This window comes from Microbulbifer sp. NBRC 101763, assembly GCF_040371615.1.
GTDB lineage: Bacteria > Pseudomonadota > Gammaproteobacteria > Pseudomonadales > Cellvibrionaceae > Microbulbifer > Microbulbifer variabilis.
Genome location: NZ_BAABQV010000006.1, coordinates 57,672 through 115,342, shown reverse-complemented (window position 1 = coordinate 115,342; position 57,671 = coordinate 57,672). Strand labels below are relative to the sequence as shown.

Annotated in this window: 52 protein-coding genes and 1 pseudogene (2 of these 53 cut by a window edge); 15 read left to right on the top strand and 38 right to left on the bottom strand. The window is 51.1% G+C overall.

Features of this window, described 5'->3' with window-relative positions; all coding sequences use genetic code 11:
* A protein-coding gene (locus ABWV76_RS15800; protein WP_353376551.1) for a hypothetical protein crosses the window boundary here: on the top strand, positions 1–987 show its 3' portion. 798 nt of this gene lie to the left of the window's left edge; only the last 987 of its 1,785 coding nucleotides appear in the window; the start codon falls outside the window, past its left edge; its stop codon occupies positions 985–987.
* A gap of 105 nt (positions 988–1,092) precedes the next feature.
* On the opposite strand, the gene ABWV76_RS15795 is transcribed toward ABWV76_RS15800, so the two are convergent.
* The 13 genes from ABWV76_RS15795 to ABWV76_RS15735 form a co-directional block, all read right to left on the bottom strand.
* Complete coding sequence (locus ABWV76_RS15795; RefSeq protein WP_020413489.1) at positions 1,093–1,233, bottom strand: class IIb bacteriocin, lactobin A/cerein 7B family; 141 nt, start codon at positions 1,231–1,233, stop codon at positions 1,093–1,095.
* Positions 1,234–1,274: 41 nt separating this feature from the next.
* A complete protein-coding gene (locus ABWV76_RS15790; protein WP_353376550.1) occupies positions 1,275–3,419 on the bottom strand; it encodes a peptidase domain-containing ABC transporter in 2,145 nt (714 codons plus the stop codon).
* Positions 3,419–4,666: an HlyD family secretion protein gene (locus ABWV76_RS15785; protein ID WP_353376548.1), complete on the bottom strand. Its 1,248-nt coding sequence runs from the start codon at positions 4,664–4,666 to the stop codon at positions 3,419–3,421. The genes ABWV76_RS15790 and ABWV76_RS15785 overlap by 1 nt, the downstream gene beginning before the upstream one ends.
* A gap of 498 nt (positions 4,667–5,164) precedes the next feature.
* Positions 5,165–6,103, bottom strand: coding sequence for a hypothetical protein (locus tag ABWV76_RS15780; protein ID WP_353376547.1), 939 nt, complete (start codon positions 6,101–6,103; stop codon positions 5,165–5,167).
* A 233-nt stretch (positions 6,104–6,336) separates the two neighbouring features.
* Complete coding sequence (gene lysS / locus ABWV76_RS15775; RefSeq protein WP_282952859.1) at positions 6,337–7,821, bottom strand: lysine--tRNA ligase; 1,485 nt, start codon at positions 7,819–7,821, stop codon at positions 6,337–6,339.
* Positions 7,822–7,905: 84 nt separating this feature from the next.
* Positions 7,906–9,001 (bottom strand): peptide chain release factor 2 gene (prfB, locus tag ABWV76_RS15770; protein WP_353376546.1). Its coding sequence is split into 2 segments (ribosomal slippage): positions 7,906–8,928 and positions 8,930–9,001, totalling 1,095 coding nucleotides; the frame shifts between segments, so codons are not numbered across the junction.
* Positions 9,002–9,097: 96 nt separating this feature from the next.
* Entirely contained in the window at positions 9,098–9,493 is a 396-nt protein-coding gene (locus tag ABWV76_RS15765) for a MerR family transcriptional regulator (RefSeq protein ID WP_353376545.1), read from the bottom strand.
* A gap of 61 nt (positions 9,494–9,554) precedes the next feature.
* Entirely contained in the window at positions 9,555–10,007 is a 453-nt protein-coding gene (locus ABWV76_RS15760) for a hypothetical protein (protein ID WP_353376544.1), read from the bottom strand.
* A gap of 33 nt (positions 10,008–10,040) precedes the next feature.
* Entirely contained in the window at positions 10,041–10,670 is a 630-nt protein-coding gene (locus ABWV76_RS15755) for a LysE family translocator (protein ID WP_353376543.1), read from the bottom strand.
* Between the two features lie 8 nt (positions 10,671–10,678).
* Entirely contained in the window at positions 10,679–11,590 is a 912-nt protein-coding gene (locus ABWV76_RS15750) for a DMT family transporter (protein ID WP_282952854.1), read from the bottom strand.
* Positions 11,591–11,669: 79 nt separating this feature from the next.
* Positions 11,670–13,397, bottom strand: a complete 1,728-nt coding sequence (gene recJ, locus ABWV76_RS15745; protein ID WP_353376542.1) for a single-stranded-DNA-specific exonuclease RecJ — start codon at positions 13,395–13,397, stop codon at positions 11,670–11,672.
* 49 nt (positions 13,398–13,446) lie between these two features.
* Positions 13,447–14,859 (bottom strand): threonine synthase, encoded by a 1,413-nt coding sequence (gene thrC / locus ABWV76_RS15740; protein WP_353376540.1) that lies wholly within the window; start codon positions 14,857–14,859, stop codon positions 13,447–13,449.
* Between the two features lie 92 nt (positions 14,860–14,951).
* Entirely contained in the window at positions 14,952–16,274 is a 1,323-nt protein-coding gene (locus tag ABWV76_RS15735) for a homoserine dehydrogenase (RefSeq protein WP_026305096.1), read from the bottom strand.
* Between the two features lie 385 nt (positions 16,275–16,659).
* On the opposite strand from ABWV76_RS15735, the gene ABWV76_RS15730 reads away from it, so the two are divergent.
* The 3 genes from ABWV76_RS15730 to aspA all read left to right on the top strand — a co-directional run bounded on the left by ABWV76_RS15730 (position 16,660) and on the right by aspA (position 20,166).
* On the top strand, positions 16,660–17,670 hold the full coding sequence (locus tag ABWV76_RS15730) for a type I asparaginase (RefSeq protein ID WP_353376539.1): 1,011 nt from the start codon (positions 16,660–16,662) through the stop codon (positions 17,668–17,670).
* Positions 17,671–17,758: 88 nt separating this feature from the next.
* The gene (locus ABWV76_RS15725) at positions 17,759–18,574 is read left to right on the top strand and encodes a helix-turn-helix domain-containing protein (protein WP_353376538.1); all 816 of its coding nucleotides are present in this window, start codon (positions 17,759–17,761) and stop codon (positions 18,572–18,574) included.
* A 125-nt stretch (positions 18,575–18,699) separates the two neighbouring features.
* On the top strand, positions 18,700–20,166 hold the full coding sequence (gene aspA, locus ABWV76_RS15720) for an aspartate ammonia-lyase (RefSeq protein WP_020413503.1): 1,467 nt from the start codon (positions 18,700–18,702) through the stop codon (positions 20,164–20,166).
* 49 nt (positions 20,167–20,215) lie between these two features.
* On the opposite strand, the gene ABWV76_RS15715 is transcribed toward aspA, so the two are convergent.
* The 6 genes from ABWV76_RS15715 to ffh form a co-directional block, all read right to left on the bottom strand.
* Positions 20,216–20,968 carry a DsbC family protein gene (locus ABWV76_RS15715; RefSeq protein ID WP_020413504.1) on the bottom strand — a complete coding sequence of 251 codons (753 nt, stop codon included), beginning with the start codon at positions 20,966–20,968 and terminating at the stop codon, positions 20,216–20,218.
* 390 nt (positions 20,969–21,358) lie between these two features.
* Positions 21,359–21,715: a 50S ribosomal protein L19 gene (gene rplS, locus ABWV76_RS15710; RefSeq protein WP_281165165.1), complete on the bottom strand. Its 357-nt coding sequence runs from the start codon at positions 21,713–21,715 to the stop codon at positions 21,359–21,361.
* A gap of 82 nt (positions 21,716–21,797) precedes the next feature.
* On the bottom strand, positions 21,798–22,553 hold the full coding sequence (gene trmD, locus ABWV76_RS15705; protein WP_353376536.1) for a tRNA (guanosine(37)-N1)-methyltransferase TrmD: 756 nt from the start codon (positions 22,551–22,553) through the stop codon (positions 21,798–21,800).
* Positions 22,554–22,565: 12 nt separating this feature from the next.
* Positions 22,566–23,105, bottom strand: a complete 540-nt coding sequence (gene rimM, locus ABWV76_RS15700; protein ID WP_020413507.1) for a ribosome maturation factor RimM — start codon at positions 23,103–23,105, stop codon at positions 22,566–22,568.
* 22 nt (positions 23,106–23,127) lie between these two features.
* Positions 23,128–23,367: a 30S ribosomal protein S16 gene (rpsP, locus tag ABWV76_RS15695; protein ID WP_026305099.1), complete on the bottom strand. Its 240-nt coding sequence runs from the start codon at positions 23,365–23,367 to the stop codon at positions 23,128–23,130.
* A 156-nt stretch (positions 23,368–23,523) separates the two neighbouring features.
* Positions 23,524–24,945, bottom strand: a complete 1,422-nt coding sequence (gene ffh / locus ABWV76_RS15690) for a signal recognition particle protein (RefSeq protein ID WP_020413509.1) — start codon at positions 24,943–24,945, stop codon at positions 23,524–23,526.
* Between the two features lie 204 nt (positions 24,946–25,149).
* Here ffh and ABWV76_RS15685 point away from each other — a divergent pair, with 204 nt between their 5' ends.
* Entirely contained in the window at positions 25,150–25,950 is an 801-nt protein-coding gene (locus ABWV76_RS15685; protein WP_020413510.1) for a cytochrome C assembly family protein, read from the top strand.
* A 96-nt stretch (positions 25,951–26,046) separates the two neighbouring features.
* Entirely contained in the window at positions 26,047–27,309 is a 1,263-nt protein-coding gene (locus ABWV76_RS15680) for an HlyC/CorC family transporter (RefSeq protein ID WP_026305100.1), read from the top strand.
* A gap of 30 nt (positions 27,310–27,339) precedes the next feature.
* Here the strand turns inward: ABWV76_RS15680 and rnhB are convergent, their stop codons facing one another.
* From rnhB to rpsB, 16 genes and pseudogenes are all read right to left on the bottom strand, one after another.
* A complete protein-coding gene (rnhB, locus tag ABWV76_RS15675; protein WP_020413512.1) occupies positions 27,340–27,957 on the bottom strand; it encodes a ribonuclease HII in 618 nt (205 codons plus the stop codon).
* The gene (gene lpxB / locus ABWV76_RS15670; protein WP_282952845.1) at positions 27,954–29,120 is read right to left on the bottom strand and encodes a lipid-A-disaccharide synthase; all 1,167 of its coding nucleotides are present in this window, start codon (positions 29,118–29,120) and stop codon (positions 27,954–27,956) included. The genes rnhB and lpxB overlap by 4 nt, the downstream gene beginning before the upstream one ends.
* A 112-nt stretch (positions 29,121–29,232) precedes the next feature.
* Positions 29,233–30,012, bottom strand: a complete 780-nt coding sequence (gene lpxA, locus ABWV76_RS15665) for an acyl-ACP--UDP-N-acetylglucosamine O-acyltransferase (RefSeq protein WP_020413514.1) — start codon at positions 30,010–30,012, stop codon at positions 29,233–29,235.
* A gap of 122 nt (positions 30,013–30,134) precedes the next feature.
* Complete coding sequence (fabZ, locus tag ABWV76_RS15660; RefSeq protein ID WP_020413515.1) at positions 30,135–30,572, bottom strand: 3-hydroxyacyl-ACP dehydratase FabZ; 438 nt, start codon at positions 30,570–30,572, stop codon at positions 30,135–30,137.
* A gap of 85 nt (positions 30,573–30,657) precedes the next feature.
* Entirely contained in the window at positions 30,658–31,719 is a 1,062-nt protein-coding gene (gene lpxD, locus ABWV76_RS15655; RefSeq protein WP_353376535.1) for a UDP-3-O-(3-hydroxymyristoyl)glucosamine N-acyltransferase, read from the bottom strand.
* A 13-nt stretch (positions 31,720–31,732) separates the two neighbouring features.
* Positions 31,733–32,248, bottom strand: a complete 516-nt coding sequence (locus ABWV76_RS15650) for an OmpH/Skp family outer membrane protein (protein ID WP_020413517.1) — start codon at positions 32,246–32,248, stop codon at positions 31,733–31,735.
* A gap of 70 nt (positions 32,249–32,318) precedes the next feature.
* Positions 32,319–34,904, bottom strand: a complete 2,586-nt coding sequence (gene bamA / locus ABWV76_RS15645; protein ID WP_353376534.1) for an outer membrane protein assembly factor BamA — start codon at positions 34,902–34,904, stop codon at positions 32,319–32,321.
* A 112-nt stretch (positions 34,905–35,016) separates the two neighbouring features.
* Positions 35,017–36,243 (bottom strand): annotated as a pseudogene (bamA, locus tag ABWV76_RS15640) (outer membrane protein assembly factor BamA); the annotation flags it as partial.
* A gap of 114 nt (positions 36,244–36,357) precedes the next feature.
* A complete protein-coding gene (gene rseP, locus ABWV76_RS15635; RefSeq protein ID WP_353376532.1) occupies positions 36,358–37,713 on the bottom strand; it encodes an RIP metalloprotease RseP in 1,356 nt (451 codons plus the stop codon).
* Positions 37,714–37,770: 57 nt separating this feature from the next.
* Positions 37,771–38,955, bottom strand: a complete 1,185-nt coding sequence (gene ispC / locus ABWV76_RS15630; protein WP_353376531.1) for a 1-deoxy-D-xylulose-5-phosphate reductoisomerase — start codon at positions 38,953–38,955, stop codon at positions 37,771–37,773.
* A 122-nt stretch (positions 38,956–39,077) separates the two neighbouring features.
* Complete coding sequence (locus tag ABWV76_RS15625; protein WP_020413522.1) at positions 39,078–39,923, bottom strand: phosphatidate cytidylyltransferase; 846 nt, start codon at positions 39,921–39,923, stop codon at positions 39,078–39,080.
* Positions 39,924–40,049: 126 nt separating this feature from the next.
* Positions 40,050–40,799 (bottom strand): polyprenyl diphosphate synthase, encoded by a 750-nt coding sequence (uppS, locus tag ABWV76_RS15620; protein ID WP_353376530.1) that lies wholly within the window; start codon positions 40,797–40,799, stop codon positions 40,050–40,052.
* Positions 40,799–41,356 (bottom strand): ribosome recycling factor, encoded by a 558-nt coding sequence (gene frr, locus ABWV76_RS15615; RefSeq protein WP_282952840.1) that lies wholly within the window; start codon positions 41,354–41,356, stop codon positions 40,799–40,801. The genes uppS and frr overlap by 1 nt, the downstream gene beginning before the upstream one ends.
* Entirely contained in the window at positions 41,353–42,090 is a 738-nt protein-coding gene (gene pyrH, locus ABWV76_RS15610) for a UMP kinase (RefSeq protein ID WP_020413525.1), read from the bottom strand. Before pyrH ends, frr begins: the two co-directional genes overlap by 4 nt.
* Positions 42,091–42,251: 161 nt before the next feature.
* The gene (tsf, locus tag ABWV76_RS15605) at positions 42,252–43,115 is read right to left on the bottom strand and encodes a translation elongation factor Ts (RefSeq protein ID WP_020413526.1); all 864 of its coding nucleotides are present in this window, start codon (positions 43,113–43,115) and stop codon (positions 42,252–42,254) included.
* A 113-nt stretch (positions 43,116–43,228) separates the two neighbouring features.
* Positions 43,229–43,975: a 30S ribosomal protein S2 gene (gene rpsB, locus ABWV76_RS15600; protein ID WP_020413527.1), complete on the bottom strand. Its 747-nt coding sequence runs from the start codon at positions 43,973–43,975 to the stop codon at positions 43,229–43,231.
* A 305-nt stretch (positions 43,976–44,280) separates the two neighbouring features.
* On the opposite strand from rpsB, the gene map reads away from it, so the two are divergent.
* The 8 genes from map (at position 44,281) to ABWV76_RS15560 (ending at position 54,590) form a co-directional block, all read left to right on the top strand.
* On the top strand, positions 44,281–45,051 hold the full coding sequence (gene map, locus ABWV76_RS15595) for a type I methionyl aminopeptidase (protein WP_282952839.1): 771 nt from the start codon (positions 44,281–44,283) through the stop codon (positions 45,049–45,051).
* 83 nt (positions 45,052–45,134) lie between these two features.
* Entirely contained in the window at positions 45,135–47,846 is a 2,712-nt protein-coding gene (locus tag ABWV76_RS15590; RefSeq protein ID WP_353376528.1) for a [protein-PII] uridylyltransferase, read from the top strand.
* A 29-nt stretch (positions 47,847–47,875) separates the two neighbouring features.
* The gene (dapC, locus tag ABWV76_RS15585; protein WP_020413530.1) at positions 47,876–49,048 is read left to right on the top strand and encodes a succinyldiaminopimelate transaminase; all 1,173 of its coding nucleotides are present in this window, start codon (positions 47,876–47,878) and stop codon (positions 49,046–49,048) included.
* Positions 49,049–49,101: 53 nt separating this feature from the next.
* Positions 49,102–49,770: an endonuclease III gene (gene nth, locus ABWV76_RS15580; protein ID WP_020413531.1), complete on the top strand. Its 669-nt coding sequence runs from the start codon at positions 49,102–49,104 to the stop codon at positions 49,768–49,770.
* 2 nt (positions 49,771–49,772) lie between these two features.
* Positions 49,773–50,126 (top strand): ArsC family reductase, encoded by a 354-nt coding sequence (locus tag ABWV76_RS15575; RefSeq protein ID WP_282952837.1) that lies wholly within the window; start codon positions 49,773–49,775, stop codon positions 50,124–50,126.
* Between the two features lie 9 nt (positions 50,127–50,135).
* Positions 50,136–51,167 carry a 2,3,4,5-tetrahydropyridine-2,6-dicarboxylate N-succinyltransferase gene (gene dapD / locus ABWV76_RS15570; RefSeq protein ID WP_353376527.1) on the top strand — a complete coding sequence of 344 codons (1,032 nt, stop codon included), beginning with the start codon at positions 50,136–50,138 and terminating at the stop codon, positions 51,165–51,167.
* A 90-nt stretch (positions 51,168–51,257) separates the two neighbouring features.
* Complete coding sequence (dapE, locus tag ABWV76_RS15565; RefSeq protein ID WP_282952835.1) at positions 51,258–52,391, top strand: succinyl-diaminopimelate desuccinylase; 1,134 nt, start codon at positions 51,258–51,260, stop codon at positions 52,389–52,391.
* A gap of 138 nt (positions 52,392–52,529) precedes the next feature.
* Positions 52,530–54,590 (top strand): S9 family peptidase, encoded by a 2,061-nt coding sequence (locus tag ABWV76_RS15560; protein WP_353376526.1) that lies wholly within the window; start codon positions 52,530–52,532, stop codon positions 54,588–54,590.
* Positions 54,591–54,674: 84 nt separating this feature from the next.
* On the opposite strand, the gene ABWV76_RS15555 is transcribed toward ABWV76_RS15560, so the two are convergent.
* A complete protein-coding gene (locus tag ABWV76_RS15555) occupies positions 54,675–56,471 on the bottom strand; it encodes a hypothetical protein (RefSeq protein WP_353376525.1) in 1,797 nt (598 codons plus the stop codon).
* Between the two features lie 147 nt (positions 56,472–56,618).
* On the opposite strand from ABWV76_RS15555, the gene ABWV76_RS15550 reads away from it, so the two are divergent.
* Positions 56,619–56,762 carry a hypothetical protein gene (locus tag ABWV76_RS15550; RefSeq protein ID WP_353376524.1) on the top strand — a complete coding sequence of 48 codons (144 nt, stop codon included), beginning with the start codon at positions 56,619–56,621 and terminating at the stop codon, positions 56,760–56,762.
* Positions 56,763–56,852: 90 nt separating this feature from the next.
* On the opposite strand, the gene ABWV76_RS15545 is transcribed toward ABWV76_RS15550, so the two are convergent.
* Positions 56,853–57,230 carry a hypothetical protein gene (locus tag ABWV76_RS15545; protein WP_353376523.1) on the bottom strand — a complete coding sequence of 126 codons (378 nt, stop codon included), beginning with the start codon at positions 57,228–57,230 and terminating at the stop codon, positions 56,853–56,855.
* 6 nt (positions 57,231–57,236) lie between these two features.
* Positions 57,237–57,671: the 3' portion of a flavodoxin gene (locus tag ABWV76_RS15540; protein ID WP_020413538.1), read on the bottom strand. It continues 117 nt past the right edge of the window; only the last 435 of its 552 coding nucleotides appear in the window; its start codon lies off the right edge, out of view; the stop codon is at positions 57,237–57,239.

Below are 57,671 nucleotides of genomic sequence, written 5' to 3'. Positions count from 1 at the left end.
CTTCTTCGCCGCACAACCTTGAAATACCTACGGGGCAAAAACCCAACTACTATCGACCGTGAGATATCCGAACCAATCAGCACTGAAATAATATTCCTCAAAGCCAATGAGGCAGGCTATACGAAAATAACTGAAGATGAATTAATAGAAATCGGCTCCCTACTTATCGGCTACAGGGAAAGATTCAAAATTAAAGAGCTGCCTCAGAGTGTCAGTATCGACTGGACTATTTTTACCGATGCTATAAACTCGGTACCAACACTGATTCAAGACCCTGCAGGCCCCTTTCCCACCCATGTTGCGCCTGATTTTCCAGATATACAATGGCGCAACTACTTATACGACTACCGTGCTCCCAATAGCGGTCCAGTACTCATTAAAAACCCCAGCGCCGTAATCCCAATGGCAGTGCTCTTCGGGTTTTGCATTTTTATTTTCTTCATCCTGACTCTTCGCACTAGAAGAGTAGAGGCGAAAAACAAGCACCCTATCCTATTTTACAGTATTGTACTTATTTGTGCAGGAGCTATTTACTATACCCTCCCAGGAGAGCTACGCATCCCCTTGCCTGGGACGGTCAACAAAAAAGAACTTGAACAAATGGTAGAAATACTTCTTAAGAGGCTGGCCGCTGCATATGAAGAACCCCAAACTGAAGCATTAAACACCCGCTTATCTAATCTTATTAGCGACGAAAATTTCAAAAACACCACTACCAACCTTTCACATATTTTTCAACCAGTGACTTCTAGCGGAAATTCGGGTTCGTTGCGCTCAATCAATAATCTTGAAGTAGAATATGCTAAACATATAGTTATCAATGGGAATAAGGCGTTCAGAATCACCAGCAAGTGGCAAGCAACTGCAGAGGGTTACAATTGGGGGCAGATAGAAAAAAAAACGCGGGAAATAAGGGCAAATATTGAAGTTATTCAGTCAGACAAGCACTGGAAGATTTTCGCATTTACCTCTCTTTCTATACGTTAACCAAAACAGTCACTTTTTATTGAGCACAACACTTACCACCTAAGCCAGCTAAAGATCTACGCCCATATGGGCGCAGATTTAACTATATAATCACCTGTTCCTGTTTCAGCCTGATTCAGAGGTATAGGAAGCTGTTTCAGCATCGCCATCCCCATTGTCATTTATTATTTTATCAATAATCTTAATAATAGTTTTTATAAGGCCACCATTAACTTCCTGCATTTCATTGACCGTGAGCTCTTTCATAAGTAAAGTCCTATATTTAAATTAAGGGTATTTCCGTTTATCTAAGCAACTCCAGAAAATGCACTGGATAATACAATCCGCCTCCCTGCAGACCTGACCGTCTCCGGCCTATGAGCAACCAGTACTCTGGTTATGGCAAGTCCTTTGATATGGTCATTAACCAAAGATTCTGTAGCCGTATCCAAGTGACTAGTTGCTTCATCCATGAACAAAATGCGCGGTACACGATAGAGTGCGCGTGCCAGCACAATTCTCTGCTTTTGCCCACCACTAAGGCTGGTACCCATATCACCAACCAAGGTATTGTATTGCATGGGCATATACATTATCTCATCGTGAATACATGCCTTTTTCGCACTACGAACTACTTCCTGCATATCTATCTTGGGTTCAAAGCAGGCGATATTGTCGCTAATGCTACCTGCAAGCAGTTGATCATCCTGCAAAACTCCAGCTATCTGACTTCGATAGTGAGGTATTTGCTTTAAAGGCTGACCATCGATCAGGATCTCCCCCGCTGTCGGCTGCAGCAAACCCATCATGCACTTTAAAAGAGTACTTTTACCGCACCCGCTTGGGCCTACAATGGCAACAGTTTCACCGGGTTCTATTGTAAAGCTCAAATTTTGAAAGGCTGGTGTTTCCGCTTCACCATATTGAAAAGTAAGATTACGCACCTCAATTTTACCTTGCAGAGGTCCACTCCGATCAATTTCCACTCTACGATTACATACTTCTCCCATTGACTCAGTCTTAGTAAAGACAATGTCAGACAATCGATCCAAATGTAAACCAAGCATTTTCAACTCTATCCACTTTGCGATTAATGCATCCATGGATTGTACAAAGCGGTTCTTGTAGCTCATATAGGCATAAAGCATACCAATAGTGAAAATATTACCCATCACTGCTATTGCAGCAAAATAAATCACCAAAAGATTTTCTATACCAAACAACAAACGGTTCGCCGTTTTATAGCCAATATTCCAGCGGGTGATGCGAATATCCTTATTAATGGCATCGATCAAATAGTTTTGCCACTGACTTTGACGATCATTTTCACGCTGAAATAATTTAATTGTCTGTATGGCTCGCACCGACTCCATAAAGTGTGAATCATGCTTTGCCTGCACAACAATTTCCTCTTCAGTAAGGAGATGCAATGGGCGATACAGCAATACTCGTAAGATAATATAAAGCGCAACCGCCAATAGCACAATTAACGTTAGCTTCATATCATAAAATATCATAGCGACGAGTGTAATGAGAGCCATTATTCCGTCCACAACTGCAGCAACCAATCCTGTGGTAAGCAACTCACGTACTTTGTTCAGGGAACCAAAGCGAGAGACTATATCGCCCATATGTCGGGTAAAAAAATAATTCATCGGCAAACGAATCAGGTGGCGAAAAAGATTTGCTGCCATTTGTACATTAAGCCGACTAGAAACATGCAGAATGACCCATTCCCTTAACGCATTCGTACCAACTTGTATCGCCAGTAACAAGCCAAAACCCATAGCTAATACCAATAGCAGGCTTTCATCCCCTCGCAAGATGACATCATCCACCACGGTTTGCATATAGAAAGGGGAAACTACAACAAACAATTGCAGTATCAATGACAGTATCAATATCTGGCCCAAACTACGTTTTAGCCCACTGATAGACGACCAGAAATGACGTAGCTTAAGCTGTTGACGGTCCTCCCCCAGTTGAAATTCATCTGTCGGCAAAAGTTCCAGAGCAACACCAGTAAAGTGTTGGGCAAGCTCCTCAAGGGACAGTATCCGCTCCCCCATTGCTGGATCATGAATAACGGCAGTACCGCGCTGTAATGACTTGAGTACCACAAAGTGATTCATATCCCAATGGAGTACACAGGGACACTGCAACTCTTCCAACTCCTCCATTTCAAGTCGCAGTGCACGGCCCGCTAAATGTAAGCGATCAGCGATATCTACCAGGGTCTTGAGGTTGATGCCATGATTGGAAATATGAAATCGGTGGCGCAGACTAACAAGGTCAGTATCATAACCATGAAATCCCGCAATCATCGCCAGACATACCAATCCACACTCCGCAGCCTCCGTCTGCAAAATTACCGGCAATTGGCGATGTACAGAGAAATTCAAATGGGTTTCCGCTCGCCCATTATTTACCGATGACCATGCGCTGGTTTCCATTACAACCGCCCCTTTAAACTATAAATTGGTTCCAGCAACCACTCTAATAAGCTTCGCTCCGACAGATTCACATCGGCAGATAAAGTCATACCTGGCTTGAGTTGAAAGCGTCGCCCGTAGGCATTAACCGAAGGATCAGCCAGCTCTACAATGACCTTAAAAACCGGCTCATCCACAGCTACAGGTACACGATGTAACTCATCAGGCAGAAGAACAGTGTCTGACACTTCCAGTACAGTGCCGGCATAGAGACCAAATTTTTGGTAAGGGAAGGCATCATAGCGAATTTTCACTTGCTGGCCCGGACTGATAAAGCCCGCTGAGCGTACAGATACCAGCAATTGTGCCGTTAGTATATGCCCCTCCGGCAACAGTGATAAAACTGGAATATGGGTTTGCGTCTGTTGCCCCTCAAACGCCTGCAAATTACTAACCACTCCTGATCGGGATGCTTTAACGATATAAGCTCGCTGACCATGCAATTTAGCTATTTGCTGGGCTAGGTCTGAGAGCCTTGTTCGCAATTGATCACTACTATTAGCGTATTCTTCGGGGAGTAGTAATCGATCTCTTTCAAGCCTCTGAATTTGATTGCGTAAATTAACCCGACTCCGCTCAAGCTCCTGTCGATCGACATATAGCTCCAACTCCTGGGCAATGGTGGCATCCAGTTCTGAAGAGGATACATGACCATCTAGCTTTAGAACACGGTAACGTTCTACCTGCTCAGCCACTAACGCAGAATGTCGGGATTGCAATTCTATCTGTTTTTCAAGTAGTGCCAGATCCTCCCTACTAGCATTAATACGCTCATCTACATCATGGAGTTGTTGACGATAAATCTTATCGCCGCGCTCAAGCTGCTCATTGACTAGCTTTTGTTGACTCTCATATTCAGTCAATAATAAGGCCTCGAGGTTCTTTCCGTCAGCTAATATCCGATCTCCATTTACCACTAGCAGTGGTTGGCCTTTAATCACCCTATCACCTTCGCGCACCAGAACCTGTTTAATAATGCCCGAACGCTCAGCATAAACCCGCACCAATCCAGAGGCTGGCTCCAACCAGCCAGTTACGCTCTCCTTGCGAGCATAACTGCTAATAGCTAACCAGATAAAGACAACTGCTATCCAAATTAGTAGCAGCGCGAGAATAGCGGTATGTGAAAAACGCGGCAGGAGTAAAACCCCACCGTGCAAGCGATCCACTTGCCTTTCTACAACTTGCTGGCGAAACAGTCCTGTCACCACAATTACCTTATTCCAGGTTAATTATTTAACGGTCAGATTTTTATCTTCACACAGCAATGCTGTCAACGAAGTAAAACCAAAAACTTTATAACAACCGTCCCAGTAATGTTTCTGATAAACCGGGGCCCTCATCTATTGATAGGCTTTTTAGCGAGGTTAGATCCGCATACTAACACCAGAATTCAACCTTTAAAAATCTCAAAAATTTAAAGCCATTATCAACCCTGACTCCATAAGAAAATCGCCTTTAAATTTTTATTTTTTTATTGTTTATCTATCAAGCCAGATATAAATACATCCAAAAAACTCAGGCATCTCATTCGAAGATCTATTCCAGGGGGAACGTTTTATAAAAAGAATATTATTGCCAGATTCGCGATTAAATCACAAACAGAATAGAAGTGAATATACTTCACCAACAAGCATCATAGGAGTACCAGGAAAACGGAGTCTCCAGTCAGTATTTATATATTATCCAAACCTAATAATCAGGGATCACCAACGCCATGTAGCGGCTATATAGGGCCCATGCTGGTCAATATCATAGGCAAATTTTCCATCTGGAAGTCTACTGGAATAGTCGATACTGTAATACTGGTAACCCAAACGTAAGGATGTTGCTTCCCAAGCACGCCAGTCAAGTCCGACCAGTAGATTCCATTGCAATTCGTCACCGCTGGCACCAAAACCTCCGATTTCAGTGCGCGCCCCCAGAGTAAGACAATCATTCAGCCTGAGCCCCACTCTGGTGCCTATAGCTGGTTCCCACCAGCTCTTGCGGCCTCCCAGCCGGTTTCGCACTTCAGGCATCGGGGCAATATCAATTCCTACCCTGGCTTTCACCTCCTGCCGGAGACGGTTCCAGCGTACACCCGCACCGACATCCCAAAAATAACGGTGGTCACCAGTGGCAAAACTCCCATCTAATAAACGAAATGCACCAAATGCAGCAACCCACCCCTGATGTACATCCACATTTACATCAATATTGATGTCTATATCTAACTGTGGATTTCTGGGAGGGCGTATACTAGCCCCCTCTTTTAAATTCAGGTGTACATAATAAAGATCGGTAACTACGCCAAAGCGTCCCTTCCAGGCCTCAAGCCGGGCAGAAAAAGCCACATTTAGAAGTTCCAGGGTTCTCTTCAGGTTGAGATCAACATCCACTGTGGTTCCAGCCACTGTAGACTCACCCTTGGTACGCAAGGGCAGGAATAAGTATGGCGTGACGGCAAAGCGCCAGCCGTTTTGAGTCGAGACTCTAGGAAGGGAAGGCGTATACGGCACAGGAAGGTTTTGGAACTCAATTGGCACCGAGCTAGCATTTAGTTCCTGTGATAGAGGGTATTGTAACTTCGACTGAGCCAGGGCAGTACAGCAGATAAACAAACTCCCCAGCCCACAAATACATTGCGCCGCCTTAGTTGCCAACACTTTCTCCTTCTTTTATTGCTCACTTTCTACAGCTCTGCAATTTCGTCGATGGATTTATTTAGAGTAGATCGCGGCCGTAACATCAGTTACACAGATGCGACAAACGGGAAAAGGCCAATGAAATTCCTGTACAGGAATGCCCGACTTTAGAAGAGGATATCCGGAGAGGGCCGTCGCGCCGAAATATTGACGCGACGGCAGAGCACACTGCTAGTAGCGCGGTGAGCCGTTTAATCGTTCGTTTCAGGACGCATATGCGGGAACAGCAGTACGTCGCGAATCGATGGAGAGTTGGTAAACAGCATTACCAGACGGTCGATACCGATGCCCTCACCAGCGGTGGGCGGCAGACCGTATTCCAGCGCGCGGATATAATCGGCGTCGTAATGCATGGCTTCGTCGTCACCGGCATCTTTCTCCGCAACCTGGGCCTTGAAGCGTTCGGCTTGATCTTCCGCGTCATTCAACTCGGAGAAACCGTTGGCAATCTCGCGGCCGCCAACGAAGAATTCAAAGCGGTCGGTGACAAACGGGTTGTCATCATTACGGCGAGCCAACGGAGACACTTCGGTTGGATACTCAGTGATAAAGGTCGGCTGGTCGAGACGGTGCTCTACAGTTTTCTCGAAGATCTCGATCTGTACCTTACCCAGGCCCCAGCTGTCTTTCAGTGGGATTTGCAGCTTCTCGGCAACGGCGCGGGCGGATTCAATATTGTCGATATCGGCCGCAGTCAGTTCCGGGTTGTAGTGCAGGATGGAATCGAACACAGACAAACGCGCGAACGGCTTGGAGAAGTCGTAGCTGCTGTCCTGGTATTCCACAGTGGTGGAGCCCAGAACATCTTCACAGATACCGCGCAGCATCTTCTCAGTGAGATCCATCAGGTCGTTGTAGTCCGCATACGCCTGGTAGAACTCAAGCATGGTGAATTCGGGGTTGTGGCGCGTGGACAGGCCCTCGTTACGGAAGTTGCGGTTGATCTCGTAAACCCGCTCAAAACCACCCACGACCAGACGCTTCAGGTACAGCTCCGGGGCAATACGCAGGTACATATCGATATCCAGCGCATTGTGGTGAGTAACGAACGGGCGCGCACTGGCACCGCCGGGAATAACTTGCAGCATAGGCGTTTCCACTTCCATAAACTGCTGGGCGTTGAGGAAATCGCGGATGTACTCGATCACTTTGGAGCGCACGCGGAACACTTCGCGGGCTTCCGGCGTGGCGATCAGGTCCACGTAGCGCTGGCGATAACGCATTTCCTGATCGGCGATGCCGTGGAATTTTTCCGGCAGCGGGCGCAGTGCTTTGGTCAGCAGGCTGTACTCTTCACAGTTGACGTAGAGATCGCCCTTGCCGGATTTGTGCAGTGTGCCTTTTACGCCGACGATATCGCCGATATCCCAGGCACCGAAGCGCTCTTTAATATCTTTCTGTGCCGCTTTATCGGCGTAGAGCTGGATGCGGTCAGACACATCCTGGATCACCATAAAGGGTCCGCGTTTAGCCAGGATTCGCCCCGCTACGCACGCCCGTTTACCCAGTTCTTCCAGCTCCTCTTTCTGTTTATCGCCGAACTCAGCTTGCAGGTCGGCAGCGAGGTTCTCGCGGCGAAAACTGTTGGGGAAAGCATTGCCCTTCTCGCGCAGAGCGGAAAGCTTGGTGCGGCGCTCGGCGATCAGTTTGTTTTCGTCTTGCTGGATATCAGTCATGGTGATCTATCAGTTTTGTGAGTGATATTACCCCTCGTCCCATTAGTGAGAGACGAGGGGCGCGGTGAGAGTGGAGACTTTAAATCAGAGGCCGGCTTTGAGGCTGGCTTCGATAAATTGGTCCAGGTCTCCGTCCAGTACTGCCTGGCAGTTGCTGGTCTGGACACTGGTACGCAGGTCCTTGATACGCTGGTCGTCCAACACGTAGGAGCGGATCTGGCTGCCCCAACCGATATCGGCCTTGCTGTCTTCCATGGCCTGCTTCTCTGCGTTGCGCTTGAGCATTTCCTGCTCGTACATTTTCGCGCGCAACATTTTCCAGGCTTTATCGCGGTTCTGGTGCTGGGAGCGCTCGCTCTGGCACTGCACGACGATCCCGGATTCTGTGTGGGTCAAACGCACCGCAGAATCGGTTTTGTTGACGTGCTGACCACCGGCGCCTGATGCGCGGTAGGTGTCTTCACGCACCTGGGATTTGTCGATTTCAATCTCGATATTGTCATCGATTTCCGGTGACACAAATACCGAGCTGAAAGAAGTGTGACGGCGGTTGCCGGAATCAAACGGCGATTTGCGCACCAGGCGGTGTACACCGGTTTCTGTGCGCAGCCAGCCGAAGGCATGGTCGCCGGCAAAGTGCACGGTGGCACTCTTGATACCGGCCACTTCCCCCGCAGAGACCTCTTCCAGGGTGGTCTTGAAGCCGTGGGCTTCACCCCAGCGCAGGTACATACGCAGGATCATTTCCGCCCAGTCCTGGGCCTCGGTACCACCGGAGCCGGCCTGGATATCCAGGTAGGCATTGTTCTCGTCATTCTCGCCGGAGAACATACGGCGGAATTCCAGAATCCCCAGCTGCTGCTGGAGACCTTCGATCTCAGTGGAGACCTCCCCTACGGAGTCCTCATCATTTTCCTCGACTGCCATTTCCAACAGTTCGCGGCAATCGGCAATGCCGGAGTCAAGGTTTTCGATGGTATTAACCACCGTTTCCAGGGAGGAGCGCTCGCGCCCCAGTTCCTGTGCGCGGCTGGGGTCGTCCCAAACGCTCGGCTCGGCCAGCTCCAGCTCTACTTCGGTAAGGCGTTCTTTCTTGCTGGCGTAGTCAAAGATACCCCCTAAGAACGTCAGTGCGCTCTTCGAGGTCTTTTAATTGATTGAGGAGGGGATTGATTTCCATGAACTTTCGGTGTCCGGACAAAATAAAAAGCGGCGCGCATTCTACCGCAGCGCGCGGGGGTCCTGCCAGTCGACAGCTAATGAGATACCCATTGGATTAGCCTGGAAGCTGACCAGATAACCGGTCCAGGATTGCGCACTCGGGTGAGTCGTTGCCGGCACAACTTTTCTCAAATGCCAACAGGGTTGTATGCATTTCGAGCAGGTCTCGAAGTTGCTCTTCCAGGTGGGATAGTTTTTCACTGACCAGCAGCTTGGTTTCCCGGCTGCGCCTGTCGGGGTTCTCGCGCAACTCCAGCAAAGCCCGAACCTCTCCAGTCGAAAAACCGCTGACACGGGCCCTCTGGATAAAGCGCAGGGTTTCTACATCACTTGCAGTGTACTGGCGGTAGCCATTAGCCCCACGACTGGGAACCAACAGGCCAATTTCCTCGTAGTGACGTAAGGCTTTACTACTTAGGCCCGAGCTGCGGGCTGCCTGAGATATATTCACCGATAGCACCTACGGATTCCAAGGCTCACCAAACACCACAGCAAGCACTATTCAACAATTTCTAGGCGCTGTTATCGCGACATGCCGCAAATTGGTATTGCACCTGCTCGGCGGGATCGAAACCCAACTCCAACGCTGCATCTAAAGCATCCATACCAACGAGATGCAGCAATATATCTCCGGTAGGGGCCCCACACACTGCCGGGTACATCCTGTCAGTTCGCACGCCACAGCGGGACTCCTGTACCGCAATGCCATTCTCTCGTAATTTGGCCAGGCTCTGTTGTAGTGTCATACCTCCACCTTCACACTGCTTGCGACCGCTTTTGCGATAGACCCAAACCAACTCCCCCGGCCTCGGCGCGGGAGCGCTTGGCGCTACCTCCGGCTGGGTAGGCCCCGGGGTATTTTCCACTTGATTTTCCATTGCCTGCTCCTCCTTGGCACCGCCGCAGGCAGCCACGGCCACCACCAGGGTCAATGCAATCAATGCAGATAGTGTTGTTTTTACCATCGAACTTCCTCCATAAAACGACGACAACCCAACTCAGGACAGTGCCAGCCAGACTCCCACCAGTAACATCAATGTACCGGAGATGCGATTGATCAAGCGCACATTCTCAGCACGTTCCAGCAGACGACTGAGTGCCTGACCACCTCCAGCGTAAATCAGCAGACACAGGGTTTCCAGCAACAGTATTGTGGCAAGCAGCACGGAGAGTTGCGGCACCAAAGGTTTACTTTGATTGATAAAGGGTGGCAATAAGGCAATGAAAAAAGCCCATCCTTTAGGGTTGGCCACAGCAGTAACAAACCCTTGGGCCACTAACGCTTTAGGCGAAGGCCGTACACGCATAGCCCCCCGGCCTCCGCCATCAATGGCGGCCAATTGCCCTCGCGAGCGCCACATTTGCACGCCCACCCAGGCAAGATAAGCACCGCCACAGTATTTGAAAACCTGAAATACTGTCGGGTACTGCACCATCAGCACTGCAGCCCCAAGCACTGCAGCCAGAGCCACTAGGGCTACTCCCGCCAGCTCACCAACCATCATCCACAAGGTGTGGCGCACCCCCAGTGTAATTCCCAGGCTGAGCGCCAACATCATGCACAATCCCGGTGTTACCGAGGCAAAAAAACTGGCTGGGACAAAAAGCGCGAGTACAGACAGCTCCATTTTACTTCCTAGTGATGGGTACCATTGTGGTTACCGTAATGACTAACAAGCATTCCTGCCAACATAAGGCCACAACCGATAAGCTCACGGGCATTCAGCACTTCATTGAGGAATAGCCAGCCCGCCGCCAGAGCAAACACCGCCTCCAGACTCATAATTACCGTGGCGTGGGAAGGCGCCGCATAGCGCTGGGCCAGCAATTGGAAAGTAAAGGCCAGTGCCGTGGAAAAAATCATCATATAGGCGATGGGCCAGGCTGCATCCACAGCCGACTGTATTGTTGCCTCTTCAGTGAAGAGGGACGCCAGGGCTGACAACAAGCCGCATACCAGGAACTGGATACAGGCGAGACGCAATGCATCGTAGCGCTTCACCAGATGATCGGCCGACAACACCTGTATAGCGAATACGAAGGCACTCGCGAACACCATTAAGTCACCGATTAATTGCGACTCTTCAGCAAAGTCCGCCAGCCAATAGAGGCCGAAAAGGGCAAGAGCAATGCCCACCCAAGTCCAGCGATTGGTTTTGTGGCCGAGGGACAAACCGATCACTGGCACCAATAGCAGGTAGAAACCGGTAATAAACCCAGCCCGACCAGCGGTTGTATAGAGCAAGCTCACTTGCTGCAGCGCCGCACCAAGAAACAGCCAGAAACCGAGCACAGCACCGCCGGGCAAACAGGCTTTCCAACGATGATTAACATGCTTGCCGCCCACTTCACCGGGCTGGGAATCCCTGCGAGAAGACAACCAATAAACGATCGGCACCAAAATCAGGCCACCGAGAATAAAGCGCCATGCGTTAAATGCCAGCGGCTCAATATCCGCCATAGCGACCTTTTGTGGCACAAAGGCGACACCCCAGAACAGGGCGGCCAATAACAGCAGGACTTCAGCCTGGACTTGTTTCCGTTTCACTTCTTCTACTTCCAACGACGTTTTTAAGCACAGCCGCGAATACGCTCCCCGCACTTCGCGATTTTTGAAAAGGTGACTCTTATACCGCCTCCAGCAGGTTCACCATTAACTGTAGGGATTCCCGCCCGCGAAATTCATTGACATCCAACTTGTAGGCCAAACGCACTCTTTCGGCAGCCTGCGGCCACTGATCTATGTCCACATTAAAGGCGATGGCATCCAGTGCCAGTTGCGGAGCCTGCGGTGGGGCAACCACCATTTTTAGGTGGCGCTCACCAACGATTCGCTGTTGCAGCAGCAGAAACTCCCCATCGAAGACCGGCTCGGGAAACGCCTGGCCCCAAGGGGCGCAGGCGCGCAACAGGGCCGCGGTTTGCAGGGTGAAGTCTGCAATATCCAATTCACCATCAGAATCGATCACTGCCTGTAATTGATTTTCATCCAGGCGGTTGCGCACTGCCCGCTCAAACTCGGTACGAAAGGCACTGAGGTGCTCCGCCGGCAAGCTCAAACCCGCGGCCATGGCGTGACCGCCGAATTTACTGATCAATTCAGGGTTGGCTGCAGCCACATCGCTCAGGGCATCGCGGATATGTAACCCGGGAATGGAGCGCGCAGAGCCTTTCACCAGGCCATTATCCCCCTCTGCAAAGGCAATTACCGGGCGGTGGAATTTCTCCTTGATACGGCTGGCGAGGATACCCACTACCCCCTGGTGCCAATTAGTATCGTAGAGGCAAAGACTCCAGGGAATCTCCCCCTCAAGCTGTAGTTCTTCCAACGCCGCCAGGGCTTCCCGCTGCATACCCTGCTCTATTGCCTTGCGGTCCCGGTTGAGCCTATCCAGCTCCCCCGCCAGCTCTCGGGCCTCATTGGGATCGCGGGTCAGGAGGCAGCGGATGCCGGTACCAATATCATCCAGGCGCCCAGCAGCATTGATCCGCGGCCCCAGGGTAAAACCGATATCTGTCGTGGAAAGCCTTCGCTGATCGCGCCCCGCCACTTCCAACAGTGCGGAAATCCCGGGCCGGCAACGGCCGGAACGGATACGGGCGATACCCTGGTGCACCAGGATGCGATTGTTATGATCCAGAGGCACCAAATCTGCCACAGTGCCTAATGCCACCAGGTCGAGGTACTCAGCCATATTCGGCGGGACTATGCCACTCTGTTCAAACCAGCCGCACTCCTGCAGAGCACTGCGCAGGCGGCTCAACAGATAGAAAATCACTCCCACACCGGCGAGATTCTTGCTGGGAAAATCACAGCCCGGTTGGTTTGGATTGACGATGGCATCAGCCTCTGGCAACTCACTGCCCGGCAGGTGGTGATCGGTTACGATCACCGTCATCCCCGCCGCCTTGGCCGCTGCAACTCCATCGATGCTGCTGATGCCGTTATCTACTGTGACCAGCATATCCGGGGCATAATCTTTGGCCACTTCAACGATTTCCGGGGTCAACCCATAGCCGAAATCGAAGCGGTTCGGCACGAGGAAGTCAACACCCGACGCTCCCATGGCCCCCAACGCCAGTACGGCGAGCGTGCTGCTGGTGGCACCATCGGCATCGAAGTCACCGACAATCAAGATCTTCTGTTGCGCTCGCACGGTTTCCACCAGCAGTGTCACCGCTGTATCCAGCCCCCGCATCAACTGAGGTTGCTGCAGCTTGGCGAGACTGTGGTTCAGGGCCTCCTCGCTGACGATACCGCGACCAAGCAGTACCCTCTGCAAAATTTTGGGAGTTTCAGAAGCAAAACGGCCAGTGGAAAAATCCACTGGCCGCCGCTGAATTGTTGTATTCATTCTCTCTCAGCTATTTTTAATCCGGCCGCCAAGTCCCTCGCTGCGCCAGCTAGTGCCCTTCGGTCAACATGGTCGCCATATAGTCGTGCACTTGGGACAAGTCGTTGGGCAGCACCTTGAATCGCTCTTCGCGCTGCCAGAGGTCCTGCATATGTGCCGGTAAGGGAATTTTAGTTTGTGGCAGTGCCTGCGCCACAGCATCGGGGAATTTTGCCGGGTGTGCAGTGGATAAGCAAACCATTGGCTGCTCAGCAGAGCGGCGCACCCTTCTTGCGGCCTCGACACCAATAGCGGTATGGGGATCGAGCAGATAGCCGGTCGCCTGGTACTGCTCACGAATCACCTCAATAGTACGCGCATCGTCGACCCTATAGCTGGAAAATGTCTTTTGGGCCTGCGCCAGGGCCGATTCGCTCAAGTGCATAGGTACACTGCGATCTGCCAGCAACTCCGCCACTGCGACACCATCGCGGCCGTAGAGATCAAACAGCAGGCGCTCAAAATTGCTCGACACCATGATATCCATGCTGGGCGACAGGCTGTGTATCAGCGGCTTAGGGGTGTGGTCGTTATCGCTGATGCAACGGTGCAGGATATCGTTGGCATTAGTGGCGATCACCAGTTGATCGATAGGCAGCCCCATCCGCTTCGCCAGGTAACCGGCAAAAATATCGCCAAAGTTGCCAGTGGGCACGGAGAAATTTACCGTTTTATCTGATGCGCCCAGGCGCAAGGCCGCGTAAAAGTAGTAGACAATCTGCGCCATAATACGCGCCCAATTAATGGAGTTCACCGCCACTAAACGGCGCCCATCGGGTAAAGAGGACTGGTTGGCGAAGCTGGCCTTCACCATATTCTGGCAATCGTCGAAATTACCTTCCATGGCGATATTGAACACATTGTCCGACAACACCGTGGTCATCTGCCGGCGCTGCACCTCTGAGACCCGGTTGTGGGGATGCAAAATAAAAATATCGACATTGTCGCAGTGGCGGCAGCCTTCAATCGCCGCCGAACCGGTATCCCCGGAAGTAGCTCCCATCACCACCACGCGCTCACCACGCTTTTTCAGCAGGTGGTCGAACAACTGACCGAGAAACTGCAGGGCAAAATCTTTAAAGGCCAGAGTTGGGCCGTGGAAAAGCTCCAGAATCCACTCGTTGGTATCGGTCTGTACCAAAGGCGCTACCGCCCTGTGACGAAACTGACCCTGCCCCAAACCATAGGAGCGCTCGATAATATCGCGTAGCTCCCGCTCATTGAGATCCTCTCCCACAAACGGCCGGATAATTTCAAAAGCCAGCTGCTGGTAATCCAGACCCGCCATAGCCGCAATATCCTCTCGGGAAAATTGCGGCAGTGACTCCGGTACATAGAGGCCGCCATCACTGGCGAGCCCGGTGAGAACAGTATCGGCAAAAGAGAGAGACGGCGCGCGGCCGCGAGTACTGATAAATTTCACGGTGTTAATTGGCTCTCAAACTTAGCGGGATGTACAGAAAACTGGCAACGCTCCTCTCGGGAACAGTACCAAATAAGCGACAAAGGTAAGGATCAGCCAAGGCTTTCCACGCGAATTCGCACCACATCACCCTCAACCGTATCCAGGGCTTCAATCTGAGCGACTGCTTCACGCAGGCAGGCCTCCCTGGCGCGGCTGGTCAGGATCACCACCGGCACCAACTCCTCACCCTCCGAAGGCTCGTGCTGAATCAAGGCCTCAATACTAATACCCTGATCACTGCAAATAGTGGCCACCTTAGACATAACACCGGGCTTATCATGGGCAGATATGCGCAGATAATAGCTGGTAACCACCTCTTCTTCCGGCAGCACCTGAGTATCTCCCTGCTCGGTAAGTGCCACCCCGGCAGCGGGCACTCGCTGGTCTGGCCTGGCATCGAGGGTACGCGCCACATCGACAATATCGGCAATCACAGCTGAAGCTGTGGCCTCCGCACCAGCACCAGCGCCGTAATACAGGGTCGGCCCAACCGCATCACCATTCACAAGCACAGCGTTCATAACCCCATTTACATTGGCAATCAGGCGGCGCTGGGGGATCAGTGTCGGATGTACTCGCAGCTCCACCCCTTGATCTGTACGGCGGGCAATACCCAAATGCTTGATTCTATAGCCGAGTTCATCGGCATAGCGGATGTCTTCGCTGGAGATGCGGCTGATGCCCTCGGTATACACCTTGTCGAAAGCGAGCGGCATAGTGAATGCCAGAGAAGCCATAATCACCAGCTTGTGCGCTGCATCAATACCTTCCACATCGAAAGTGGGATCGGCCTCCGCATAGCCGAGCGCTTGCGCCTGGGACAGCGCCTCAGCGAAGCTGCGGCCCTTATCGCGCATTTCGGTAAGAATATAGTTACCCGTGCCGTTTATAATACCCGCGAGCCACTGAATCCGGTTGCCGACCAGCCCCTCGCGCAAGGATTTTATAATCGGAATACCCCCAGCCACGGCAGCCTCATAGGCAATAGTGACTCCTTTGCTGGCAGCTAACTCAAACAGTTCATTGCCATGCTCGGCTATCAGCGCTTTGTTAGCAGTAACAACATGCTTGCCATTCTCTATGGCTGCTAATACCAGCTCACGGGCCACAGTAGTGCCACCGATTAACTCCACCAGAATGTCGACATCGGGATTGTTGGCAACATCGAAAATTTCCCGCGTTACATTCAGTCGGCTGGTGTCACAGTCCGGGTTATCCCGGCGCGCCCCAACCTGCTCAATAGCCACCGGGCGCCCACAGCGTGCGGCCACTTCCTCCGCATTGCGTGCCAGGACATTGATCGTCCCACCACCCACTGTGCCCAGGCCGCACACACCAATTCTCACTGCACGCTGCGTTTTTCCTGCAACCACCTGACCAACTGCCCCCGCAGACTCTTCAATTGTTGCGCTCACAAATTCCCTCCGCGCATTTGCTCCCGGCCCAACGTAACCACACTAAAATATCACTCCGGGACACAGCGCAATAAATATCAACAAAGTCGACAAAAGATCGACAACCTTACCGAGAGATACGCAATAAATCCAATTAAATTGCGCACCGGCTTTAGGCATCCTCAAATAAGAGTATTTGACACTTCTGTCACCATAAAACACTTCTTGAAACAGATACCATCCTCAGTAGATGCTATATAAGCATCTACTAGCATCAGGTGCCAACAACCTGCGAAATTGCATATACCGCGTCTTTTCCAGAAAAATGGGCGCCCTGAAAACTGACTCAGATAGCGGTCGAGTAATGAAAAAAACTCTTATCCTGTACACTGGCGGAACCCTGGGCATGCGTCGAAGCGAGTCCGGCTACATCCCGGATGCCGATTTGGAAGGCGCTCTAGAACGCCTTTTACAAGATGCCATTGGCCAGCTCCCAAGCTATGACTTTCAGGCTCTCGACCCACTGCTGGATAGCGCTAATATGCAGCCTCGGGACTGGTATCGTATTGCCACCCTGATACGCGACAACTATAGCCAGTACTCCAGCTTTGTCGTGTTGCACGGTACCGACACCATGGCCTATACCGCATCCGCACTCTCTTTTGCGCTTCAGGGCCTGGCCAAACCAGTACTGGTTACCGGCTCGCAGATTCCCCTGAGGGAGATGCGAAGCGATGCTTACAACAACCTGATTGCCGCCCTTTTGCTCAGTGGTTCCGATGAAATCAAGGAGATCTGTCTCTACTTCAACGGCAAACTGTTGCGAGGTAACCGCGCTGTTAAAGTGAGTTCAGGCTCACTGGATGCCTTTACCAGCCCGAACTATCCATGCCTTGGTGAAGTGGGCATTCAGATCAATATTGATCGCAACGCCCTACTGGAACCCGGTGATGCTACACAATTCCAAATCCCGGAATCCGCTGATGGCGATGTTGTACTAATAAAGCTTTTCCCCGGCATTTCCTCCCTCTTTCTCAGTAAGGTCATTGAACATCGCCCGCGAGGCCTGGTGATAGAGACCTATGGTACCGGTAATGCACCCACCGATGACTGTGCCTTTACCTCACAACTGGAGAAAGCTACGGAGTTGGGCATTATTTGTGTAGCCGTATCCCAGTGCCTCGAAAATGTAGTAGACCTAGGCAAGTATGCAGCGGGCTCTGCCTTATTACGCGCAGGTGTTATTGGTGGATTGGATATGACCAGCGAAGCTTGTTTTGCCAAGTTAAATCACTTATTAGCTATGGGCTATCCAACCGATAAAATCAAAGAACTGATGGAAACTTCACTGTGTGGAGAGTGTACCCCCAGTTAAATAGAGTACGAAATCGGCATACCCAGGGAGTGGTTAACAAAATATTGGGAAGGATTTTCCGGGCATTGGAACCAGAAGCAGATAATCGATGAGTAACGACTTCTCACAAAACTTGCGCCTTTTGTGCAGTTTCTACCGCTCAATCGCTGAAGTGTGCAGGCGTATGGAGGTTAATCGGGCACAATTTAATAAATATCTGAATGGTCATACCCAACCTTCGCAGTACACTCTCAATAAAATCTGCCATTTTTTTGGGGTTGAGCCTCACGAAATTATGATGCCTCATGAACAGTTTGATCAGATTGTTCGTGTACGCAGCACACCCTCAAGTATAAAAGAAGCAATACGCCCATACAGTCCGGATATCGACATTCTCATGCGTGAATCCCAGGGCCGGGCGGATAAGTACCTGGGCTTCTATTTTGAGTATCACTACTCCATGACCTTTCCGGATCATATTGTTCGCAGCCTGCTACATATAGAGTCCGATGGAGATGGCTATTACTTCCAGCGCTTTGAGCGTATGCGCTATCCAAACAGGGAGGAATGGTACAAATCCCGCTATAAGGGAATGCTCTTTTTTCTTTCTGAGCGCATATTCCTGATTGGTTACGAAGCCCTGACACGAAATGAGATAGCACAAACTATTCTCTACCCAACCTATAAGAGCCGCGTCAGTTATTTATCAGGCCTCAAGCTTGGTGCTTCCGCCAATGACAGGCGGGAACCCGTCTGCACCAAAGTGGTTTTGGAATCCCTTGGACGAAATATCAGTATTAAAAATGCATTGAAGCTTTGCGGCGTTTTTGGTCCGGACTCAGGTGAAATCAACTCGAATATCCGTGAAAACATCCAGACCTCAACTACTGAAGGCCCGCAGAATTTTTTTGCCACCCCACTTTAAACAACAAGGCCCCTTTTCACTTAAGGGGTCAATTTACCACAACAAAAAGGCGAACCTCAGAGCAAAGTAAACCTTGCTCTCTACGCGCTCGCCCACATGCAGATAAAGAGAAAACAGGAATCAATATGACCAATGATTTCCATACACTAAAACCCATGCCCGTATTCAGCGCCGGCAGCGCAACACGAGTTGAGCGCGACCTGCTGGGGGAGCGTGAAGTGCCTGCAGATGTTTATTTTGGCATCCAGACACTGCGCGCCCTGGAAAATTTCCAGATAACGGGAATTACCGTGAATCACTTCCCCAACCTGGTAAAAGCCCTGGCGATGGTCAAAAAGGCTGCGGCACAGGCCAACCGGGAACTGGGCTATCTTGAAAACAACCTGCAAACAGCCATTGCGGGCGCCTGTGATGAAATTATCGACGGCAAACTGCACGACCAGTTTCTTGTGGACATGATTCAGGGGGGGGCCGGCACCTCCACCAATATGAATGCCAATGAAGTTATAGCTAATCGCGCACTGGAGCTGTTGGGGCATAGTAAAGGCGAATACCAAAAAGCCCACCCTAACAACCACGTAAACCTGTCACAGTCCACTAACGATGTTTACCCAACCTCCATCAACCTGGCCGTACTGCTTAGCTACAACGATTTGGTACAGTCTATGGAGGTTCTCTGTGTCGAATTCGATAAAAAGGCCGAAGAATTCGCTCAGGTTATAAAAATGGGGCGTACCCAGCTGCAAGATGCTGTCCCCATGACTCTGGGGCAAGAGTTTGCTGCCTTCGCCGCAACCGTTCGTGAAGATGTCGCCAGAGTCAAGGAGCTGGTGACACTGTTTACAGAAATCAATATGGGCGGTACCGCGATTGGCACAGGCATCAATACTGACCCCGAGTACCGCCAGTTAGTTGTTTCAGCCCTTTCTGAAATTTCCGGCATAGATTTTGTCTGCGCAGAAAATCTGGTTGAGGCGACTTCCGATATGGGCGCCTTCGTAATGTTTTCCGGCGTGATGAAACGTATCGCGGTAAAAATCTCAAAAATTTGCAGCGACCTGCGTTTATTATCCAGCGGCCCACGCGCCGGCCTCAATGAAATCAACCTCCCACCAATGCAGCCCGGCTCATCGATTATGCCCGGCAAGGTAAACCCCGTAATTCCAGAAGTGGTTAACCAGGTCGCCTACCAGGTAATTGGCAACGATCTGACCATTACCCTGGCAGCAGAGTCCGGCCAGCTACAGTTAAACGTTATGGAACCTGTAATCGCCTTTAACCTGCTGCAGTCTATGCGACTGATGACTCAAGCTATGGATACCCTGGCACAACGCTGTATCAGTGGCATCACCGCCAATGAGGAGCACTGCCTGCAGATGGTGGAAAACAGCATTGGCCTGATCACTGCGGTAAATCCATTTATCGGCTACGAAAATGCGACCCGTATAGCCAAACAAGCATTGATTACCGGGGCCAGCGTGAAACAGCTAATTTTAGAAGATGGGCTGCTAAGCGAGGAGGAACTCAATGATATTCTTGCTCCGGAAAATATGACCCAACCCAGGAAAGTATCCTTGAAAAGCCCTGCTTAATAGAGAGACGCCGGCAGCTCAGCTGCCGGCTTATCAGGCTCGGAAAGGATTAAATACCCAGCTCCTTAACTAAAGATGCCGGCGGTAGATAACCCGGTACCACTCGACCATCTTCCATTACGATAGTAGGCGTACCACGGACATCAATCGCCTCATTGCCGAGCTTGTATTGAGCCGCCACTGGATTGTTATCGCAAACCTTAAGGGGCACATTCTCCCGGTTTTTCAGAGCGGTCAATGTTTTATTACTGTCGTCAGCACACCATGCGGTAGCGAGCTTGCGGTACCCCAGAGACTGCAAACCACCTCTCGGGAACGCTAGGTAGCGCACCTCAATACCACGTTTATTCAGCTCAGGCACATCCTGGTGCAGCTTGCGGCAATAACCACAATCCACATCGGTAAATACATAGATGCTCGCCTTGGTCTCCCCCTTCGGAGAGAACACAATCATGTCCTTAACATCCTGATTGCCCATCACCTTGGCCCGATGACCGGCCCTACGCGTCTCAGAGAGGTTAGCGAGGCCACCTCCACTCTTCACCTGAAACAAGTCGCCGTAGATAAAATGACCGCCGTCTTCTGAGACAAATAGGGTAGTGTTGCCACCATCTACATCCACCTCATAGAGTCCTCTAATTGGGCTCTTACGCACATCGCCATAAGTGGCCTTGGGGTTACCAGTCTCCAGGCGAGCCTTTATGGCTTTTGCAACATTTGCGTCGACTTCCGCCAGGGCCGCAGATCCAAGCAGGCCGAGCAGTAAACCAGCGAATGCTAGTGGCTTCTTGATAAGCATCATTACCGATTGCTCCTTAAATTCTCAATGGGCTTCGACTCAAACGTCGGCCTTCAGTTCCAGCCAGTATGGCAGCTAATTACCGTAACCGGTCTCAATGGCGCGTTTTAACATATTCAGGCACAGGGAACTACGCCCTAATGCCAAGGTTGTGAGCTGAACAACCGAAACTTACAAATATTTGTTTTTATGTGAGGATTGGGATTTCCGGGCCTCACCAGCCTTTATCCACCACCGGCTGGCCACTCACTTACCCTGCCAGGTTGGCGGCCACTCCCACAAGAGCTGATTAGAGGGTAAATGACCTAAGGGTCCCATCGCTCAAAATCTATCAGGCACAAAAAAGCCGGGACCATTTGGCCCCGGCTTTTTCGTGAGCTGCTAGAGAAGTACTTAGTTAAGCTTCTCTTTGATACGCGCCGCTTTACCAGTCAGGTTGCGCAGGTAGTACAACTTAGCCTGACGCACGTCACCACGACGCTTCACCTTAATACTGTCAACCAGCGGGCTGTGAGTTTGGAAAGTACGCTCTACACCAACGCCATGGGAGATTTTACGCACGGTGAAAGAGGAGTTCAGGCCACGGTTACGCTTACCGATAACCACACCTTCAAACGCCTGCAGACGCTCACGGTTACCCTCTTTTACTTTTACCTGAACGATTACAGTGTCGCCCGGTGCGAAAGGAGGTACTTCGCTCTTCAGCTGTTCCTGCTCCAGCTGTTGGATAATTTTGTTAGTCATTTGGATTTGCTCCCAAATAGAGTTTGTGTAGCTTCTCAGCTAGTTCACCGAACTACTCCCGCCTCCCGGCGAATCCGGCATCAATTTTTTAGGACTTCTGCTCCTGCTGAATTTCCTCCAGCAGCCGCTTCTGCTCCTTATCCAGCTCCATCCCTTCCAAAAGGTCAGGGCGGCGCTGTTGTGTGCGCACCAGTGCCTGCTTGAGGCGCCAACGGCGTATTCTTTCATGGTTGCCCGAGAGCAACACTTCCGGCACCGCTACGCCCCGGTACTGCTCTGGCCGGGTGTAGTGGGGACAGTCCAGCAGCCCCGAGGAAAAAGAGTCCTCAACTGCAGACTGATCGTGTCCTAAAGCACCGGGAATCAGGCGGGTAATCGCATCCACCATCACCATAGCAGCCAATTCGCCACCGCTAAGGACATAGTCACCAATAGACCACTCTTCGTCGATCATTGATTCGACAATGCGCTCATCTATCCCCTCATAGCGCCCAGCCAGCAGAACCAGATTGCCAGCTTCGGAAAGGTCTTCGACCCCGCGCTGATCCAGTTGCCGCCCTTGGGGAGACAGATAGATACTTCGTACAGCCTTACCATCCTCACCGGCCCAGCTGCGAGCAGCCTGTAAAGCCTGGTAAAGGGGTTCAGCCATCATCACCATTCCGGGACCACCACCGTAAGGTCGATCATCCACAGTGCGGTGTTTGTCACTGGTGAACTCCCGAGGGTTCCAGCAGCGCACTTCCAACAGGCCATCTTTCACAGCCCGGCCGCTGACGCCATACTCGGTCAATGCGGCAAACATTTCCGGGAAAATGCTTACCAGAGCGATTCTTTTTGTCATCGCCCAAACGCCTTAAAAAGCCGGGTCCCAGTCGACGGTAATTACACCGGCTTCCAGGTCAATATCTGCAATAAACTGGTCTGGCAAATAGGGAATCAAGCGCTCGCGCTTATCATCACCTCCGCGCACCACCAACACATCATTGGCGCCAGTTTCCATCATGCGTGCGACAATACCAAAGTCGTGCTCTCCGCCGTTGAAACGGCTGATAACCCGTAAACCTTCGAGCTGGTGCCAGTAGTACTCGCCCTGCCCCAGTTCCGGCATAAGATCACGCGCAACGGCAATATCACGCTGGCAAAGTTGAGCCGCTAAATCGCGGTCATCCACGCCTTTCACATGTACAATCAATCCCTTTCCGTGACGCTTACCAGCGTCGACTTCCAGGGCCTCCCAGCCTTTCGGCCCCCGCAACCACCAATTGGGGAATTGCAGGATGTTGTCCATCGGCTCGGTATAGGAGTGAACCTTGACCCAGCCGCGCACACCATAAACGGTAGTCACGCGCCCTACAGTGACCAATTGATCGGAGTTCTCACCGCTATTCGTCACAGGCGCACCACTTACGCGCAAATTAAGCGGATTCTTTCAGCAGCTTGCTGACGCGGTCAGAAACCTGTGCGCCGCGGCCCAGCCAAAAGTCAACGCGCTCACGATCGATACGCAGACGCTCTTCCTGGCCACGAGCAACCGGGTTGAAGAATCCAACACGCTCAATGAAACGACCGTCGCGGGAATTGCGGCTGTCGGTTACGGTCAGGTGATAGAACGGACGCTTTTTAGCGCCGCCACGAGCCAAACGAATGGTTACCATGTAACTTTCCTGTAGATTCAAATACTGGATGGCTGTGTTGAGCAGCCACCTATACAACTTCGCCGGCAGCTCACCCAGCGAAAGGCGGCGTATTCTAATGTACCGCAGGGGATTTGTATAGCGATTCATCGGGCCGCAACAGCGGCCCAAAAGGCACTATTTCTTCTTAAAACCTGGGGGCAAACCACCAGGCAGGCCACCCATGCCGCCAACACCTCCGGGCATACCGCCACCCATGCCAGGCAGGCCGCCAAGGCCGCGCATCATTTTGCCCATACCGCCGCCTTTGAGCTTCTTCATCATTTTACCCATCTGCTTGTGCTGCTTGAGCAGACGATTCAAATCCTGTAACTGGGTGCCGGAACCGGCCACAATGCGGCGCTTACGCGAACCGTTAAGCAGCTCAGGGTTACGGCGCTCAGCGGGGGTCATAGAGGAAATAATCGCATCCATTCGCTTGAACTCTTTGCCCATATCAGCCTGCTGGGCTGCCTGGGCAACGCCTCCCATGCCCGGCATTTTTTCAAGCAATGAACCAAAGCCACCCATATTCTGCATTTGCTGTAGCTGATCGCGAAGATCCTCAAGGTCAAAACCTTTACCCTTCTGGACTTTCTTAACCAGCTTTTCTGCCTTCTCCTTATCGATTTTTTGCTCAGCCTCTTCGATCAGAGACAGAATATCGCCCATTCCCAAAATACGGGAGGCAATTCGATCTGGGTGGAAGGTCTCCAGAGCGTCAGTTTTTTCACCGACACCGATAAACTTGATCGGCTTACCAGTCACATGACGCACAGACAACGCCGCACCACCGCGGGCATCACCGTCAGCTTTTGTCAGGATAACCCCGGTCAGCGGCAGGGCTTCATTAAAGGCACTAGCAGTGTTCACCGCGTCCTGACCGATCATCGCATCAATCACAAACAGGGTTTCTGCAGGGTTTAGCTCACTGTGTAGTTCGCGAATCTCGTCCATCAGCTGACTATCAATATGCAGACGACCAGCGGTATCGACGATAAGCACATCAGCAAACTGTTTGCGCGCAGCATCTACAGCACCTTTGGCGATATCCAAAGGCTTCTGCTCAGCCTCCGACGGGTGAAACAATGCACCCACTTCACCCGCCAGAGTCTCCAATTGCTTGATTGCGGCAGGGCGGTACACATCCGCACTCACCACCATTACCTTTTTCTTTTCCCGCTCCTGCAGGTACTTGGCCAGTTTGGCAACACTGGTGGTCTTACCGGCACCCTGCAAACCCGCCATCAGGATTACTGCTGGGGGCTGGACAGCAAGGTTAAGTGGCTCAGCAGCGGCCCCCATCACCTTAACCAGCTCATCCTGAACAATCTTGACGAACTGCTGCCCCGGATTCAGAGCCTTGCTAACCTTCTGCCCCACAGCTGCCGTGCGCACCTGCTGCACGAAAGCCTTAACCACTGGCAAGGCGACATCCGCCTCTAGCAGAGCCTTGCGTACCTCACGCAAGGTGTCGCGGATATTGTCATCGGTCAGGCGCGCCTTGCCGGTGACTTTCTTTAGGGCCGCCGATAAGCGGTCACTCAGGTTATCGAACATAAATTCGTCTCGATGTCTCCGATTGCGGATTGGACCCCAGTGCGGAGGGCCGCGAAATTTGAGGGAGCCTCTTCTAACTCCCACTTTGAGGCGCGGCAGTATAGCCCAGGTACCCTCACAGCAGAAATATCACCAGATCTTCCCTGTTCCAGCGGGCTGTGACACACTCCTCTTCTATTGCAATAAAAGATACGGATCTATTCAATGGCGGCATTCGCCCACTGGACGGCAATCGCTCTCTACATAGCTACAACTGCAGTCGCAGCAGGTGCCCTCGCCCGCGAGCGGCAGCCAAATAATAAACTGCTGCTGGGCCTTCTCGCAGGTGCTTTGATCACACATGCGATATCCCTGGGACACACCCTGTTCTCACCCGCAGGATATCGCTTCGACTTACTGGCGATGCTCTCCCTGATCGCCTGGGTGGTAAATCTGTTACTGCTTATTTTGGCTGCAGGTCGCCCACTAACCCTGCTAATCCTAATCTTTGCTCCCATGGGTGCGCTTACAGAGTTCGCGGCATCGCACACCTGGGGTTCTGTTGAGCCACACCAGCAGCTCTCCGCAGGCATTGCCGTACACGCATTGCTTTCAATTTCGGCCTACTCCCTGCTGACCTTGGCCACCCTACAGGCTATTTACCTATTTTATCTTAACCAGCAGCTGCACAATCACAGGCCTGTGGGCGCCACCCGACTGCTACCGCCGCTTCAGAGCATGGAATCCCTGTTATTTGGCTTGGTCGCGTTCGGGCAGCTGTTACTCACCGCCTCACTAATCACAGGTTTTATATTTGTGGGAAATCTTTTTGAGCAGGGCCCACTTCACAAAACCATACTCTCCATCATCGCCTGGGTACTCTACAGCATCCTCCTATGGGGGCACTGGCAGTGGGGCTGGCGGGGCAACACCGCAGTCCGCTGGACGCTGAGCGCCTTTGCTGCACTGATGCTGGCCTATTTTGGCAGCAAACTGGTAATGGAAGTGATTTTGCAGCGCGGGTAACGTGAATGGATAAAACAACTTAAAAGTGACCGGAAAACTTGCGGAGGTCTGCATTCTGTTCCAATATCTCCGCTCCCAAATAAAAAGAGTTCTCCCTTGAACGAGATGCCCCCGGGCCTGCTATTTAGCCTGCTGGCCCTGCTGATTGTTATATCAGCTTTCTTTTCCAGCTCCGAAACCAGCATGATGGCACTCAACCGCTATCGCCTGCGGCACCAGGCAAAAAGCGGCCACCGCGGAGCCAAGCGGGCTATGGAGCTTCTTGCTCGACCCGATAAGCTGATCGGCTCAATTCTTATTGGCAATAACCTCGTTAACGTACTTGTCTCCGTTATTGTTGGCTCTGTCTTTGCTCAAGTGTATGGTGAGATACTCACAACGATAGTATTAACTATCACCCTGTTGATCTTTGCGGAAGTCACCCCAAAGACCATTGCGGCACTGCACCCGGAAAAAATTGCCTTTCCCGCCTCATTTATTTTGCGCCCACTGCAGTGGCTGCTTACTCCTGTTGTTCTCCTGGTGGGTGGTATTTCCAATGGGCTTGCGCGCTTGCTGGGCGTAGAAACAACCGCCAATAGTGACGCCGAGCACCTGGCTCCAGATGAACTCAGGACTGTGGTATTTGAGTCCGGCGCACTAATTCCCAGCAAGCACAAAGGCATGCTGCTAAATGTGTTGGACCTGGATCAAGCAACAGTTGAAGACATTATGATCCCACGCAATGAAGTGATGGGGGTTGACCTTGAAAACGGCGCCGAAGAGATTCTCCAACAACTGGCTGAAAGCAGCTTCACTCGCTTGCCAGTTTACAGAGGTGATATCAACAAGGTTGTTGGTATATTGCACCTGCGCCGCGCCGCGCAGATCCTTCGCGATGGCCCCGATAACCTGACCGCCGAGCGCCTCAAGTCCTTTACCGATGAGCCTTATTTTGTTCCGGAAGCCACCCCACTCCCCACTCTGTTAATGAACTTTCAAAAAACCAAGCGTCGTATGGGGTTGGTTGTGGATGAATACGGGGAAGTGATGGGTATTGTCACCCTGGAAGACCTGCTAGAGGAAATAGTTGGCGACTTTACCGCTAGCCAGGTACCTAGTGATGACGAGGAGATTATTGCTTCCGGCGACGGCTGGTATGTGATAGAGGGTGGCACCTCTATTCGGGATATCAACCGCACGCTGGGATGGGACTTACCCACCGATGGCCCTAAAACCTTTAATGGTCTGGCCATGGAACACTTGGAGAGCATCCCTGATGGCAATATCAGCCTCTATATTTTCAATTACCTGGTAGAAATTGAAGAGGTTTCTGAAAAAATGATTACTAAAGCCAGGATCAAAAAAATAGACCGGTGACTGGCCTTAGGTCGTCACCACTCAATTGTATTAGGCGAAGTCCACCAATAGCCGCTTTACTGGGGCAAAGCTCACCCGATGAACAGGGCTCGGCCCCAACTCTTGCAGTGCCTGCAAATGGGCCTTGGTAGGGTAGCCTTTGTGCCCGGCCATTCCATACCCGGGGTACTCCATATCCAGCACCACCATCTCCCTATCTCGGGTTACTTTGGCAAGAATAGAGGCCGCTGCAATCGCCGCGACTCGATTATCCCCCTGAACCACTGTATCGCAGAGATAACCCCAACTTGGCTTCTTATTACCATCCACCAGAACAAATTCCGGCTGCACTGCCAATTGTTCTACCGCCCGATGCATAGCCAGCAAACTAGCCTGCAGGATATTGATTTGATCAATTTCCTGCACTGTGGCGCGAGCTATGGAATAACTCAGGGCACGCTCTTTAATCTCACCAAAAAGCTGCTCCCGCCTCTTCTCACTTAACTTTTTTGAGTCTGCCAATCCCACTATTGGCCTGGCAGGGTCCAGAATTACTGCCGCAGCAACAACATCTCCCGCCAGAGGACCGCGCCCCACTTCATCGACACCAGCAAGTAAATCTCCCTGGTAAGTACACACATAGGGAGGAAGCTCTTTTTTAGCGCTCATAATTGATTTCCAGTCGAATCCAACAGACTACAAACAGCATCTGCAGCGCGCTCAGAGGCGTTTCGGCGCAACTGCTGATGGAGGTCATCAAACTCTCTGTGTAGCTGATCTCCGAGTAATGGGTCTTCAAAATAACGCATTAAAGCCGCCCCAAGATTCTCTGCAGTAGCATTACTCTGCAGTATTTCTGGAACCAGCTCCCGCTGAGCCAATAGGTTGGGCAGAGAAACCCAAGGAGTGTGTAGCATTCGAGAAACAATTACATAAGAGATTCGACCCAATTTATAGGCAACCACCATGGGCTTCTTTAACAGCATTGTTTCCAATGTCGCGGTTCCCGAAGCGATTAGCACAGAATCTGCAGCGCTCAGCGCTTTATGAGAGTCTCCCTCTAACAATGTTACCGGAAGACCTGGAAAGTCCTTCAGCTGTTCTTGCAACTCAGCCAGGCGCTGCTCATTCGCCGCTGGAAGCACAAACTTCAGGTCGGCATTGCGCTGGTGACACCAGCGGGCAGTCTGTAAAAACAAAGGGCCCAGCAAGCGCACCTCACCACCACGGCTACCCGGCAACAAGGCTATTACCCTATCGCTTTCACTAAATCCCAGCTCTTTACGCGCGGCAATACTACTCACTTGTAAGGGAATATCATCCGCTAAAGGGTGCCCGACAAACGTCACGGGAACCTGATTCTGCCGATAAAAGTCTGCCTCAAATGGTAATAGCGTCAGCATATGGTCTACCGCTCGGGCAATCTTTTTAATTCTGCCACGACGCCAAGCCCAAACCGATGGGCTGACATAATGCATAGTCCGCACTCCCTCTACTTTGAGAGACTCCTCAAGAGATAGATTAAAATCGGGGGAGTCAATACCAATAAAAAGATCTGGCGGATTATCTAAAAAATGCTGACGTAACGATCGGCGGATCTTTAACAACTCAGGTAGCCTTTTTAAAGGCTCAACCAATCCCATTACCGAGAGGCGCTCCATGGGAAAAAGAGATTCCGCACCAAGGGCCAACATTCGTGGGCCCGCAATGCCTTCAAACTGAACCTGAGGGAGGCGTTTTTTCAATGCAGCCATCAGACCTGCCCCAAGAATATCTCCCGAAGCCTCACCAACAACAATACCAATACGCACCGGTTTATTATTTTGTGACACGCCTAAAAACCCCTCCTACTTGGGAGCAACCCTTTATATGTATAAATCGCGTAAACTACGCAAAGACTAACTTGGAGAGCCCAAAAGATTAAGGCTCCCCAAATAACCGAGGTTAGCGAACGATACCGCGAGAAGAGGATTGCAAAGAATCTATCCATGGCTGAATCACGGGAGACTGCTCGCGCAACTCAGCCAGAGCCTGCAGTGCCTCCTGCAAAGTAAGACCACGCCTATAGACCGTTTTGTAAGCCTTATTGATCAATGAAATATCATCACGAGAGAAGCCCCGGCGCCTCAGCCCCTCAGCATTAATGGTTTTGGCTTCTGCAGGATTCCCAGCGACCATGACATAGGCAGGGACATCTTTACCAATAGCAGCACCCATTCCTAAAAAAGCATGCTCGCCAACGGTGCAGTTCTGGTGGACTAAACTGTAACCACTGAGAATAGCCCAGTCCTTAACAATCACATGACCGGCAAGACCCACATTGTTAACCAATATAGTGTGGTTACCCACGACGCTATCGTGCCCAATGTGAGCGTAAGCCATAATCAGGTTATCATTTCCGATCGTAGTTTCTCCACGATCCTGCACTGTTCCACGGTGGATAGTGACACCTTCCCGAATAACATTGCTATCGCCGATAACGAGGGTGGTTTCCTCACCACGGTATTTCTTATCGGGTGTGTCCTGACCTACAGAAGCAAATTGGTAGATCCGGTTATTTTTCCCCAACTTAGTGGGCCCACTTAAAACAACATGTGATGCGATATCACAGGCATCACCAACCTCGACGCCAGCTCCAATAATGGAATAGGCTCCGATACTCACCCCGGAACCAATAACAGCTGTCGGATCGACAATAGCTGTGGGGTGGATATTTGTCTGCATTCTGGAATCTACTCCTCAGGTAGTGAAATCTAGGCACTACAGCATCAAATAAATAGCGAAACTGGGACTTTGAAGAAGGCTAAGCATCTAGCCGATCAATCAATGCGCAGGGGTTCTGGGTTCTATACCTTCTTTACAGCGCACAGCAATTCCGCTGAAGCTGCCAGCTCACCATCCACACTGGCTTTACAGGCAAACTTCCAGATATTTCGGCGTACAGAAACAGCCTCAGACTCTAGATCCAGTCTATCACCGGGTATTACCTGACGCTTAAAGCGCGCTTTATCGACACCGCCAAACAGATATAAATAACCATCTTCAGGCTTTTTACCAAAAGTCTTAAACCCTAGTATCCCAGATACCTGAGCCATGGCCTCGACGATCATAACACCGGGAAAGATTGGCATCTGTGGAAAGTGACCATTAAAGACCTCTTCGTTCACAGAAATATTTTTATAGCCTTTAATGTATTTCCCTTCCTCCAACTCCACGATCCGGTCTACCAACAAAAATGGATAACGATGCGGCAGATACTCGCGAATTTCACATACATCCATCATTCTAAACGCCCCCAGAAACCACTTCGGGGCGTTAAACGCCCCGAAAACAACAAAAACAATATTTGATCAATTCTTACCGGCTGGACTACTCATTCTTGCCGCTTCGACGGGACAATTCATCCAACTTCTTTTCCAAGTCCTTCACTTTGCGGGCCATTTTATCCAGCTGCCCAAAACGCACAGCGTTGCGACGCCAGGATTGGCTATCAGAGAATGGCAAACCACCGGAGTAAATGCCCGGGCTATCAATGGATTTGGTCACAAAAGTATTGGCCGTAACCTGGCAGCCATCAGCTACCGTTACGTGCCCCGCAATACGCGAACTGCCACCCAGAGCACAATGCTTTCCGATGATTGCACTGCCTGCTATACCGGTACAGGCGGCTATGGCTGAGTAGTCACCAATTCGCACATTGTGCGCGATTTGAACCAAATTGTCGATCTTGACTCCGCGACCCACTACCGTATCGCCCAAAGCTCCCCGGTCAATACAAGTATTGGCTCCAATTTCAACTTCATCACCAATATCGACTCCACCGAGCTGATAGATCTTGATCCACTCTCCCTTATGGGGTGCAAAGCCAAAACCATCAGCGCCGATCACTACTTGGCTATGGATAATACAATCCCGCCCAACCCTGCAGCCGTGATGCACGATAGCACCAGCGTAGAGGCAGCTCCCCTCCTCAAGAATACTTCCCTCCCCCACAAAGCAGTTGGCTCCCACAGTAACGCGGGGACCTACTGATGCATGAGCTTCCACAACAGCGCCAGGACCCACACTGGCCGAGGGATCAACCGTAGCTTTTGGGTGAATTACCGCTGCTGGATGCACACCGGCTTCAGCTTCTGGTGCCGTATTAAATAAGGCACTTGCACGTGCGAAAGCCAAATAGGGGTTATCCACGCACAGGGTGGAAACCGGGCACTCATCGACAAATTCAGTTGTAACCAATACCGCTCCAGCGCTAGTGGTTTTAAGGAAGCGACGATAACTGGGATTTGCCAGGAAGGTCAGTTGGTCAGACACGGCATCCTGCAGGGTGTTAAGGCTGCTAATTTCCTGGTCTTGACTGACATCTGGTGCCATACGCAACTCAGCGCCCAGCTCTAGTGCGAGCTGGGCCAAGGACAAATTGTGTCTCATACAGGGATAATACTTACTTGGCTGCGTTCATGCGCTTTACAACATCCTGAGTTAGATCAACTTCAGGGTTTGCGAAGTAGGCGGTAGAGGCATCAAGAACCAAGTCCAGTTTCTGCTCTTTAATAATTGCTTCCAGTGCAGTTTTGGCTTTAGGGCCAAGGGAGCCCTGGATTTCCTGACCGACCTGAGCCTCCATCGCACGCAACTTTTTGACCGTAGTCTCAAAATCAGAGCGCTTGAAATTCATTTTACGCTGATACTCGGTCTTCTGCTCATCGGACCAGGTGACACTGTTTTTCTGTGCATCTTCAGCCATTTTCTGCAGTTCGGAACGAATAGATTCTGCACTACTTTGCAGTTTGGAATATTCAGAGCTGGTCTTCAAAGAATTGACCTTTGTCTTGGCTACGTCGGTGCTCATGATCGCAGCCTGCAGGTTAAATACAGCTACCTTGGTCTGCGCCAAGGCAGCTCCAGACAAGGTGATACCGGCCAGCAGGATTGCAATAACTTTTACATTCTTAAGCACTTTGGTCTCTCCAATTGATTTTATTTTATATGCGCTTTTAACGCGCCTAATTTAATTTTTCCTAATGAAATCAGAAGCTATTACCCAGAGTAAACTGGAACACTTCCACATCATCATCCTCGTTTTTCTTCAGGGCCTTAGCCAAACTAAACGTCAGGGGACCAAAGCCTGTCACCCAAGTCAAGCCCACACCTGCAGAAACATTCATCTTGCCAAAATCCACATCGTAACAGTTGATCTGGGTTTCATCACAATTGGTATCGAAAACATTACCCGCATCAATAAAGAAGGCAGACTGCAAGGAGCGCTGATCCTTGATAAAAGGTAACGGGAAGATTACTTCAGCACTACCTTCAATCAAAATATTACCTCCGAATGGATCGGCATCATCTATTGGAGTGGTATCCAAGGTACCATCATCATTTATCAAATAGCATGACTGGGTAACCTCTCCATTTTCAGTTGCACAAGGAGCAAAACCGGAGACAAAATTACCTTCCGATACTTCATAAGTATAAGGTTGATAAGTTGCAGCGGGTGTAGAGCGCGGACCCAAAGTATTACGTTCAAACCCACGTACTGAGCCAAAGCCACCCGCATAAAAATTCTCAAAGAAAGGAAGCTTATCCAGGTCGCCATACCCATCCCCATACCCCAAGCGCGTACGCAGTCGTAGCGTTAAGCTCTTAGTGAGAGGACGGAAATATTGGCCGGTATAAACAAATTTATAGTACTCCAAGTCACTACCTGGAACCGTAAACTCTGCTGAGAAATTTTGTGAGGCTCCCCTAGTAGCCAATATGCCCCTGTTCAAAGTTGAGCGGGCATAGGAAGCAGTCAAAGTAAGGTTATTAAATGCATCCCCATAACGATCGATAAAACCATCCGCACCAAACAAACCATCAGTAAGTGGCATCGCAAGATCAAGGGTCTGATCAGAGTTTAATGCAGCGACTACCTCATCTGCCTCTTGTTCGGTAATTACTCCGGTAACTCCAGCATCCGGCTGGGGAGTAGAGCTTATTTCCTGAACCGAGCTACTTGAGGCAGAAAGCTCCAAGTGGCTAAAACCAACATTCAACCCCACTCGGGAAATTTCTGAAACAGGATAACCAAAGCTTACCCCGCCACCGTAAGTTGTGGTGTTGTAGTCTGAGAGGTTTACCTCTGAGTAATCATTCTCACGGAAGAAGACATTAAACCCACGACTAACACCATCCGGCGTAAAGTAAGGGTCTGCATAAGAAAAATTAAGTGCTGTCTGATAGGTAGATACATTCAACCCGATTCCTACCGACTTACCCGTGCCCAGCCAGTTATTTTCTTGGATATTTGCCCCGAGAACGAGGCCACTGCTCTGGGCCCAGCCTAGGGTGCCTCCAATAGAGCCAGAGGGTTGCTCCTCAACAGTATACTCAACATCAATCTGATCCGAGGTACCCGGAACCTCTGTAGTTTCAACCTCTACCCCCTTGAAATAACCAAGACGCTCAAGGCGCACTTTGGATTGCTCGATACGGGCAGAAGAAGCCGAAGCCGATTCCATTTGTCGCAATTCACGACGCAATACCTCGTCAGCGGTACGCGTATTCCCACGGAAGCTAATACGGCGTACATAAGCGCGCTTGCCTGGGTTAATAAAGAAGGTGATTTTTACCGTCTTTTCTTCTTTGTTTGGCTCGGGAATACCATTCACCTCGGCGAAGGTGTAGCCTTCGTTGCCAAGCCGCTTGGTAATGTAATCTGAAGTTGTTGTCATTCTCACCTGAGAGAATGTTTGCCCTTCCCGCACCAGAAGTAGGCGCTTGATTTCCTCTTCCCCTACTACCGGATCACCCGCAAGCTCTACATCACTCACCGTGTAAACATCACCTTCAATTACATTGACAGTAATGAAAACGCTCTGCTTGTCAGGGCTCAGAGAAACTTGGGTGGAATCGATCTGAAAATCTAAATAGCCGCGATCCAGATAGTAAGACTCCAGGCGCTCCAAGTCACCTGTCAGTTTCTCTCGGGAATACTTATCGTCACTGCGCAACCAGGACAGCCAACCGGTTGTTTGCAGCTCAAAAATCTCTGCAAGCTCCTCGTCGGAGAAAGCCTTGTTTCCTACAACATTGATGTGCTTAATAGCAGCGACAGATCCCTCATCAACGATCACTCGGAGCTCAACCTGATTGCGTGGCAGCTCCTTCACTTCTGTTTTGACACTGGCACCATAGCGGCCCTGAGCCACATACTGGCGTTCAAGCTCCTGGGCAAGCCCTTCGAGGGTAGCGCGCTTAAAGATCTGCCCTTCCGACAAACCGTTGTCATGCATGCCCTTCAACAGATCTTCAGTTGAAATTGCCTTGTTGCCAGTAATCTCTATTTTTGAAATGGCCGGACGCTCCCGGACAGTCACTACCAAGACGCCATTCTCGCGACCTATCTGGATATCCTCGAAATACCCTGTACGAAACAGTGCCCTGGTTGCACTCTGAATCTCAACAGACTCGATTTCATCTCCCACCCTAACTGGCAGTGCAGAGAAAACTGTGCCGGCAGAGACACGTTGTAATCCTTCCACGCGGATATCGTTGACCACGAACGACTGTGCTAAAGCACTCAGTGGCAGCACTAGGCCGAGGGAGGCCGCTTTCAGGAAATCTTTCATCTACTAATTCCAGGTCTTTTTATTCGCAATCCAGAAGTTATGGCACCGATTAGTGCCCCGTTTCCCCCAACAGCTGAGGGTTTTCCTCTAACGTCCATTCGATATCAATCTAGTCTGAGGTTCTAGGTACCTCAACGGTCTTAACTTCTACAACCTTGAGGTAACCAAGGCGTTCGAGACGCGCTTTGGATTGTTCAATACGGGCGGAAGAAGCTAAAGCAGATTCCATCTGGCGCAACTCTCGACGTAAAACTTCATCCGCTGTACGAGTATTTCCGCGAAAACTAATACGCCGTACGTAAACGCGCTTACCCGGATTGATAAAGAAGGTAACTTTTACCGTCTTATCTTCTTTATCCGCCTCTGGAATACCATTTACATCCGCAAAAGCGTAACCTTTGTTACCCAGTCGCTGTGCAATAAAGTCAGAAGTTGTAGTCATTTTCACCTGGGAAAAAGTCTCTCCTTCACGCACTAGCAGCAGACGCCTGATTTCCTCCTCAGGTACTACCGGGTCGCCGGCGAGTTCCACTTCACCAACTGTATAAATATCGCCTTCAGTCATATTGACTGTAATAAACACGCTCTTCTTGTCCGGGCTCAGGGATACTTGTGTAGAATCAATCTGAAATCCCAAATACCCGCGATCCAAGTAATAAGACTGTAGGCGCTCCAGATCGCCAGTCAGCTTTTCACGAGAATATTTGTCATCTCTGCGCAACCAGGATAGCCAACCGGTAGTCCGCAACTCAAAGATCCCTTTAAGCTCTTCATCTGAAAAAACCCGATTCCCGACGATGTTGATATGCTTAATTGCTGCAACAGAACCTTCATCAACGGTTACGCGAAGTTTCACTTGGTTGCGCGGTAATTCCTTCACCTCCGCCTCCACATTGGCACCATAACGGCCCTGGGCCACATACTGACGCTCAAGCTCCTTAGTCAAGCCTTCGAGAGTTGCCCGCTTAAAGATGTGCCCTTCAGCCAGACCATTTTCCTCCATACCTTTCAGCAGGTCTTCTGTGGCAATCGCCTTATTCCCATTTATCTCGATACTGGAGATAGCAGGCCTCTCCCGAACAATAATAACGAGGATATCGTTCTCACGACTTATCTGAATATCCTCAAAATAACCGGTACGAAATAGCGCTCGCGTTAAGCCCTGGACTTCCATTGCTTCGAGTTCATCGCCGACGCGCACCGGAAGTTCCGAGAAAACTGTGCCTGCAGAAACGCGTTGTAATCCCTCCACACGGATATCGCTGACCACGAACGACTGTGCCATAGCACTCACTGCCAGCATCAGGCCGAGGGAGACCGCTTTCAGGAAGTAATTCATCTACTATTCCAGACCTTACTAACTGCAATTCAGGAGTTTCAGCATTACAAAAGAGCTCCCTATCCCAAGCACAATTTTTCACATCCAATCGGTGAGTCAGAATTTTTTCTCAAATTACAAGCGCAAAATATCGTTGTATAGCGCAAGCCCCATAATGCAGAGCACGAGAGCCATACCTACCTGCAGCCCGATCATCTGAACCCTCTCAGAAACAGGAGAGCCCTTGATCGCCTCAATACCGTAGTAAAGAAGGTGACCACCATCGAGTACCGGAATAGGTAGCAGATTGAGTACACCGAGACTGATACTGAGCAGGGCCAAAAGTGACAAGAATGACTGCCATCCAGCTTCTGCAGAAGTACCCGCCACTTTAGCAATGGTGATTGGACCACTCAAGTTTTTGGTTGAAAGTTGACCAAATATCAACTTTTTCAAGCTATTCAGGGTGAATACAGTTTTATCCCAGGTCTCCTGTAAACCCTTTGAAAAAGCCCCCAGAACTCCGTAGTGAAAAACCCGCACCCGCTCCTCCGGCCAGCGCTCAGTTATAGGGCTTACCCCTATACGGCCGATTCGCTCACCGCTATCCAGTGCCACTTCTGCTGGAGTTACCGAAAGCGCCAAGCGCTGCCCCTGGCGATCAACCTCTACCTGGAGAGGCACACCGGCGCGGGCACGAACATATTCACTCCACTCTTTCCAACCGGAAAAGGCCCGCCCATCAGTTCCCACTATCTCATCTCCGGGGCGAATCCCCGCGGCACTGGCAGGGCTCCCCTCGGAAACACTGTGAAGTTTCATGCTCACAGGCGGCGTCCAGAGCTCCAAACCCACCTCAGACAGCGGGTCAGCTACCTCTTTGCCTGATAGCCAGCGGTTGATATCCGCGACCATTTGGTACTCAAGATTGGAATCTGGATAGCGCACGGAAAACTCGATGCTTCCACTGTCGCCTAGGCGATTCGCTAAGCGCCAATTCAGAGCCTGCCAGGTTGGTGTGCTCTGACCATCGACGGCAATAATTTCCTGACCGGACTCCAGCCCTGCTACCTCGGCGATACTTCCGGGTTTTACCGCGCTAATGATGGGTACTGGGCCGGCACTGCCCCCCATAAACACTACCCAAAAGAGTACTATTGCCAATAGGAAGTTTGCGGCCGGCCCTGCAGCAGCAATTGCCATTCGCGCCCAGACACTCTTGCGATTGAAAGCATGATCCAGTTCATGACTGGCAACTTTGCCCTCCCGCTCATCAAGCATCTTGACGTAACCGCCAAGAGGAATAGCCGAAATAGTAAATTCTGTACCGTGGCGGTCATAACGGGAAATGAGGCGGCGGCCAAAGCCCACGGAAAAACGCAGCACCTTGACTCCACAGAGACGTGCTACAAGAAAGTGTCCAAACTCGTGGAAGGATACCAGTACACCGAGAGCCACCAAGGCCCAGATTGCCGTCTGAATTAAATCCATACTCAGTTACAGTCTCTTTTCATGCGCAAACCCCGGCATTATACGCCTACCGACTTATTAGAGCGCCCCAAGGGTTCGCTCAGTCAGCTCCCGCGCATTGAGATCAATGGTTTCGACTGCGTCCAGCCCCGTCAGTTCAACTACCGCAGTGCTATTCATCACTTTTTCTATAGCAGCTGCAATACTAGTAAACGCAATGCGCCCCTGTAAAAACGCCTCAACCGCGATTTCATTTGCTGCATTCAGCACCGTAGGCGCACTTCCTCCCATGTCAATAGCCTCCTGGGCCAGGCGCAGGCAAGGAAAGCGTTGATAGTCAGGGGCTTCAAAATCCAACCGCCCCTGAGTAATTAAGTCGAGAGCAGGCACCCCGGCATCAATCCGCTTAGGAAAGGCTAGAGCATGGGCTATTGGCGTACGCATGTCCGGGTTCCCCATCTGAGCAAGCAGTGATCCATCCCTATACTGGACCATAGAGTGAATAATGCTCTGCGGATGCACCACCACCTCAATTTGCTCCGGTCGTGCATTGAACAGGTAGCAGGCCTCAATAAATTCCAACCCTTTGTTCATCATGGTGGCGGAATCCACCGAAATCTTCCGCCCCATGGACCAATTTGGGTGTGCACAAGCTTCGTCTGGTGTCACCTTATATAGATCGCCGGTATCGCGTGTACGGAAAGGCCCCCCGGAACCTGTAAGTAAAATTTTCTCCACACCCGCCTCTTCCAAGCTCTCACACGGAGATGGTAAACACTGGAAAATTGCGTTGTGCTCACTGTCCACAGGTAACAACTGGGCGCCGCTGGCATGCAGGGCTCGCAGGAATACAGGGCCAGCCATAACCAGCGCCTCTTTATTGGCGAGCAGCACTTTTTTCCCAGCCTCAACCGCCGCAAGTGTCGGGCGTAAGCCGGCAGCACCGACGATTGCCGCCATCACCACATCAGCCTCATCCTCTGAGGCTACCCGACATAGGGCCTCAGCACCCGATAGCACTTCAGTATCCACTCCCTCTGCTAGCAGCGCCCGTAAGTCTTCAGCCTTTTCAGCACCGTTAACCACGGCATAGCGGGGATTAAATCTGCGGCACTGCTGAGCCAGCTCCGCCACTCTCTCATTGGCGGTCAAGGCAAATATTGAGTACTGCTGCGGATGGCGGGCAAGTACATCCAGCGTACTAACTCCGATTGAGCCTGTGGAGCCTAGTACGGTTACCGCCTGTGGGGAATTACCTTGCATGAGCGCTCGCTAAACCTGGGAAACTGTTGGCGCCATCACTCCACTCGCACCTCGCCAACCTGAGGCAGTGCGAACAAAATGACATAACACCGGAAAAGAGTTCAAAAGGGCAAATGAGCCCATTACAGATACTTGGGTAACTCACTGGCGAGAGCGGCCATAGTAAATACCGGCAGAGCAGCGGAAAGGCTGTCGAGCCTGTCCATAATTCCCCCGTGCCCTGGTAGTATATGGCTGCTGTCCTTGATACCCCGGTGTCGCTTGAACATGCTTTCCAGGAGATCGCCTATTACAGAAGCAAGAGCAGTGACAAGGACACCAAAGGTAAAGAGAAGAGTGTTCTTTAAAGGCAGTGCAAATAAGAATGAGGTCCCAAGTGCAAGGATCAGGCATGCCCCAAGACCACCAAAAAAGCCCTCCCAAGATTTGCCTGGGCTGACTTCGCGCGCCAGTTTGCGTCTACCGTACTTGCGTCCTACGAAATAAGCGCCCACATCTGCCGCCACAACAATAGCGACTACATAGAGCACCAACCAGGCACCGTGATCAAGTCCTCGGAGAATCACAAGAGAGAGCCAGCTGGGCACAAGAACCAACAGTCCCACCATGCCGCGCACCCAGCGATTGCCCCAGAGCATAGCGCTGGCGGGGTAGCTCTGGACCCAAAGGAAAGCAAGAGCCCACCAGCCGCAGGCCACCGCCAATATCTGACGGGCTCGATCTATATCCGGTGAAGCAAACTCCATAGAAAATACATACTGCGCGGTTAGAACAAGAGTACCACCCAGTAAAGCGAGAAAAACGAAACGCAGAGCGCGATTCAGATTAGAAAGATTGGCCCACTCCCAGCCGCCCAGCAATACTACAGCGACAAAAACCAGCGTATACCACTGTATCGGCAGAAAAAATAGCACCCCTGCAAACAGTACCAGCAATACCAGCGCAGTAATTATTCTTTGTTTTAGCACCGAAAACCCCTTTCATCTGGACCCGCATTTCAGATCGCACTCTTCTCGCGACCCGGAATACCCCGGTGTAGTATTCCTAAATTTCACACAGGCAAAAAAATAGCCGCGCCTCCGGCCCAATATCAATCAGGCCTGCGCAGCCGTGTCCCCTTCGCCAGCCCGGCCGCCGAAACGACGATCGCGCTGTTGAAATGCCGCAATTGCCGCATCCAGAGCGGCCTCACCAAAGTCAGGCCACAGTGTATCTGTAAAATAGAGTTCGCTGTAGGCGGCCTGCCATAAAATAAAATTGCTGATACGTTGCTCTCCACTGGATCTTATCAGCAGATCCACCGCAGGCAAATCGGCGAGTTGTATATTGCTACCGACTGCCTCTTCATCGATAGCATCGAGTGAGCGTTCACCTTTCAACACTTGTTCCGCTAATTGGCGTGCTGCCTGAGTAATATCCCAACGCCCGCCATAGTCAGCAGCAATAACCAAGTTACCCTGACTACCCTCTCGAGTAATCTCCTCCGATTCAGCTATTGCACGCTGTAATCGGGGGGAGAAACGATCGCGACGCCCAATCACCCGCAAACGAATACCTTCATCGCACATACGACGGGCCTCTTTGCGCAAATATGAGTGAAACAGGCTCATTAAGAGCTCCACCTCTTTGGGCGGGCGCTGCCAGTTCTCACTGGAAAAGGCGAACAATGTCAGAACTTCAACCCCGCGGCTCCTACACGCAGAAAGGAGATCGCGAATACGCTCGACCCCGGCTTTGTGGCCCGCTGAGGGAGCGAGCCCCCTGCGGGCGGCCCAGCGACCATTGCCATCCATGATAATGGCAATATGCCTGGGGCTAGTCAGCTCGGTACCACCGATGCTCATTAAATTTCCATCAGGTCTTTTTCTTTGGCTGCGAGTGATTTATCAACATCCGCAACAAACTGATCTGTAATCTTCTGAATATCATCGCCAGCACGACGTTCGTCGTCCTCAGAGATTTCTTTGTCCTTTACCAGGGACTTCACTTCCGCCAAAGAATCACGACGAATATTGCGGATAGATACACGCGCAGTCTCAGCCTCGCCGCGAGCCTGGCGAATAAAGTTCTTTCGAGTCTCTTCGGTCAGCATCGGCATCGGAATACGAATAACCGCTCCGGCAGTACTGGGGTTCAGACCCAGATCGGACTTCATGATTGCCTTCTCGATATCCGGAACCAGATTCTTCTCCCAGGGAGTTACCGATAAGGTACGCGCATCCTCTACAGTGACGTTGGCAACCTGAGACAGTGGAGTATCGGAGCCGTAGTAGGAAACATGAATACCGTCGAGAATACTCGGGTGCGCGCGGCCGGTGCGAATTTTATTGAAATTATTGGCCAGTGCGTCGAGCGCCTTGCCCATACGAGTCTTAGCGTCTTTTTTGATATCTTCAATCACGATTTCACTTCCTCTTCGATTAGCGTGCCTTCCTCACCGCCCACAACAATATTGAGCAGCGCCCCGGTCTTATCCATGCGGAACACCCGCACAGGCATGTTGTGCTCCCGGCAGAGGCAGATTGCAGTTAAATCCATTACGCCTAGCTTCTTATCCAGAACCTCGTCATAGGTGAGCTGATCATAGCGAGTTGCACTCGGATCCAGGACCGGATCAGCCGAGTAAACACCATCCACCTTTGTGGCTTTCAATACCAGCTCAGCCTCAATTTCAATCCCGCGCAAACAGGCTGCAGAGTCCGTGGTAAAAAACGGATTGCCAGTTCCCGCAGCAAAAATCAGCACCTCGCCACGCTCCAAATAGCGAATTGCTGCGCGGCGGTCATAGTGATCCACAATACCGCTCATCTGGATTGAGGACATAACTCGCGAAGAGATATCGGATCTCTCCAGGGCATCGCGCAGGGCCAGGGCATTCATCACCGTGGCCAACATTCCCATATGATCGCCGGTTACCCGATCAAGGCCCGCAGCACTCAGTGCCGCTCCGCGAAACAGGTTACCCCCGCCCACAACCAAACCAACCTGAACACCAATACCGACGAGCTGGCCAATTTCCAGGGCCATCTTATCCAGCACCTTGGGGCTGATACCAAAGCCCTGGTCGCCCATCAGCTCTTCGCCGCTGAGCTTTAACAGAATTCTTTTATATTTGCGGTCTTTAATACCGGGCATTCGTCGGTCCTCTCAAATGTACCTGTTTAGTGGCCAAGTATTGCCGCCGAACATTACAACACTTTCAGTCAATTACACAGAGGGGTGCCCCGCTGTAGGCATAAGACCCCCAGCGGAAGCACCCCACCGTGAGCGGGTACCGAGGCACCCACATTATTCGATCAGGAAGAGGATTTAACCTGAGCGGCAACTTCCGCCGCAAAATCAACTTCTTCTTTTTCGATACCTTCACCCACTTCGAAGCGAATGAAAGAAGTTACATCAGCACCGGCATCTTTAACCAGCTTGCCAATGCTCACGTCTGGATTCTTAACGAACGGCTGCTCTACCAAGCTGTTCTCTTTCAGGAACTTCTTGATACGACCACCCATCATCTTCTCTACGATTTCAGCCGGCTTGCCTTCCATATCTGGCTGGGCCTTGATGATATCCTTCTCTTTTTCCAGAACGTCGGCAGGCATATCTTCCGGCTTGTTTACCTGAGGGTTAACTGCGGTTACGTGCATGGCGACGTCTTTTGCCAGCTCAACCTCACCAGCGCTCAGAGCGACCAGAGCCGCAATACGATTGTTGGAGTGTACATAGGCACCCACGACCGGGGCTTCAACCAGCTCGATCCGGCGCACACCAATGTTCTCGCCGATCTTTTGAACCAGTGCTTCGCGAGCAGTTTCCAGCTCACCTTCCATCAGGGCAGCGACATCCTGTTGGCGCTCAGTAAATGCCTTATCAACAACCTTGGCAACAAAAGCCTGGAAGTTATCGTCACGGGCAACGAAATCAGTTTCAGAGTTCACCTCGATCAACACACCGAAGCTGCCATCTTCAGCAACTTTAGCGGCAACAACGCCGTCGGCAGCGGTGCGGCCAGCTTTCTTTGCAGCCTTCAGGCCAGAGGCTTTGCGCAGATCTTCGATTGCTTTCTCGATATCGCCATCCGCTGCGGTGAGTGCTTTCTTACACTCCATCATTGGCAGGCCGGTGCGCTCACGCAGTTCTTTTACCATAGACGCGGTAATCGCCATGATTCTTTCCTCGGGGTTCTGTCACTAAAAATTAGAAAAAAGGGGCCGTAATTTGGGCCCCTTTTTGAGTTCGCAATGTAACGCTATTGGGTTACACCACTTCGCCCTGCAAATTACTCTGCAGCAGCTTCGTCATCGCTAGCTTCGACGTACTCGTCTTTATTCACTGCGCTGCCAGCTTCAGCTGCACCGGCGAGAACCGCATCGGCTACAACAGTGGTGTACAGCTTGATCGCGCGAATAGCGTCGTCGTTACCGGGAATTACGTAGTCAACACCAATCGGGTCGCTATTGGTATCAACAACACCAATTACGGGGATGCCCAGCTTGTTGGCTTCCTGGATAGCAATGCGCTCGTGCTCAACATCGATTACGAAGATCGCATCGGGCAGGCCGCCCATATCCTTGATACCACCGATGGAGCGCTCGAGCTTATCCATGGTGCGAGTACGCATCAGGGCTTCTTTCTTGGTCAGCTTCTCGAAAGTACCGTCCTGGGACTGAACTTCCAGGTCGCGGAAACGCTTGATGGAAGCGCGAATGGTTTTATAGTTGGTGAGCATACCACCCAGCCAGCGGTTGCTGACATATGGCTGGCCACAGCGCTCAGCCTGCTCTTTGATAGATTTCTGTGCAGCACGCTTGGTGCCAACAAACATAATCTTTTTCTTTTGAGCAGCCATCCCCTTGATCACCTGCAGGGCTTCATTGAAAGCCGGTACAGTGTGCTCCAGGTTGATGATATGAATTTTGTTGCGGGCACCAAAGATGTATTGACCCATCTTCGGGTTCCAGTAACGAGTCTGGTGACCAAAGTGAACACCAGCCTGCAGCATATCGCGCATGCTTACTTGCGGCATAATAAACCTCTAAATATACGGGTTAGTCCTCCACACATCCCATGCGTCAACCCCTTCTGAGGCACCCAGACACATGTGCCGATGCGTGTGCGGCATTTTCACCCCGGGAGCATCCCGGAGCGGCGCGCTTTATACCACAATCCAGAACCCGAGTGAAGGACAGTCGAGAATTTGGCGCGCAGGGGTTGTGTCCAACGCACGCAGCGCCTCCATGCCTGTGAGCTATGCCCAGCCGCCGGCAATCCGCTACAATATCGCGCCGCGGCGGGTACAGCCCGCCTTCAACTACTGACCTAAGGACACGCATGACTTCAGCCATTAAGACCCCGGAACAGATTGCCAAGATGCGTATCGCAGGCCGCCTCGCAGCAGAGGTCCTGGAGATGATTGGCGAGCATGTCGTTCCCGGTGTCACTACGGAAGAACTGGACCGGCGCTGCCATGAACACATTGTTAACGTGCAAAAGGCCATACCCGCATGCCTCGGCTACCGCGGCTTCCCAAAGTCCATCTGTACATCTGTCAACGAAGTGGTCTGCCATGGCATACCCTCCGAAAGTAAAGTGCTGAAAAAAGGCGACATCATCAATATTGATGTCACCGTGATCAAAGATGGCTGGTTTGGAGATACCAGCAAGATGTTCTTTGTTGGCAAGCCAGCCGCACATGCCGAGCGGCTGGTGCGGGTAACTCAGGAGTGCATGTACAAAGCTATTGAGATTGTGCGCCCAGGCACTACCCTAGGCGATATTGGCCATGTGATTCAGCAACATGCCGAGAAAAACTACTACACAGTAGTGCGCGACTTCTGCGGTCATGGTATCGGCGATGTATTCCATGAGGAGCCTCAAATTCTGCACTACGGCCAGCCTGGAACCGGCGAAGTGCTGCAGGAGGGCATGACCTTTACCATTGAGCCAATGATCAATGCCGGCAAAGCCGCCACCCGCGTTCTCGGCGACGGCTGGACTGCAATCACCAAAGATCGCCGCCTGTCCGCCCAGTGGGAGCACACTATGGCGGTCACCAGCAATGGTGTTGAGGTTTTAACCGCCCGCAGTGAGGAACAGTTTTAACCCGTGCGCCTAGCTTGCGCCCTCAGTAAAAGATGCAAAGACCCGCCGCCAAGCGGCGGGACACAGTCAAATGGACTCCGCCCATGCAGCCGGCCCACATCCCCCACTTTGAACGGCCTCTATTTTTCTTTGATCAGGCCAGATTTCGCCGAGATTTAGCCGCCGGCGAAAAGCCACCCCTGCAAGTTTTTAAGGATGCCGTCGGCGCTGCCGAGCATCAGATGACAGAGCGGTTTCGCGAGGGCGAAGATGTAAACACTCTGATTCATGAAAGAGCCCTATTCGTGGACTGTTTACTGCACTACGCATGGCATCAGTACGAATGGAAACCCGGCACAGGGCTGCTCGCAGTCGGCGGCTATGGACGTGGTGAGCTACACCCTCACTCAGATATCGACCTGTTAATACTTACTAATGGCCGCTCGGACTCGAAGACAATCGACAATATTGAGCGCTTTGTGGCACTCCTTTGGGACCTGGGCTTGGATATCGGCCACTCGGTACGTGGTGTCGAGGAGTGCCTGGAGCTTGGCGCCCAAGATATAACCGTGATGACCAACCTCACAGAGTCGCGTACGGTGGTTGGCGATGCCGCACCAGGAGAACACCTGGCATCCTCTTTAGAGCGCAACAAACTATGGTCCACTGTAGACTTCTTCCACGCAAAACTCGCTGAGCAGGAAGAGCGCCACAACCGCCAACAAGCGGCGGAATATATTCTCGAGCCCAACATAAAGAACTCCCCCGGGGGATTGCGCGACATCCAGACCATCGCCTGGGTCGCCAAGTACTTCTTTCGAGTGCGCACACTTAAACAGTTGCAAGGCAAAGCTTTTTTTACTGAGGAGGAGTTTGCCATCCTCCAGTCTGGCGAGAGTTTTCTTTGGCGTGTTCGCTATGGACTCCACCTGCTTGCCGGGCGTGCGGAGGAACGCCTGCTGTTTGATTACCAAAGGGAGCTGGCAAATCAGTTTGGTTACAAGGACAGTAATAACCAACTGGCGGTAGAGCAGTTTATGCACAGCTACTACCGCACTGTAATGGCACTGCGCCAACTGAACGATGTACTTCTCCAATATCTCGGCGAAGCAATTCTGGCACCCGGCGGCGAGCAGGATATCACCCCCATTAACGAACGCTTCCAGCTTCGCGGTTGTGCGATTGAAGTTACTCACCCACAGGTTTTCAGCCAGTACCCCTCAGCATTGCTGGAAATTTTTGTACTGATGGCGAGAAATCCGCAGATCACCCGGGTGCGCGCCTCTACTATCCGCCTGATTCGCGAACACCGGCATTTGATCGACCGAGACTTCCGCTTAAATACCGCCAACAGCGAACTGTTTATGCAGTTATTACGTTCCCCGCGGGGGCTATCCACGCAGTTATCGCGCATGACTCGTTACGGAATTCTAGGGCGATATCTACCGGAGTTTGGACGTGTTACCGGTCAGATGCAGCACGACCTTTTCCACATTTACACCGTAGACGCCCACACCTTGCAGGTAGTGCGCAATATGCGCAGTTTCCGCAGTCCAGAAGCGAGGGAAAAATTTCCCATCGCTGCGGACATACTAGGTCGCATGCGTCAACCAGAGTTGCTTTATATCGCGGGCCTCTACCACGATATTGCCAAAGGCCGCGGCGGCGACCACTCCAAGCTGGGAGTAGTAGATGCAACTGAATTCTGCCAGCGACACCAACTGCCCGCCCGCGACCGGCGACTGGTCTGCTGGCTGGTAGAAAAACACTTATTGATGAGCCAGGTATCCCAGAAACAGGACATCAGCGACCCCGAAGTAGTACATGCTTTCGCCCGCGAAGTTGGTGACCGCGAGCATCTCGACTACCTATACGCACTCACAGTGGCCGACATCAATGCCACCAATCCGGAGCTGTGGAACAGCTGGCGCGCGAGCCTGATGCGTCAGCTCTACCAAGCTACCCAACATGCCCTGCGCCGCGGCCTGGAAAACCCTATAGATCGGGAAGAAATTATCGAGGAAACCCGCAACCTTGCTTTAGAAAAGCTACAGGCAATGGGGTTGCCCGAAGCTTCAGTAGTTAATATCTGGGCACAGATGGGCGAGGACTATTTTGTACGCGAGAGTGCAGACAACATTACCTGGCACACTGCCGCTATCCATGAGCTACACAGCAATGCCCCCCTGGAGCAAAGCGACACCTTGGTGTTGACCCGCAATTCCGGCCCCGGTGAGCACGACGGTGCCACCCAAGTATTCGTATACACTCCCGACCGGGCCAATGTTTTTGCTGCCGCTGTGACCGGACTCGATATGCTCAACTTAAGTGTGCACGACGCCCGACTTTATAATTCCGCCTCCGGATACACATTGGACACCTTCTACGTACTGGATGAGTCCGGCCAACCCCTGCTTGACGAACCGCAGCGACTACAGCAAATTCGGCTTACGTTGCAGGAGGAGCTGGCCCTGGTGGAGGACTACTCCAAGGTGATCCAGCGTCGCACCCCCCGCCGCCTAAAAATGTTTGAACTGGAGAGCCAGGCGCACCTATCAGCCGAACCCGGGGACCTGTATAGCACCCTGGAAATAACCAGTGCCGACAGGCCCGGCTTGCTGGCCCGTATTGCGCGTATTTTTATCGCCCATGACCTGCGCCTGCACAACGCTAAAATTTCCACGCTCGGCGAGCGAGTGGAAGACATTTTCCATATTACCGATGCAGAGGGACGAGCTCTCTGTGACAACGAGATCAATCGCTCACTGGAAGAGGCAATCTGCCGGGAACTGGACGACCACACCACACCGCACTAATAACTATTGAGAGAGCGTATGAGACTGCTATGAACCCCAACCTGGAAAAGTTGCAGCCCTACCCATTCACTAAACTGCAAGCGCTGAAAGAGGGCTTGGAGGCAGCAGACAAGCCGCATATTGCCCTCTCTATTGGTGAACCAAAGCATGCCCCACCCGGTTTTGTCCGCGGTAAGCTGGTTCAACACCTGGACAAGCTTTCCTCCTACCCGCTCACAAAGGGACTGGAATCACTGCGTGTGACAATCGCAGAATGGCTGCGCAAACGCTTCCACCTGGACCAGCTATGTGCGGAAACTCAGGTGCTACCAGTAAACGGTACCCGCGAGGCGCTATTCGCTTTTGCCCAAGCCATAGTGACACCGGGCAGTAAAGTGCTTATGCCCAACCCCTTTTACCAGATCTATGAAGGCGCAACACTGCTTGCCGGTGCTCAGCCACATTTTATAAATTGTGTGAAGGCCAACGGCTTCAAACCCGACTTTGCCTCCATCCCCGAGTCAGTTTGGCAACAATGCGAACTGCTGTATATCTGCTCACCGGGAAACCCTACTGGCGCGCTGTTGGAAGTAACAGATTTACAGCAACTGATCCAGCTTGCTGATCGCTACGATTTCACTATCGCCTCAGATGAATGCTACTCAGAAATCTATTTCGATGAAGCATCACCACCCACCGGATTACTGCAGGCATGCAAAGATCTCGGCCGCAACGATTATCGCCGCTGTGTGGTATTTCATAGCCTTTCCAAACGCTCAAACCTGCCCGGCCTCCGCTCGGGGTTTGTAGCCGGCGACGCGCAACTGCTGGATAAATTTCTGCTCTATCGCACTTACCACGGCTGCGCTATGCCTCTGCCAAACCAGTATGCGTCCATCGCAGCCTGGCAGGATGAAGAGCATGTAAGACAAAACCGTACACTCTATCAACAGAAATTTGATGCGGTACTTGATATTCTCGATGGTTGCCTCGAAGTGAGTTTCCCTCAGGCAAGCTTTTACCTCTGGCCGCGCGTCGGTCATGGAGAGAGTTTTGCCCGCGAGCTATTTTGCCAGCAGAACATTACCGTTTTGCCAGGCGCCTTCCTCGCACGCGAAAACGAGCACTTAAACCCGGGAAGTGAATACGTACGCATGGCCCTGGTAGCGACGCTTGAGGAGTGCGTGGAAGCCGCTCGGCGCATCAAAACCTTTTGCAGCTAGCACAAACACTCGGACACAAAAAATACATCCCGGAGCCCCAGGCACAACAAAGAATGGCAGTAAAAAACTTACTAAAACAGGAGCGAGTGGATTTTATTCTACAGCGCCTAGAAGAACTCTACCCGGAAACTCCGGTCCCCCTTGACCACAAAGACCCTTACACATTACTGGTGGCCGTATTACTTTCGGCACAGTGCACCGATGAGCGCGTCAACCAGGTAACGCCCGCACTCTGGTTGCTGGCAGACAACCCGGTAGGCATGGCACAGGTACCGGTGGAAAAAATCCAAGAGGTCATCCGCCCCTGTGGCCTGTCCCCGCAGAAATCCAAGGCCATCAGTAAACTGTCGCAGATTCTGGTCAATGAATACCATAGCGCAGTACCTGAAAATATGGCTGCACTAGAAACCCTGCCCGGTGTCGGCCATAAAACCGCCAGTGTGGTGATGTCGCAAGCATTTGGACATCCGGCATTCCCGGTGGATACCCATATTCACCGACTTGCCCAGCGCTGGGGGCTCACTAGCGGAAAAAATGTTACCCAAACTGAAAAGGATCTGAAGCGGCTGTTTCCCAAGGAAAAGTGGAATAAGTTACATTTGCAGATTATTTTCTACGGCCGGGAATACTGTTCCGCACGAGGCTGTGATGGCACCGTATGCGAAATCTGCACTACCTGTTATCCCAACCGCAAAAATCCCAAGAAAACCAAAAAGGCGTAACTGTGATTACTCTGTACGGAATTAAAAACTGCGACACTGTAAAGAAAGCCCGTAAATGGCTGGAAAAAAATGGGGTTGATTATCAATTTCACGATTTCCGAGAAGATGGAATGGATAATGTACCCCTTAAAGACTGGCTGGAAAATTTCGGCTGGCAGGAAGTACTAAACCGCCGTTCCACCAGCTGGCGCGCACTTACTGACGACCAGAAAAACAGCATGAATAATGACATCGCCGTAGCATTGGTCAGCGAAACCCCAACACTGATCAAACGCCCGGTAACCACCAGCGGTAACAACACCCATTTCGGTTTTAAAGAGACCGAATTCGCCCAACTCGCCAGCAAATCCAACTAGGAGGAAAATATGAGCGATATTTACAGTATTGGGTTTGGCGTAGGCACTTGTAACAATAAGGGGGAATGGCTGGAAGTCTACTACCCCAGGCCTCTGTTTAAACCCGATACGGGTGTAGCTGCTGTAATCAAGGAAACCCTGAAGATCGGCGAAGGCAACTACAGCCTTTCTCTGGACCCAGCCCAACTGCATCCCCTGGAAAAGAAATTGCGCCAGTTGGGTGCCAACGATCAAGCAGACATCCTGCAACAATTTACTATCACCCAGCGGCCTCTGGCGGCGGTAGTACTCTCCACTGACCAAGCACCACAATCGCTTCCCGAAGCCTACTTGAAACTGCATCTACTCTCCCATCGTCTGGTAAAACCCCACGAAACTAATCTCGATGGCATCTTCGGTAAATTAGCCAATGTTGCCTGGACCAACCAGGGAGCCATCGACCTGGAGGAACTACCACAGCGACAATTGGAAGCGCGCTTAAAAGGAGAGCACCTGGAAGTTTCCTGCATCGACAAGTTCCCCAAGATGGCCAACTACGTGGTACCTACGGGAGTGCGTATCGCCCACACCGCGCGTGTGCGCCTCGGCGCCTATCTCGGCGAGGGCACCACGATCATGCACGAGGGCTTCGTCAACTTTAACGCGGGCACCGAGGGACCGGGCATGATCGAAGGCCGCATCTCGGCCGGCGTATTTGTCGGCGCGGGCTCCGATCTGGGTGGCAGCAGCTCCACTATGGGTACCCTCTCCGGCGGTGGGAACATAGTGATTTCTGTGGGCGACAACTGCCTGCTGGGAGCCAATGCCGGTATCGGCATCCCCCTGGGAGATCGCTGCACTGTGGAAGCGGGTTTATATATCACCGCCGGGACCAAAGTGGCCCTACTGGACGACAGCGGCAAACTGGTCGAGTACATCAAAGCGCGGGAATTGGCCGGAAAATCCAACCTCCTGTTCCGCAGAAATTCCACCAATGGCGCCGTTGAATGTTTAACGAATAAGAGTGCCATTGAGTTGAATGCAGCACTGCACAGCAATTAAAACTTGCTTCGGCGGGGCCCCAACCCTGCCCACTCCTTACATCTATAAATTCTGATAACAGCGCACCTTATCGACCAAAAGGATTACTCCGTGACCCCCACACTGCAACTGGCCTTTGACCTTATCCGCCGCCGCTCCGTAACCCCCGAGGACGCAGGCTGTATGGACCTGATGATTGAGCGACTGGAAAAAATTGGGTTCAAAGTGGCAAAGCTGCGCCGTGGCGATACCGATAATTTTTGGGCGGTGCGCAACGGGCAAAGCAAAGGCCCACTGCTCGCCTTCGCCGGACACACCGATGTCGTGCCGAGCGGGCCGGAGGAAAACTGGAGCAGCCCACCCTTCGAACCCGAAATCCGCGATGGCTTTCTGTATGGTCGCGGCGCGGCCGATATGAAGGGTTCACTGGCAGCAATGGTGGTGGCCTGTGAGGAGTTTATCCATCAGCACCCCGATCACAGCGGTCGCATCGCCTTTTTGATCACCAGCGACGAAGAGGGGCCGGCAATCAACGGCACAGTCAAAGTCGTTGAGTGGCTCGAAGAGCAGGGAGAAAAAATAGACTGCTGTATTGTCGGTGAGCCCTCCAGCAGCGAGCGCGTCGGCGATATTATCAAAAATGGAAGACGCGGCTCCCTGGGCCTTGAATTAAAAGTCTTCGGTGTGCAGGGACATGTGGCCTATCCACATCTGGCGGAAAACCCAATTCACAATTTGGCCCCAGCTCTCGCTGAACTGGCCGCAGAAGAGTGGGATCAGGGCAACCAATTTTTCCCAGCCACCAGCTTCCAGGTTTCCAATATCAACGGAGGTACAGGAGCAACCAATGTGATTCCCGGTGAGGTGGATCTGCTCTGTAACTGGCGCTTTTCTACAGAATCCACCGCCGAAGAACTGGAGGCCCGTGCCCGAGCAATCCTGGATAAGCACAACTTAAAATATGAAGCGAACTTTAATTTGTCCGGGCACCCCTTCCTCACTGCCGAGGGTCCACTGGTCCACGCTGTAGAGCAAGCGATTCAAAAAATCACAGGAAAAGAAACAGAATTATCGACGGCAGGGGGCACTTCCGATGGCCGCTTTATCGCTCCAACAGGAGCGCAGGTAGTGGAGCTGGGGCCGGTCAATGCCACTATTCACAAAGTTGATGAGAGAGTCAAAGCCGACGATTTGGATATACTCAAGGAAATCTATCGGGAAGTACTTAGGGAGCTTCTAACCTGAGCTTACTGCCGCAGACGATAATTATTTATTAATTGCACGGACTATCCCACTAAATACACGGATCGGCTTATTCGCCTCCTAACCAACTGCCTCTGCGGTATGCTCCTTCCGATAACAAAATGGAGGAGCCCGCAGATAATGAACAGACTAATGAAAATAGCCGCGGCGATATTAATCGCCAGTCCTGCCCTCGCTGAAGAGCAACCCACTAACTTCAGCTATGAGGATGTATTCAATCTCGAGTATGCCAGCGACCCTCAGTTCAGTAACGACGGAAAGAGTATTTACTACGTCCGCAACTCCATGAACAAAATGGCGGACAACAAGCGGGCAAACCTATGGCGCATCAGTGCCGACGGCAAGGACCACCGCCCACTGACCTCAGGAGATTACGCTGATTATTCGCCGCGCCTATCCCCGGACGGTAAAACAATCGCCTTTATCAGTTCCCGCAGCGGTAGCCCCCAGATACACCTATTGTGGCTCGATAACGGTCAAAACCTGCAGATCTCCCACCTGCCAAAATCCCCTTCAAATATTCAGTGGTCAAGGGACGGCAAACAAATTGCCTTCACCATGTTTGTGCCAGAGAGCAAACCTCTGCCGGTTGAACTGCCCGGAGCGCCCGAGGGCGCCGAGTGGGCAAAATCACCCCAGTTTATCGACCGCAGTATTTATCGTGCGGACGGTATGGGTTATCTCAAGCAGGGGCACACCCAAATATTTGTCATCTCCCGTGAGGGCGGCACGCCGCGTCAGCTTACCAGCGGTGAGTTCGACCACAACAGTAGTCTCGCCTGGAGTAAAAACAACGACGCTATTTACTTTTCTGCAAACCGCCACCCCGATCACGAGATCGAACTGATGAACTCTGAAATTTATAGAGTAAATCTCAAGGATGGCGACATTGAGCAGATCACCGAAAGATTCGGGCCTGATCACCATCCGCAGATCTCCCCCGATGGTAAAAAGCTTGCCTACCTGGGATTTGAGGATCAACGGCTCGGGTACCAACAACACAGCATGCGCATCATCGATCTCGGCAGCGGCGAGTCCCGCAAAGTCCAAACCGCAAAAGACCGCAGTATCTCCAGCTACCACTGGCTAGGCGACAGTAAACGTATCGCTTACAGCTACGACGATCAGGGCTCCACAAAAATTGCCATTAAAAAAATTGGTGGCAGTGACACTGTAGTCGCCAGTGATGCTGGCGGTCTATCGCTGGGGAGACCCTACTCGGGCACTCACTTTGCCACATCCAAGCGCGGAGCTATTGCTTACACGCAAACCAATCCGCAACATCCGGCAGAGCTGGCTTTGGCCCACAATGGCAAAGTAAAAGCGCTGACCAGCCTCAATAACGATGTGATGCCGCTGCGCAATATGGCCCGCGTGGAGGAGATCAATTACAAGTCCAGTTTTGATGGCCGTGATATACAGGGCTGGGTCGCCTACCCGCCCAACTTCGACCCGAAGAAAAAATATCCCTTGCTGTTGGAAATTCATGGCGGGCCCTTCTCTAACTATGGCCCCCGGTTCGCCGCAGAGGTGCAACTTTTTGCTGCCGCAGGCTATGTGGTTCTCTATACAAACCCCCGAGGCTCCACCAGCTATGGGCATGAATTTGCCAATCTGATTCACCACAACTACCCGAGCCAGGATTACGACGATTTGATGGCCGGCGTGGATGCAGTCATCAACCAGGGTTTTATCGATGAGGAGCAACTGTTTGTTACCGGCGGCAGCGGGGGCGGCACCCTAACAGCCTGGATCATCGGCAAAACCGATCGATTCCGAGCTGCGGTCGTTGCCAAACCAGTAATCAACTGGGAAAGCTTCGTCTTGACTGCGGATTATTCCAGGTTCTTTACTAAGTACTGGTTCTCAGGCATGCCCTGGGAAAAACCGGAGGAATATCGCCGCCGTTCACCGCTGACTTATGTGGGCAATGTCACTACGCCAACCATGCTGCTTACCGGAGAGGAGGACTACCGCACACCGATGTCTGAAACAGAGCAGTTTTACCAGGCACTGAAGTTGAACGATGTGGAAGCTGCAATGGTGCGTATCCCAGGCGCCTCTCACAGTATTGCCGCGAGACCCAGCCAGATGATTGCTAAGGTAGCCTCTATCTTGTACTGGTTTGAACAGCACAAGCCAGATAGAGAAAATGCAAACGAGAACTTAGCAGGCAATTAGCCAGCACTCTTGAAACTAAAAGTGTGGGCTAAAAGCCCACACATATCCTCGTAATAGACTTGATACAGGACATAAAAAGATAAATCACAGCTTTCTTTCAGCCACCCCTGAGTCTACAATTCGGTTTCCCTCTGCATAAAGGCGGCATTTCCCAAAGACCTTATAACGCTGCCGAGATTTCTCACAAAGATTAAGTGCAGCATCATTTGCAGCTTCCTGATTAATATTCTCTTCAGAAAAACCTATAACAAAGGCCCCCCTAAAATCTAAGGCCAATGCCAAAGCTTTTTCCCCTGGCATATCCTGGTATTTAATAAGGTTTTCTCCCAAACCTTCTTTCACAGGCTTAGCGGATAAACGAGGGCTGCTAACATTTTCAATCTCCCTGCGCATTGAATCCAGACGACCCTCCCTTTCCAAACTGGAAAGCTGTACCATTAGAGGGCCAACAACCTGAGAAAAATATTCTCTATCACGACTAATATAAAGCTCATGAGCATACCACCATGCTATACCTGTGTGCCTTGGTGCACGCAAATAAGCCTGCTCCAGCATTTCAAAATAACTTTCTCGAGGATACCCTAATACCTGCATTGCAACTGCAAGTTCATACCAATAAACAGGCACATCATCATGGGAATTAATAAGCTTGATATACTCATCTCGTATATCAGCTACTACGGTTAAATTAATATTCTCAGCTTTCGACAGCTCTTCGACCAAACCAACACGAGCCTTAGCTTCAAGAAACCATTCCTGCTCGTGGTGATCAACAGGGATGGAGCTCAACCATTCTTTGGCTTGGAGGATATTTCCAGCATGAAGCTCAGCAAGTGCCATTGTAACAATTAGCTCATAGCTGCTATTCCCTTCCTTTTTAGCATACTCAATAAAATCTTTTAATTTAATGACATCCTGCCCCGAAAACGACATAAAACGTGCAATCTCTAATATCGCTTTATCTTTCTGGAGAGACTTTACCAATGGATTAACTTTAATCCCACTCTCTAGATCTAAAGGCCTATCAACATAACCAAAGCTACCCAACTTAGCCAAATGCAGATACTGAGATTCTAACTCTTCAAATGTCATACCCAACTCTTCCCACAGTGATCGAGCCGAATCTGGGTCTCTATCATACTCAACCAGATATTTATTAAGAGCTTTCCGTCTTTCCACATCAAAAAACAGCCAATGCGTCAACATCCAACCACTGGCATAGAGCTCTGTTCTATCTTTGAGGCTTAAAGACCCTTTTTTCGCATCAAGCAATTTATCTAGAGGCAATAAATTTGAAGCATTGAGGCCGACCACACGACTAGCAGGCATCCTTCCTAGCCTAAATTCCCCATCACTAAAACTAACTGTAGAAAATATTTCTGCAACACCCTCACTATACCAATAAGGAAGATTGAAAGAATCACGCCCATAAGACAAAAAGTGAATGTATTCATGAAACAAAGTTTGGCGCGCTGGGTTGTCCGGGTAAAACCTATTACCTGCCAAATTTACAATGGCAAAGCTACCGTAGAATGTATTTTGAAAAGCCCCAATAACACGCCGAGAATCATCCCCACTAAACAACCCTCTAAAACTAAGACTGTCATCAAGTGCGTAGATAGTTAACTTTTGTTGATCCGGCACAAACTTAAGATATTCCCTAGCGACAGGCCTAAGCATCTCAAGATCAATAGCCAATTCCTTTGCTTTCGTGGCATCATCATTCGTTACAATACGAAAATGCTCTGTCTCCACCTCATACCAATCTGAGTTAACCAACTTCTGAGACGAAGTGCATCCCCCGAGAAAAAAAGCAACAAAAAAAAGCACTGTATAAAAAAGTTTAAATAATAAAGAGCTGCTATATGTCTTGGCACTCATTTATACCTCCTAAAGACCTTATTCGAGTTAGGCGAAGCCTGAAAGTTACACAATAGACGACTGATAAAGTAGCAACCTCAAGAGATAAGCGCCTTCAATAAAATTGCAGAAACACCCCCACTTTAAACTTGGTACTTTTTGAGAGGAATGAAAACTGATAAAAGTCTTATTTTTGCCAATGAAGCATATGGATTTTATAGAGAGAAAAATAAGATGGGGCCTTATACTGAACTACTAACCTTTATTGACAAGAATGTCGGTGTCGATTCAATGGAAAACAGCCTGCGGTGAAACAGCAATAAGTTAATAAAGGGCTAATCTTTTCAGTGTCATCTGACTTACCAACTAGTGCCCTTAATTCACAACCGAATTACCCACCTTTTAATGGAGGTTTCCTGAAGTATGGGAAGACTCTTCGACTGGACTGACTTGCTCGTCAAAGCCATGTGACAATACAAAATAAAAAATTACCTGCATCTGCCCTTGAAATTCGGTAACCAAATCAAAATTGAATTCCCCTCGTTCACCAGGGTTCACTCGAACAGTGGATACATGCGCAGGTTCGATAAAGAATTCTGCTACGGGGCGCTTTCCTCGGATAACCTGAACGAGCAAGGTGCGGGCATCCTCCTCAGCAAAGCGCCAATAGTAGTCATCATCATCGTAAACTACTGAGTCTGTACTCCCGGCACGAAGGATACAGTTGGGATGTTCGGCCAACCAAGCCCAGAATTCTTTAAAGGGTATTGCCTGATGCATGCAATTTTAATCATCCAACTCAATGATGCTGTCAGCACCACCATCAAGATTGAATTCATCAGCAATTTGTTTGCACCACAGGTTAAGGCGCTGAGCAGTCAACTCTTCCTGTTGATCCTCATCGATAGCGAGGCCCATAAATTTGCCCTCACCTTCGACCTCCGCCTTGGAAGCTTCAAACTCATAGCCTTCAGTAGACCACAAACCGACAATGGTCGCTCCTCGCCCGACAATCACATCGTGCAACATGCCCATAGCGTCGAGGAAGTAATCGCCGTATCCGAACTGGTCGCCCAAACCGTAAAGGGCCACGGTCTTGCCGCTAAAGTCGATTTCCTGCACATCTTCCCAGAACTCCTCCCAATCGGACTGAATCTGGCCGAAATCCCAGGTGGGAATACCAAAAATCAGCTGCTCGTAGTTGGCGATATCCAGCTGAGT

What these genes read in the sequence shown, in the direction of transcription:
- ABWV76_RS15795 (WP_020413489.1), bottom strand. Translation starts at nt 1,233, where the DNA reads ATGAAAGAGCTCACGGTCAATGAAATGCAGGAAGTTAATGGTGGCCTT.
- ABWV76_RS15790 (WP_353376550.1), bottom strand. Translation starts at nt 3,419, where the DNA reads ATGGAAACCAGCGCATGGTCATCGGTAAATAATGGGCGAGCGGAAACC.
- lysS (WP_282952859.1), bottom strand. Translation starts at nt 7,821, where the DNA reads ATGACTGATATCCAGCAAGACGAAAACAAACTGATCGCCGAGCGCCGC.
- ABWV76_RS15760 (WP_353376544.1), bottom strand. Translation starts at nt 10,007, where the DNA reads ATGGTAAAAACAACACTATCTGCATTGATTGCATTGACCCTGGTGGTG.
- ABWV76_RS15755 (WP_353376543.1), bottom strand. Translation starts at nt 10,670, where the DNA reads ATGGAGCTGTCTGTACTCGCGCTTTTTGTCCCAGCCAGTTTTTTTGCC.
- recJ (WP_353376542.1), bottom strand. Translation starts at nt 13,397, where the DNA reads ATGAATACAACAATTCAGCGGCGGCCAGTGGATTTTTCCACTGGCCGT.
- ABWV76_RS15730 (WP_353376539.1), top strand. Translation starts at nt 16,660, where the DNA reads ATGAAAAAAACTCTTATCCTGTACACTGGCGGAACCCTGGGCATGCGT.
- ABWV76_RS15725 (WP_353376538.1), top strand. Translation starts at nt 17,759, where the DNA reads ATGAGTAACGACTTCTCACAAAACTTGCGCCTTTTGTGCAGTTTCTAC.
- aspA (WP_020413503.1), top strand. Translation starts at nt 18,700, where the DNA reads ATGACCAATGATTTCCATACACTAAAACCCATGCCCGTATTCAGCGCC.
- ABWV76_RS15715 (WP_020413504.1), bottom strand. Translation starts at nt 20,968, where the DNA reads ATGATGCTTATCAAGAAGCCACTAGCATTCGCTGGTTTACTGCTCGGC.
- trmD (WP_353376536.1), bottom strand. Translation starts at nt 22,553, where the DNA reads ATGACAAAAAGAATCGCTCTGGTAAGCATTTTCCCGGAAATGTTTGCC.
- rpsP (WP_026305099.1), bottom strand. Translation starts at nt 23,367, where the DNA reads ATGGTAACCATTCGTTTGGCTCGTGGCGGCGCTAAAAAGCGTCCGTTC.
- ffh (WP_020413509.1), bottom strand. Translation starts at nt 24,945, where the DNA reads ATGTTCGATAACCTGAGTGACCGCTTATCGGCGGCCCTAAAGAAAGTC.
- ABWV76_RS15685 (WP_020413510.1), top strand. Translation starts at nt 25,150, where the DNA reads ATGGCGGCATTCGCCCACTGGACGGCAATCGCTCTCTACATAGCTACA.
- rnhB (WP_020413512.1), bottom strand. Translation starts at nt 27,957, where the DNA reads ATGAGCGCTAAAAAAGAGCTTCCTCCCTATGTGTGTACTTACCAGGGA.
- lpxA (WP_020413514.1), bottom strand. Translation starts at nt 30,012, where the DNA reads ATGCAGACAAATATCCACCCCACAGCTATTGTCGATCCGACAGCTGTT.
- fabZ (WP_020413515.1), bottom strand. Translation starts at nt 30,572, where the DNA reads ATGATGGATGTATGTGAAATTCGCGAGTATCTGCCGCATCGTTATCCA.
- lpxD (WP_353376535.1), bottom strand. Translation starts at nt 31,719, where the DNA reads ATGAGACACAATTTGTCCTTGGCCCAGCTCGCACTAGAGCTGGGCGCT.
- bamA (WP_353376534.1), bottom strand. Translation starts at nt 34,904, where the DNA reads ATGAAAGATTTCCTGAAAGCGGCCTCCCTCGGCCTAGTGCTGCCACTG.
- rseP (WP_353376532.1), bottom strand. Translation starts at nt 37,713, where the DNA reads ATGGATTTAATTCAGACGGCAATCTGGGCCTTGGTGGCTCTCGGTGTA.
- ispC (WP_353376531.1), bottom strand. Translation starts at nt 38,955, where the DNA reads ATGCAAGGTAATTCCCCACAGGCGGTAACCGTACTAGGCTCCACAGGC.
- uppS (WP_353376530.1), bottom strand. Translation starts at nt 40,799, where the DNA reads ATGAGCATCGGTGGTACCGAGCTGACTAGCCCCAGGCATATTGCCATT.
- pyrH (WP_020413525.1), bottom strand. Translation starts at nt 42,090, where the DNA reads ATGCCCGGTATTAAAGACCGCAAATATAAAAGAATTCTGTTAAAGCTC.
- tsf (WP_020413526.1), bottom strand. Translation starts at nt 43,115, where the DNA reads ATGGCGATTACCGCGTCTATGGTAAAAGAACTGCGTGAGCGCACCGGC.
- rpsB (WP_020413527.1), bottom strand. Translation starts at nt 43,975, where the DNA reads ATGCCGCAAGTAAGCATGCGCGATATGCTGCAGGCTGGTGTTCACTTT.
- map (WP_282952839.1), top strand. Translation starts at nt 44,281, where the DNA reads ATGACTTCAGCCATTAAGACCCCGGAACAGATTGCCAAGATGCGTATC.
- ABWV76_RS15590 (WP_353376528.1), top strand. Translation starts at nt 45,135, where the DNA reads ATGCAGCCGGCCCACATCCCCCACTTTGAACGGCCTCTATTTTTCTTT.
- dapC (WP_020413530.1), top strand. Translation starts at nt 47,876, where the DNA reads ATGAACCCCAACCTGGAAAAGTTGCAGCCCTACCCATTCACTAAACTG.
- nth (WP_020413531.1), top strand. Translation starts at nt 49,102, where the DNA reads ATGGCAGTAAAAAACTTACTAAAACAGGAGCGAGTGGATTTTATTCTA.
- dapD (WP_353376527.1), top strand. Translation starts at nt 50,136, where the DNA reads ATGAGCGATATTTACAGTATTGGGTTTGGCGTAGGCACTTGTAACAAT.
- ABWV76_RS15560 (WP_353376526.1), top strand. Translation starts at nt 52,530, where the DNA reads ATGAACAGACTAATGAAAATAGCCGCGGCGATATTAATCGCCAGTCCT.
- ABWV76_RS15555 (WP_353376525.1), bottom strand. Translation starts at nt 56,471, where the DNA reads ATGAGTGCCAAGACATATAGCAGCTCTTTATTATTTAAACTTTTTTAT.
- ABWV76_RS15550 (WP_353376524.1), top strand. Translation starts at nt 56,619, where the DNA reads ATGAAAACTGATAAAAGTCTTATTTTTGCCAATGAAGCATATGGATTT.
- ABWV76_RS15545 (WP_353376523.1), bottom strand. Translation starts at nt 57,230, where the DNA reads ATGCATCAGGCAATACCCTTTAAAGAATTCTGGGCTTGGTTGGCCGAA.